Consider the following 57,671-nt stretch of genomic DNA (forward strand, 5'->3'; position numbering starts at 1 on the left):
CCTTCGTACGATCCAAAAAATCGACACAAACGCTGTTCAGCATCATTGTATTCAGCATGACCTTTATTAGCGGCGGAATGATTCCAGACATTGTGAAGATGGTAGGAGGTCTCAATCAGTGGACGCTTAATCACTGGGCAAATGATGCACTTCGCGCCATCATGAACGGTGAAGCTTCAGCAACGGTTTGGAATGGAATCGCTGTTCTTGGAGCAATCGCATTAGGTATAACAATAATCGCAGTCATTAGACTGCCAAAGGTGGTGAGACAGCATGCCTAGTTTGCAAATTGCTGCACATCTCGTACGACGCACCATGGGTTCCCGTCGCGGACTGATTATGAATGTTCTTGTTCCAGCGATCATTTTATCTATTATGGCAGGATTGTTCGCTAGCACGAATAGAGATAAAGCTATTATTATCGTGAACAATGCTGACTCAGGAATATTAGGCGAATATTTGGCATCCTCATTACAGAAAGAGCCATTGTATGAGATCCATTCGGAGCCGGCGATGAATGAACAGCAGTTAAAGGATCGTGTAATAGAGGGCAAAGCGGATGCTGCCATCTATATTCCTGCGGATTTCTCAGCAAAAATGATGGAGGGAGATTCGTCAACAGCTCAGCTTTACCGAATGAATACGCAGCTTTGGAACGCTTCGCTTGCAGCTACACTTGAGACAGAAGCTCAAAAGCTGTCTTCCTCTGCCGCTCTGATAAGAGGGACTGACCCTGAATCTCCAATGGATTTATCTAAGCTGACCGCTTTGCTGGAAGCGCAAGCCTCTCCTAAAGCTGTACTTGCGAATACGGAAATGGAGCTTGGCAAAATTGTATCCAATCCAACAATGATCGGTCTCATCCTTATGTTTGTTATGCTGCTTGTCAGCCAGTCTATCGGTTTCATTATGGAAGATCGAGAGCAGCGCACGATGGCAAGGATGTACACAGCGCCGCTTCGCTCGCTTGATATTGCTTTTGGAAATTTTTTGGGCAGCATGCTTGTGGGCACGATTCAGCTTGTCATTGTTCTAGGCTTAACTTATTTCGTATTTGACTATTCACCTGGTATTTCGTTCGGATGGATGCTGCTCGTATTGGAATTCTTCTTGCTTGCGATCGTTGGTCTTGCTTCGGCGGTAGCGGGTCTAGTACGCAATAGCACGCAGCTGTCTCAAATCAACAACGTTATTATCGCTCCGTCCTGCATGATCAGCGGTTGTTTCTTTCCTCTTTCCATGCTACCTGATTTTATGCAAAAGCTTGCTAATTTCTTTCCGCAAAAATGGGCGCTTACAGCAATTGATCGTTTAGGCGGCGGGGGCAGCTTTAGTGACGTCTTGCTTCCGCTTCTTATCCTGCTTTTATTCGCTGCTGTGCTGATTGCCTTTGGTTCTGCCGTTCTCAGACCAAATCGCACAAGCTAAAATACTAAGCAGCAAGCGCCCTGAAAATTGGCTTGACTTCATCATCGTTGTATTGTAAATTTGTCAAAAGTTAATGACATCGCAACAGCGTCGACCAAGACTATGTTAATCAGCAAACGTTTCTATCAGAGAGGAAGCCCGAAGGCTGGAAGGCTTCTATGAACGATTGATTAATCCCTATCTTGCGAGCTGCAGCAGGAAGCGTATACTTCTTCCGCTGCCGGAATATTCATTCCGTTATCTATTGAGAGTCGTCCAGATCATTTGGCGGCTATTTGAGGGTGGTACCACGAACGCATTCGTCCCTTACGAATGCGTTTTTTTGTTTTTATGGCTTAAATCTAATAATCGGAGGGTTATCTATTATGAGACAAAGTAAGCTTTTAATGCCTACCTTGCGCGAGGCGCCGTCAGAAGCGGAAGCAGCCAGCCATCAATTAATGCTGCGTGCAGGTCTTATTAGACAGCTTGCCGCAGGTATTTATACGTATTTGCCGCTTGGCAGGCGCGTGCTCAGAAAACTCGAGCAAATCGTAAGAGAAGAAATGGATCAAGCCGGAGCTCAAGAGGTATTAATGCCTGCTATGCAGCCGGCAGAGCTGTGGCAGCAATCAGGTCGATATGATGTGTATGGACCTGAGCTTATGCGGCTTCGTGATCGTCATGATCGCGAGTTTACGCTTGGACCAACGCATGAAGAAGTGATTACAGCTCTGGTGCGCAGCGAGGTAAGCTCTTATCGGCAGCTGCCAATGACATTGTATCAGATTCAAACTAAATTCCGCGACGAGAAGCGCCCACGCTATGGCTTGCTCCGCGGTAGAGAGTTTTTAATGAAAGATGCTTATTCCTTTGATGAGGACTTTGATGGGCTTCATCGCAGCTATACGAGCATGTACGAGGCTTATAATCGCATCTTCACACGCTGTGGTCTAAATTACCGTCCGGTTGAAGCTGATGCAGGTTCAATTGGCGGAGAAGGCGGAACACATGAATTTATGGCGCTCGCTGATATTGGTGAAGATACGATTGCTGTGTGCAATTCATGCGACTATGCGGCGAATGTGGAAAAAGCTGAATACAAGCTGTCGGAACAATCAACGGATTCACAGCAGATTAATGATTCTGCGTTGGTGCGTCATCATACACCGGAGATTAAGAAGATTGACCAGCTTGTCGAGGCTTTTGGCCTTGGAGCAGATGCTTTTATGAAAACACTGATTTATGTTGCAGACGGTGCTCCGGTTGCTGTTGTTGTTCGGGGAGACCATGAGGTAAATGAAATAAAAGTGAAAAATGCGCTTGCTGCAGCTCATCTGGAGCTTGCCGATCAAGCTACGACAGAGCGGGTAACTGGCGCACCTACCGGATTTGCTGGGCCGATCGGCTTGCAAATTCCCGTTTATGCTGACCATGCTGTTCTTGCGATGAAATCAGGAATCGCAGGAGCGAATGAGCAGGATTATCATATCGGAAATGTTATCCCAAGCATTCATTTGACGGATGTGCAGGCAGGTGATTATCGAAATGCAGCAATAGGAGACGGGTGCCCGCGATGCGAGACAGGCAGCTTGGTATTTTATCGCGGCATTGAGGTTGGCCATGTGTTCAAGCTGGGAACGAAATACAGTGAAGCGCTAAATGCTAAGTTTTTAAATGCGTCGGGCTCAGAACAGCCATTAATAATGGGCTGCTATGGTATCGGAGTTTCACGTTTGCTCTCTGCAGTACTTGAACAGCACTCCGATAGCAATGGCATCATTTGGCCTAAATCGATAGCACCCTACCAAGTTCATGTGGTTCCTGTATCAGCGAAGGATCAGGTCCAAATGGATTTGGCCGCGCATATTACAGCAAGATTGCTTGAGGCTGGGGTAGAGACGCTGCTCGATGATCGTGACGAGCGCCCAGGCGTCAAATTCAAGGACTCCGATCTTATCGGCATACCGCTGCGCATTGTAGTAGGCAAACATGCTGCTGATGGAATCGTGGAGCTTAAGCAAAGGAACGAATTAGAAGCGCAAAAGCTAGAATTAGAAGAAGCTATCGCTTTTGCTTTGAGCAACTAAAGTTGAAAACATATGCATGAAATGGGTTTGAAAAATCCATGGTGGCCTATGGAATATAAGTTCAAAAGGGTGCGAGACGGCTTCATATGAAGACGCTCGCGCCCTTTTTTTAGATAAGTCGGCTGTAAGCGTAAAATTAGTCAATAATCCAAGTTGCCATAACATAAGATGGAGTATAAGATAAAAGTAAGAACAAATTATCAGAACATTTCGTCAACTATTCTGAGGTAAGGGAGGGATTGCCGTGAACAAAAGCCATGAAGTCGAATATTGCAATTTGGAGCTGCGATTTGACCGGCGGCAAATCCAAAATCTCATCCGCGATCTTATTCAGGAAGGGTACTCCTTGTACTGGAGTGAGACGGAGGGGCAGTTTCTTGTATCCATTCGAACTGGCCGCAAGCTCGTTAAGCTTCAGTTCCAGCGAATGAAGAACCGTTACAAAATTGTCGGGGACTACATTATTAAAGATGAGAAGCTGTCAGAATTAATTGAAAAGCTGATTAATGACACACGTGGACATGCGATTGTGAAGCGCATTAAAGATCGTCAAATCGTCATTGAGAGTATTATGTTCGGTGAGATTATACGACTCGTGGAGGTGTCCGGTATGGAACATCGGATTATTTATCAGAAGAAGCCTTTCGTTACAATAGAAGAAATGATTAGAGCATTTCAATCAAAGCGTGCTGAGGAAAGAGCTGTTGTACTGCGTTATGAGCTGGATTATGAGCTATCGATGCTGTTTGACGCGCTAGAGAGCAAGGATGAGGAAGCGGTTACTGAGTCTAAAGAGCGGCTGAATACACTTCGCTCGGAAATGTTGCAATTGGAACTCTGATGATAGAAGCTAGCCCCCATTTGAAAACATAAAAACGATCAAAAGCTGCTTTCTAACAGCATTTGATCGTTTTTATGTTGTTCATTTACCATTAAAAAAGACTCCTTTTATTATAAAATGACTAAGCTTTTCGGTATATATAAGATAAACTTTTTAGTTCTCTCAATATAATTGATGCGACTATTGCGACATTTTTCCTTGCAGACAGTTTTCTTCTTGCCGCAAAAAGAGTAAAATGAAACTATTGTGACCCAAAATAGATGATGAAGGATGGAAGAACCAGATGTCAAAACAGCAAATTGGTGTAATTGGATTAGCCGTAATGGGTAAAAACCTTGCCCTTAACATTGAAAGCAGAGGCTTCACGGTATCGGTGTTCAACCGTTCACGCGAGAAGACTGATGATCTTGTTCAAGAAGCAGTTGGAAAAAATCTTGTTCCTACTTATACAATCGAGGAATTTGTTCAATCATTGGAAGTTCCCCGCAAAATTTTGATTATGGTACAAGCAGGTGCAGGAACAGACGCGACGATCGATTCACTCGTTCCACATTTGGCTGAAGGCGATATCATTATCGATGGCGGAAACGCTTATTTCCCTGATACTGTTCGTCGCAGCAAAGATCTAGAAGCTAAAGGCTTCCGTTTTATCGGAACTGGCGTTTCTGGCGGCGAAGAGGGAGCACTAAAAGGACCTTCTATCATGCCGGGTGGACAAAAATCCGCTTACGAGCTGGTTGAACCTATTCTTACTGCTATTTCAGCTAAAGTTGGAGACGATGCTTGCTGCACATATATCGGTCCAGATGGCGCAGGTCATTATGTGAAAATGGTACATAACGGAATCGAATACGGCGATATGCAGCTGATTTGCGAAGCTTATGATCTGCTTAAAAACGTACTTGATGTTAGTGCTGAAGAGCTGCACGAAATCTTCTCCGAGTGGAATAAAGGCGAGCTTGACAGCTACCTAATCGAAATTACTAGAGATATCTTCTCCAAATACGATCCTGAGACAGGCAAGCCAATGGTAGATGTTATCTTGGATTCCGCTGGTCAAAAAGGTACTGGAAAATGGACAAGCCAAAGCTCGCTAGATCTTGGCGTACCGCTTTCTATCATTACAGAATCCGTATTTACTCGTTTCTTGTCAGCTATGAAGGAAGAGCGCGTTGCGGCAAGCAAAGTACTTAACGGACCTGCAAAAACACCTTTCCAAGGTGACAGAGCAGCATTTATCGAATCTGTTCGCAAAGCATTGTTCGCAAGTAAAATTTGCTCGTACGCTCAAGGATTTGCTCAAATGCGTGCAGCTTCTGAAGAATTTAACTGGGATCTTAACTACGGCGAAATCGCTATGATTTTCCGCGGCGGCTGCATTATCCGTGCTCGCTTCCTGCAAAACATCAAAGACGCTTACGACCGTGATCCTAACCTGCGCAACCTTTTGCTTGATTCTTATTTCCAAAACATCGTTGAGTCGTACCAAGGGGCTTGGCGTGAAGTGATCTCCGCTGCAGTTTCGAACGGAGTACCGGTTCCTGCATTCTCAAGTGCAATTGCTTACTTCGACAGCTACCGTACGGAGCGTTTGCCTGCAAACCTGCTTCAAGCGCAGCGTGACTACTTCGGTGCTCACACGTTCAAACGTGTAGACAAAGAAGGAAGCTTCCACTTTAACTGGATGCAATCTTAATTAGATCAGCCATTAGTTCCTCGTCTCGCGAGGATTGTCCTTATTTAAGCCATAAGCTGCTTGACGCAAACAGTCGCGCAGTCGATCGGCCTCTTGATTGGAATAATGTCTGCGATGGATGAGCGACATGGCCGCTTCGGCAAAGAAATGAAAATTTTGCAATAAGCGTGGCTGCGTAAGATCCTTTAAGGCTGGATCTTCGTCAGCCACCTTTTTTTTAATAAATTCAAGCATCCAGACCACATCTTCCCTGCAAAGGGGATGATCAGGATCGAGAATACGATTGAAGCGTTTTTGAGTTGGACTTTGATCAGGCAACTGAAGATCACTGTTCATCGCTAATGTCACTCCTATTCTCGAATAAACATCTTTATCATCCATACGGCATATATAACTTTTTTATACCCTAGTATTACAAAAAAATGATATGATATTGTAGAAAAATTGGTTTAACAAGAACGAAAAGGGTGAAACGGTTACGATGGGAAGGCAACAATTGAGTAAATTAGTGCTTATCGGGTTTATGGGAACCGGCAAATCAACCGTCAGCAAGCTGCTTTCCGAGAAGGTGGGCTGCACACGCATCGACGGCGATGAAGAAATCGAAAGGCTGGAAAACAAGCGGGTTTCTGATATTTTCGCATCGGATGGCGAAGCAGGTTTTCGGATCATTGAAACCAAAGTGCTGGGAACGATTTTGGAGCGCGAGGATACCTGTGTGGTTGCTACAGGCGGCGGCGCAGTGCTAAGTCCCATTAATCGTGAGCTAATGCTTAAAAACGGTTTTGTCGTCGCTTTAAAGGCGAGCCCAGATCAAATCATCGCTCGGGTAAAGACGGACACAGAGCGGCCTTTGCTTCAAGGCGATGCAGAGGAGCGAGTTAATCTGCTGCTTAAACAGCGTGAGCATGCTTACGATTTTGCTCATTTTACGATCGATACGACAAATATGAGTGTGGAAGAGGTTGTTGCTGCAATACTCGAGCAATGGTCGCTTCATAAATAACCGAGATCATCATCACCTCAATCAGCCGATTAGCTGTAGATGTGTATATATTATTGTAAAGGGAGATCATACGAACTATGGACGTTTTAGTGACACCAACGCCAAAACTTGAAGGCGAACTTCAAGCGCTTTCTTCAAAAAATTATACCACTCGCTACCTTCTGGTAGCCGCTCTAGCTGAAGGAACGAGTACGATTTATTTCCCAGCCCACAGTGAAGACAGTGATGCAATGCGCCGCTGCATTCGGGATTTGGGAGCATCGGTAGAGGAAGACGAGGAGAAAATCGTTATTACCGGTTTTGGCCGCAATCCTAAGCCAGTTGAGCAGCTGGATGTAGGTAACGCAGGTGCGGTTTTGCGGTTTTTGATGGCCATCGCGGCACTTTGCCCAGACGTAACCTTTATTAATCGTTATCCAGATTCTCTAGGTAAACGACCTCATAGCGACCTCATTGAATCTTTGACAGCGATGGGCGTTTCTATTGAGCATAATGAAGGCAAGCTGCCTATTCGAATTCAAGGCGGCGCTCCAAAGGGCGGCAAAATTCAAGTTTCAGGCAACATTAGCTCGCAATTTTTGAGTGCGCTGCTGTTTTTGACGCCTCTTCTCGAAGAGGACAGTGAAATTGAAGTGCTGCATGATTTGAAGTCAAAAGTAGTCGTTGGCCAGACACTGGAAGTATTGGAGCAAGCGGGTATTGTTATCCATGCAGATGAGGACTATATGCGGTTCCGCATTCCAGGCGGTCAAAGCTATGAAGCAAAAACTTATTCTGTGCAAGGCGACTATCCGGGCTCTGCAGCCATTCTAGCAGCCGCGGCTGTTACGGAATCGGATGTCATTGTACACCGTTTGGAAGAGAAGAGCAAGCAAGGCGAACGCGCTGTCGTTGATGTGTTGAAAATGATGGAAGTTCCGCTTACGCATGAGAATGGCATTGTCCACGTGAAGGGCAATGGCAAGCTCAAAGCAGTCGAGTTCGATGGCGATCATGCAACGGATGCTGTACTTGCAATGGTTGCAGCGGCTGTTTTTGCTGAAGGCACCTCTAGATTTTATAATGTAGAAAATTTGCGCTACAAAGAGTGTGACCGCATTACCGATTATTTGAATGAATTAAGAAAAGCTGGAGCCAATGTCGAAGAACGCCAAGCGGAGATTATCGTGCATGGACGTCCTGAAGGTGTAGAGGGCGGTGTCGAAATCAATGCGCATTACGACCACCGTGTCATCATGGCATTATCGGTCGTTGGATTGCGTGCGAAACAACCTATTCGAATTCGTGATGCACATCATGTAGCGAAGTCCTATCCGATATTCTTCGATCATTTGCAAGCTTTAGGCGCTAAGGTTGAATGGATTGAAGGCTAATTATTAGTTGACGTTTAGAAGCTTGTTCACAAAATAATGAATCGAGGTATGATCATGGCATTTGAGAATCCGACTCGCGAGCATATTAAGGGTATTTTGGAGAATAGCACGACGGTAGCTGTTGTAGGCTTGTCAGACAATCCAGAGCGCGTATCCTATATGGTATCTGAAGCGATGCAAGCGAAGGGCTATACGATTATTCCTGTTAATCCTAACGCCGATTCAATCTTGGGACAAAAAAGTTATGCGTCTCTAAAAGATATTCCCGTGCCTGTAGATATCGTAAATGTTTTTCGCAGAAGCGAGCATACGCCGCCTGTAGCTGAAGAGGCGGTTGCCATCGGCGCAAAAACCTTCTGGCTGCAGCTTGGCATTGCAAACGAGGAAGCGGCTGCGATTGCTGCAGCAGGCGGTCTAGAGGTTATAATGGATCGTTGTATCAAGGTGGAGGATTCCATCTTGCTTCCGAACGGGAAACCCAAAAGATAACAGTTATAAAAAACAGGTCACTCCTACACAATAAGAAAGCTTCAAGAGCGATTGCGTACTTGTTTTTCGCATGTAGAAAGCGAAACAAGCGGCATTCACTTGAAGACAATACGATTGTAATTCAAGGAGGACACGACGTGAATCAGTTTTCGCAACAACCGGGTAATTACCAAGGCCAACAGAGCTACCTTAACCAAAATGCACATTTTGAGCCATCTGGCCATGTGCAATCGCACTATCAAGGGCAGCTAAGCCAACCGAATTTTGGCAGAGAAACGCACTCGATTGTTGCTAACTCGCCAGGCGGTTACCAATCGTCTAATGCTTATAGCCAAGGAGCGCAAACACAACATTATGCTCCTAATAACTATTCGAATATGACGCATCCGGTGGGAACGAACAATTCATTCATGTCGCATCAACCGGTTCACAGCTACGCGCAATCACCAGCAACGGCGTTTGGCAACGTAGGTCCGGTTATCGCACATGTAGGTTATCAAGCTGGTTCTGAGCATAACCAACAACATTCTTACTACCAGCCAACCTCGAATAATGGGGCGCAGTATGCTCAGCATGCAGCATCCAATTATGGAGGTTACGGCCAATCTCAATTCCAAAATGGATATGGCGGTATGACACAAACTCACTCCAACACGTCGCTTCACCCTGTATATGAAGCAACGAATGCTTATCAAAATGCAGGGCCTGTCATTTCTCATGTAGGCTGGCAGTCGACGAGTGCAGTCAATTCTTCTCCTTATTCAGGCGGTAATCGATAACACTTTTTTAATACAATTAGAAAAGAATCATCAACATCGGCGGGCCCTTACAGGCTCGCCGTTTTACTTTGACAAAAACGCAGCAAACGCTTAACATCGATATAGATGTGTTTGAATAATGCTTACGGAGTTAGTTTTGTTTTGCAAAACTTAGGCTTATGCTTACGAAGTAGTTTTGCTTCGCAAAACTTGAAGCTTATGCTTACGAAGTAGTTTTGCTTCGCAAAACTTTAAGGAGGTGCAAGATGGTTTTCATTGGGAGCCTGCAGCAGCTTGGTAGAGCATTCATGCTGCCGATGATTGTCCTGCCAGGTGCGGCTATATTTTTAAGTTTAAGCAAGCTGCCATGGGATTACTTTGGCCTGCCAGGGATGGAAGGCTATTTATTAGCTGCAAGCGAAACGATTTTTACATATTTACCATATATTTTTGCGCTTGGCATCTCACTAGGCTTAACGGGTAATGCTCTCGCAGCAGGGATGGCTGCTCTTGTAGGTATGGCTATTTATAGCGGCATTACAGGGTCGGCAGAGGTACCGATTGAGCCAACCGTGCTCATTGGTACACTTATAGGAATTATTTCAGGCGTGAGCCATGAGAGGTTTAAAAGCTTAAAATTACCGGAATACATACAATTTTTTGGCGGACCGCGATTTGTACCGTTATTTGTAAGTGTTGTTAGTTTGTTGTTCTCAATAGCTATGATCAATATTGCGCCTTATTTACAGAGCATGATGATAAATCTGGGTGAAATTGTTGAATCGGGTGGCGGCTTCGGCGTATTTTTATATGGATTTGTACACCGGATTTTGGTTGTATTCGGTTTGCATCATTTGGTCAGCCATGTATTCTGGTTTCAAATTGGCAGCTTTGAAACAGCTTCAGGACAGATGGTATATGGCGATCTTCCGCGTTTCTTCGCTGGCGATCCTACTGCCGGCTCGTTTATGGCTGGTCTTTATCCGACGATGATGTTCGCTTTGCCAGCCATTGCATTCGCGATTATTCACGAAGCTCGCGAGGATCTAAAGCCGAAAATTCGGAAAACGTTTATGTACGCAGCGCTTGCATCATTTCTAACTGGCGTTACTGAGCCGGTAGAGTTTGCATTTTTGTTTGTTGCTCCGTATTTATACGTCGTCCATGCGATATTGTCAGGCATTATTATGTGGGTTACTTATGAGCTTGGCATTAAGCACGGATTCTCCTTCTCAGCAGGAGCCATAGATTATGTTATCAACGAGCATTTGGCAACACGAGGTTGGCTAATTATACCGATCGGTATCGTTGTTGGCTTCGTTTATTACTTTTTGTTTCGCTGGGCGATACGAAGATTTCGGATTCCGACACCAGGCCGTGAGGAAGGCTCACAGCTTGATGAATGGGCAGGCGATATCCCTTATCGTGCACCGCTTATTTTGCAAGCCATTGGCGGTAAACAAAATATAGAAAAGATGGAGTCCTGTATCACAAGATTGCGGCTTAAAGTTTCCAACGATAAGCTGCTCGACATAAATGCGCTTCGAAATCTGGGCGCTGCAGGCGTTATCAAATTAGGCGGCGGACATGTTCAGGTCGTATTTGGCACGTATTCCGAACTTATTCGTGAAGAAATGATCAAGACTATTCATCGTGATCAAGCACAAGTTTTGTTCCATTCGCCGATGCAAGGCCGCATGATTCCTCTTGATGAGGTGCCTGATCCGATATTTGCAGGCAAACTCGTCGGACAAGGCGTCGCATTTATACCGGAGAAAGGAGAGCTTGTATCGCCGGTTAAGGGCAAGGTGATGCATATTTATCCGACGATGCATGCGATCGGCATTCTTACTCCTGAGGGGTTGGAGGTTCTGCTTCATATAGGCATAGATACTTCGCGTCTGGCTGGAAAAGCGTATTTTAATGCGCTCGTTAAAGAAGGGGACGAAGTTACGCCAGGCATGATGCTCATAAAATTTGATTTGCAGCGAGTTCGAAAGGAGAGCAAATCTCTTGCTACTCCTATGGTCATAACAAATTCTGATCTTGTTCACTCATGGCGATTTGCACCTTTCAAAGCGGTGAAAAAGGGGCAGTCCTCGGTATTGTCTGTTGTACTTAAAGAGAGAAACGGTGGAGGGGAAACACAATGATTCAAGGAATAGGGGCGTCAGCAGGCATAGCGATTGGGAGATCGTTTGTGCTTCCGAATTGGGAATGGGAGTTACCGGAGCAAAAAATCGATGTAGCTGATTTTGCCCGCGAGTTCGAACGTGTATACGAAGGCATTCGTACCTCTAAGTCTGAAATTGAACAGATTAAAGATGATCTGCGAGATGTTGTCGGTTCAGAGGAAACACATATATTCGATGCTCATATAGCCATTTTGGACGATCCTGTCTTTATGAATGAAATCCAAGGTATTATCCAACGCCAGTACAAAGCGGCTGAAGTTGCTGTTAAGGAAGCTATTGATCATTTTGTTACGATGTTTGATCTGCTTGACGATGAGTACATGAAAGAACGGGCGCTAGATATTAAGGATGTGGGCAATCGATTGCTGAAACATCTGCTGGGAGCGCCAGAAATTACACTGCCTTCAGATACGCAGCCATTTATATTGATTGCTAAAGAGTTGTCTCCTTCTCAGCTAGCACATATTAATCCGCAGCATGTGCTCGGCATTGTGACCCTTGCTGGCAGCAAAACTTCACATTCAGCTATTATGGCTAGAGCGCTCGGCGTACCTCTTGTTGTTGGTGTAGAGACGAGATTAGTTGAGCCTATTCAAACAGGGCAAACGCTAGTTATTGACGGCAATGACGGCACTGTGTTTATCGATCCTGTTCAACAAGTTATTGACTATTACACAGAGCTGCACTCCCATCAATCGGAAGCGAAAAAAAGACTGCATGGCATTGCAGGTCATCGCCCGGTAACGCCTGATGGCAAAAGGCTGGAGCTTGCAGCCAATATTAGCTCCTATAAAGAGCTGGAAATTGCGATGTCGAGCGGAGCGCATGGGGTTGGGCTTTTCCGTACGGAATTTTTGTACATGGATCGAAATCGGTTTCCAAAGGAAGAAGAACAGTTTGAGGTATATCGCAGCGTAGCCGAACGCCTTGAGGGTGAGCCGCTCGTCATCCGAACGCTGGACGTCGGCGGTGACAAGCAGCTCGATTATTTTGACCTGCCAGAGGAAGACAATCCTTTTCTAGGTTACAGAGCCATTCGGATATCGCTGGATCGTAAAGATTTGTTCAAAACGCAGCTTCGCGCTATTTTGCGGGCAAGTCATTACGGTCAAGTAAAGCTTATGTATCCGCTTATTTCATCTGTCGATGAAGTTCGTGCTGCAAATGCAGTATTAAACGAAGCGAAGCTTGAGCTTGAAGCAGCGGGGTATCCCTATGATAAAGGGATGAAGATCGGAATTATGATTGAAGTTCCTGCCGCAGTTATGATCGCTGATTTACTCGCGGAAGAGGTTGATTTCTTTAGTATCGGAACGAATGACTTGGTACAGTTTACGTTAGCTGTGGATCGTATGAATGAGGAAATCGCGCACTTGTATGAGCCATACCATCCAGCACTCATTCGAATGCTGCGCATGACGGTGGAAGCGGCAAAACGGAGTGGGATAACGGTTGGCGTGTGCGGCGAGCTTGCAGGGGATCTAAGAGCGCTGCCGATTTGGCTAAGCCTTGATGTAGATGAGCTGAGCATGTCTTCGCATTCGATTTTGCCGATCAAGGAAAGGCTGCTCTTCACTTCACAAGAAGAAAGCCATGAGGTATTTCAGCAGCTGCATCATTGCCGTACAAGTACAGAAATATTGGAGCAGCTAACTGGTTTTATGGAGCGCTTGGACAAAAAAACAGCGAATGGTTAACCCATTCGCTGTACTAGTGCATCTACAAACGCTTTTGCATAAGGAGGAAGATCGGGCGGACGGCGTGCGGAAATGAGGTTTCCATCAACAACGACGGCTTCATCGAACCATGTCGCTCCTGCATTTTCCATGTCATCTCGAATGCCAGGTGTTGAAGTGACTTTGCGCCCCTCCAATATTTTCGCCGAGATGAGTACCCAGCCTGCATGACAAATTTGGCCGATCGGTTTGTCAGCGGCGTTCAGTTCTTGTACGAGCTGGAGAACTTTAGGATAACGGCGAAGCTTATCAGGTGCCCAGCCGCCTGGAACTAATAAACCGATAATGTCTTCGCTATTTACTTCATCAAATGACAAATCAGCTACAGCAGGTACGCCGTATTTTCCGATATGTGTTTTACCTTTCTCAGGTCCAGCATATAAAACGGTCGCACCAGCTTCGCGCGCACGATATACGGGATACCATAGCTCCAAATCCTCAAATTCGTCGTCTAGCAAGCAGATGACGGTTTTATTTTGTAACGGCATATTTTCCCCTCCATCTAGTAAAGATCTCTATTATTGTAACGAAGGAGAAACAATGAAGCAAACGGAGAGTAATTCTAAATCATTTTCATACGTAAGGCTGCTGCGCTATTTGCCGGCTATTGCATGGATGGCTGTTATATTTGCGCTATCTTCGAGAACAGGTGATGAGATAAATACCTTTCTCCCTTTCTTTCAAAAGTTTTTTCCCTTTATGGAAGGTTTTAATTGGGGCCATTTTGTTTCCTACTTCATACTTGCACTTACTATAGACTACGGCATTGGCAAGAGGGGCGACCGATTTTGGATGAAGGTCGTTATTGTACTTATTTGTGGTTTATATGGAATTACAGATGAATATCATCAGTCTTTTGTTGGCGGCAGAATGCCGGACGTTATGGATGTGCGGAATGATCTTATCGGAGCTGCGATTTGGACGATTGTTGCAGCTGTGCCGCCAGTGAGGAAAATGTGGAGAAAAGTTGCGCCATAACTAGCATTTTGTGGTCAATTTTGAGTGTGATTTTAGTAGTAAAAATTACAAGGTTGTGCATGCAGGAATTTGTGCGAAAATAGTCGAATCATTTATACATTATTACTCTGAAAGCTATGGTTGTTACGATAGCTGCTACTATGAAGGAGTGGACCACTTTGCATAAGAGTTGTCATTGTGGCGACATCATGAAGATGAAACTGCGCACAGTTATTTACTCAGGGAAGGTTGAGATTGATAACGTTCCTATATATTCTTGCACAACCTGCAATCGCAGTGAAGTATTTCCGGAAGTAAAACCTGATTTATCAGGTTTAATAGCACAATTGGGGGCTCAACCAGACAAGCAGACATTCCTTTTTAATGAATGCAACGAGTGGGCTAGTATTCTGGTAGAGGCAAAAGCAGACAAACAGCAGACGGATCGCATCGGATTCGAGAGACTGGTTGAGCAGAGAATCAATAAGCTACTTGATTTGTATTTGCTTGCTCAAACGCTTAACGATGAAGCATGGATTTTGGATTTGAAAAAGAGACTTGAGCAAATAAGCCGTCGAACGTTGCTTACATAGAAGCTCAGATTATTGATTTTACAAGACGTGCAGATGAGTGAAACATGCGTCAACATTGCGAAAAGAAATATTTTGTCGTATGATAACGTTAATATGCGTCGTGCGTAATTATAAAATCTGAGCTAATGGAGAGAAACACTGTGACGGTAACCATTTATGATGTAGCAAGAGAAGCAGGAGTATCAATGGCTACGGTTTCTCGGGTTGTGAACAATAATCCCAATGTGAAACCAGCAACACGCAAAAAAGTATATGAAGCAATAGAGCGCCTAGGATATCGTCCAAATGCCGTAGCAAGGGGCTTGGCAAGTAAGAAAACAACGACGGTAGGCGTAGTTATTCCTGATATTTCAAACGCTATTTTTGCTGAAGTAGCACGCGGAATTGAAGATATCGCGAATATGTATCATTACAATATTATTTTGTGTAACGCGGATAAGAAAAAAGATAAAGAAATCCGTGTTATCAATACACTTCTTGAGAAGCAAGTAGACGGCTTGCTATTTATGGGCGGGGCAGTGACGGAAGAGCATTTGCAAGCATTTAAGACGGCTAATGTTCCGATTGTACTTTGTGCAACTTCCGATGAGAGCGGACAAATTCCGTCTGTTGACATCAACCACGAGGATGCTGCGTTCGATGCTGTACAAAACTTGTATGAGCAAGGACATAGAAGAATTGCAATGATCAGCGGAACACTGCAAGATCCATCCATTGGTTATGCAAGATTCCAAGGTTATAAGCGTGCTCTTGAAGCAGCAGGTATTGCTTACGATGATGCTTTGGTTCGTACAGGCAACTACCGCTATGAATCAGGCGCAGAAGCGATGAAATATTTTATTGAGCTGGACGAGCGTCCGACAGCTGTGTTCTCCGCAACGGATGAAATGGCGATCGGCGCAATTCACAGCATTCAGGATTCCGGCTTAAGAGTACCGGATGATATATCTGTCATTAGTGTTGATAACAGCCGTATGGCATCTATGGTTCGTCCACAGCTTACTGCTGTAGCACAGCCAATGTATGATATTGGCGCGGTATCGATGCGTTTGCTGACAAAGCTGATGAAGAAAGAAAATGTAGATCAATCCAAAGTTGTGCTGCCGCATGAGATTATCGTGCGCCAATCGGTTGGAGGAATATAAAAGAAATGTCGTTTAATAAAATTGGAATTATTGGCGCTATGGCTGAAGAAATTGAATTGCTGCATGAGCATGTAAACGTAGTGTCTGAGGTTACTAAAGCAGGTATTACATATTATGAAGGCACACTTCATGGCAAAACGATCATTTATTGCAAATCAGGTGTAGGGAAAGTAAATGCTGCGGTTTGCACGCAAATTTTACTTGATCTTGGTGCTGATTGCGTTCTGTTTACCGGCGTTGCCGGTGCAGTTGATCCGCAGCTTAACATTGGAGATATCGTCGTATCGACGAGCTGTGTCCAGCATGATATGGACTGTACACCACTAGGTTTTGCTCTTGGAACGATTCCATTTCATCCAAGATCAGAATTTCCTGCAGACGAGAGATTAATTGAGCTGGCTTCTGCAGCTAGCAATCGTTTATTCTCAGGACGCAGCATACAGGGCAAAGTGCTGTCGGGCGATCAATTCATTGCCAGCCGCGAGTCGGTCAAGCTGCTTCACGAGAAGCTGCAAGGCGCATGCGCGGAGATGGAAGGCGCCTCAGTCGCTCAAGTATGCGATATGAATAATACACCATTTGTCATTATTCGTTCGATGTCTGACAAAGCGGATGGATCGGCTCATGTGAACTTTCCAGAGTTTACGGTAATCGCCTCCAACAACTCTTATCAAATTATTGATGATATCATGCAAAATATTTAAACGAAATACAAAGAACCAGCTCTGATGCCAACATCGGAACTGGTTCTTTTTTTTAATGCGAGCATGACGCTGTAATCGGATTACAGATCTTGAATAACGATCTGCTGCATCATTCTGTTTTTGTTCGTAATTTCGATTCGTCTAGGCATAGGCTCAATATCTTCTAGATTGTCCATCCAATGCGTAGGGAGCTTGTGAGGGCTAATGGATTCCCAATGGCTCAACCAGCGGTCTGGAAGCCTAGCTTCTTCACCAGCTGCAATCGCATGTGCAATAGGGTGATCAATCATTGTAAGCCATACTAAAGACCAAGCTCGTGGAACGACGCGGAAAATATCATAACCGCCGCCGCCTAACGCAATCCAGCGGCCATCTGTATAAGTATGGGCTAATTCATGTATAATAGCAGGGATTTGGGCATATATTCGCATGCTGCAATGAATGTGAGAGAGCGGGTCAAAGGCATGAGCATCGCAGCCGTGCTGACTAATAATGACATCCGGTTTGAATGCCGAAATGATTTTGCGCAACGTAATATTAAAGCTCTCCAGCCAGGATTCATCCTCTGTGTACGGTTCTAACGGCACGTTAAAACAAGCGCCAAAACCATGGTCTGTGCCTTTTTCGTGCACGTAGCCTGTACCTGGAAACAGAAATTTTCCCGTTTCATGAATCGAATAGGTGCATACGTCTGGATCGTCATAGAAAACCCACTGAACACCGTCCCCGTGATGGACATCCGTATCAATATAAAGCACTTTTGCGCCATACGTTTGACGGATATGCTTAATAGCGACTGCTGCATCGTTATAAACACAGAAGCCTGAGGCGCGGTCAGGGAAGGCGTGATGCAACCCTCCGGCAAGATGGTAGGCATGCTTGGCTTGACCCGTCATAACAAGCTCAGCGGCCGTCACAGAGCCTCTGACGATGGACATTGCTGCCTTGTGCATGCCTGGGAAATAAGGAGTGTCTTCTGTGTGTAGTCCAAACTGCTGGGCAAGTACGCTGTTATCATCGATTTCGGCTTCACTCAATTGCTTAACAGCGTCCAAATAGTCGGTTCTATGGACGAGTGACAACAGCTCATCCTCGGAATACACTGCAGGAGGCTGGATATCCTCATCATACAAAGCATCAACTTCTTTGAGCAGATCGATCGTTAGAGCAAGCCGCAGCGGATCGAAAGGATGCTCCTCACCGAATTTATATCCGCTAGTATCCGAATGATAGATGAAAATAGAGTCAGAAGCCATTCCTATCCTCCTAAAGGTTTGCGGAGCAAACCGGCATCGTAAGCATAAACTTAGGTTTGCGAAGCAAACCAGCATCGTAAGCATAAACTTAGGTTTGCGCAGCAAACCGGCATCGTAAGCATAAACTTAGGTTTGCGCAGCAAACCGGCATCGTAAGCGTAACTTAGGTTTGCGAAGCAAACCAGCATCGTAAGCAAAACCTTAATACATAAATCTCTGCCGAAAACGTACCGTGTCAAAATGTTCTACCGAGCTTAGCGGTACCTCTGTGCCGATACGCACCATAAGACAATTCGCGGGATGGGAGCAAATTTCGGGGTCATCTGTGGCGTACCAAATCATTCCGACGGATTGCATCAACTTTTCCATCATTTTACGATAATCCCATACATTCAGCTTCGTGCCCTCAAGATCCCAATGCCAATAATACTCTGTCGTAAATACAATCATATTTTCTAATTGCTCCTCGGCGAAGGCGAGCTGAATCATTCGTTTTCCTAAGCCAAGGCCGCGATAATCATCTGCAACTTCGATGGCGCCGAGCTCGATTAAATCCGTCATTCCGCCTTCTGACCAGCGCTCAAGCTCGTCCGCATAGTGGAAGGTTACGTATCCAATGATAACCGAGCCTTCACGCGCTAAAATAATTCTTCCTTCTTCTAGGCCGGCAATTTCAACGAGTGCAACATGCTGCTCGTTTGGTCTGCGGAATGCATCCAGCGATTTGTGCATCGTCATGTTGGCTAACCGATCGGGCGGTACTGGTCCTTCCAAAATAAGTTCACGACTTGCGTCCAAAACGAGCTGCTCTCGCTGCAAACGCTTTCGATGTTCCAAGGCTGCCCCCCCTTTGCTGTTAAATTGCTGCTTAAACACAATCCTCTAATACTCTTTATAACAAACATTTTACTAAATGAAAAGCGTAGTCGAATAGAAAAAGGTTATGTTATAATAAGTTTGGCGGTTTAAGATCATGGGATGCGCGAGTTGTTGTCGGCTTGTTTGCCTCAAGTTACGACTTCATTTTGAAAGCGTATTCTTACAAAGTAGAAACACAGATTTGATGGGAGAGTGATAGTATGATCAACTTACATCAAGAACGAATTCCAGCGACTGCGCAAAATTCGAACTTACCGAATTATGAAGAAGCGATTAATTCCTTTGAATGGAGTCAAATCGAAAGTCAATTTAGCTGGTACACAACAGGAAAAGTAAATATGGCGTATGAGGCCATTGACCGTCATGTCGAGCAAGGAAAAGGCGATAAAATCGCCCTTTACTATAGCGATAGCGAGCGGGATGAATCCTACACCTTCGAACAACTGAGCAAACAATCCAATCGTTTTGCAAACGTCTTGCGCAAGCTTGGCATTTCCAAAGGCGAGCGTGTCTTCATCTTTATGCCGAGAACACCGGAGCTTTATTTTAGCGCGCTTGGTGCTTTGAAGGTCGGTGCGGTTGTTGGTCCGCTATTCGAAGCCTTTATGGAGACAGCGGTAAAGGACAGACTTTTGGATAGCGAAGCTACAGCTATTATTACAACGCCTGCTCTTCTCAAAAGAATTAAGAGAGATGAGCTGCCGATTTTAAAGCATGTAATCGTATTCGGCAAGGATTTAGCAAAGGAAGAGAACATTGTTGATTTTGCAGAAGAGATGGCTGCAGCGTCCGACGAGGCTGAAATTGAATGGCTGGAGCGCGAGGATGGTCTCATTTTGCATTATACTTCCGGCTCAACCGGCAAGCCAAAAGGTGTCTACCATGTACAAAATGCGATGATTCAGCATATGTATACGGGTCAAATAGTACTTGATTTGAAAGATAATGATATATATTGGTGCACTGCAGATCCAGGCTGGGTTACTGGCACTTCTTATGGCATTTTTGCACCGTGGCTTAACGGCGCTACAAACGTCATACGAGGCGGACGCTTTAGTCCAAGCGATTGGTATAGCGTTATTCAGAAATACGGCGTTACGGTATGGTATAGCGCGCCTACGGCATTCCGTATGTTAATGGGTGCAGGTGACGAAATATCACAGCAGTTTGATCTTACAAGCTTGCGGCATGTTCTAAGCGTAGGAGAGCCGCTTAACCCAGAGGTCGTAAGATGGGGGATGAAGGTTTACGGCCAACGCATTCATGATACATGGTGGATGACGGAGACAGGCGGCCAATTGATTTGCAACTATCCAAGTATGGATATTAAGCCAGGATCGATGGGCAAGCCGTTGCCAGGCGTGAAAGCTGCTATTATCGATGATAGCGGCAATGAGGTGCCTCCATATCGTATGGGCAATTTAGCAATACATGTGCCTTGGCCATCCATGATGCGCAAGGTATGGAATAATCCTTCTAAGTATGAGGAATATTTTTATCTTAAAGGCTGGTATATCTCTGGAGATTCCGCCTATATGGACGAAGATGGCTACTTCTGGTTCCAAGGCCGTATCGATGATGTAATCAATACAGCAGGCGAGAGAGTAGGCCCGTTTGAGGTTGAGAGCAAGCTGGTTGAGCATCCGGCTGTAGCAGAAGCGGGGGTCATCGGTAAACCAGATCCGATGCGCGGAGAAATCATTAAAGCTTTTATTGCGCTCCGTGAAGGCTATGTGGCCTCGGACGAATTAAAGCTTGAGATTTCACAATTCGTAAAAGTAGGCTTATCCGCCCATGCGGCACCAAGAGAAATTGAGTTTAAGGATAAGCTTCCCAAAACACGAAGCGGTAAAATTATGCGTCGAGTGCTGAAAGCGTGGGAACTGAACCTGCCAACAGGCGATTTGTCCACAATTGAAGACTAATCAAAATATGAAAAAGAGGATGGCTCCTGATCAGATCAGGGGCTATCCTCTTTTTAGTGTTTCATTCGAGCAATCATTAACGCTGAAATAACTCGATTCGCTCACCGTCAGGTCCGCTTACAAAAAAGTATTGGTATCCATTCGGCAGTACAGTGATGCCCTCATCGATAAAGGTCACTTCAAGCTGCTTCAAACGTTCAAACTCCGCATGGACATCAGTTACTGTCACTGCAAAATGATGCACCTTGCCTTCACTTGGAAGGTTGTCATTATAGCCTTGAATTAATTCTAATTCGGTTTCGTCGGAACCGCCAAAGCCAAGAAAGGCAAGTTCAATAATTCCATTCGTATGAGGCGTTCTTCCTTTAAGCTCAAAACCAATAATATCAGTATAAAAAGAAATAGAAGCATCAATATCTTTTACCATAACGCCAACATGATCAATACGTCTTTTAGTCATTGTTTTTATTTCCTTCCTAATCGGGAATATGGAATTTTATCGCAATAATGAATGCTTTTTATCATAAGGAGATGGAAAACAGTTGTCAAGTCATAATTGTCGAGTGGTAGTTAAGCAGCTGGTTCATTTTGAAAAAAATGGGTTGACTTTCATGCAGACACCATTATAATTATGTTAGTTCCAAGTAATCGGGTAGGAATAATTAAGTAAAGGAGGTTCGCTTGTTGGATAAGAGGAAATTAGGCAATAGCGAGCTTTATCCATCCATTATCGGGTTCGGAGCTTGGGCTGCTGGGAAAGCAGGCTGGGGAGAAGTCGATGATAACGAGATTGAGGCTGTCATTCGTCGTGCGTATGAACAAGGGATCACCTTCTATGACACCGCTCCATCCTATGGGCTGGGACATTCCGAGAAGGTGCTTGGTAAAGTGCTGCAGCCAGTAAGGGAGCATGTCATTATCGCAACAAAAGCTGGCCTCATCTGGAACGATCAAGGGCAGTTTAGTATAAATGTATCCAAAGCAAATATAATACGTGAGGTAGAGGAGAGCCTGCGGCGATTAAATACGGACTATATTGATTTGTATCAAGTTCATTTTCCCGATCCCAGCGGCAAAACACCGATTGAAGAGACGTTTGAAACGTTAAATCAACTCGTCGTTGAAGGGAAAATTAGGAATATCGGCGTTTCAAACTTTAACGTTCAGCAATTAGTTGCAGCGCAGTCCGTTAGCAATATTGTATCTTTGCAGCTGCCATATAACTTGTTCCAGCGCGATGTTGAACATGCAGCGTTACCCTATGCGAAGCAGCAAAAAATCGGTTTTATTCCTTATAGTCCGCTAGCTCAGGGGTTGTTGACGGGGAAATTTAATTATTTGACGAGGCTGCCCAAAACGGATGTTCGCGCGCAGCTTAATCCATTATTTTCGGATAAACAATTTATAAAAAACATTGTCATCATCGAAACTTTTACTGGAATTGCTAGAGCCATCGAGAAACCATTAAACCAAGTAGCTATCAACTGGTTATTGTATAAGCAGGAAATAACGAGTGTGATTGCTGGTGCGAAGACGGTTAAGCAGCTGGAGGAAAATACGGCTGCAACCAAGTGGCGTCTATCCAGAGAAGATTATGAGCAAATAAGCCGTTTGTTTGAAACGGATTCATCTTATGTCATTTAATAATAAATAGAATGCTTCTCTTATATTTATTTTCTAAATAGTAAATTCCCAAAAGAAAAGGCAGCAGCCTCGTGAGAGGCTGCTGCCTATTTCGTTTTCTGTGACCTCTAGCTGATCGTTTGCTTGGAGGAGGGTGATGACTCGCCTTTCGCGTTTTCAGAGGTTATATAGAAGGAACCTGTGATAAGCGGCGCAACATACTCAAAGCTTGTTTCCAAGGTTGATCCGATCTTGGAATATTGACCATCGTTGTTTGCACTATAGTATATATTATATTGCGTCACTTGGTCTGACACACTGTTAGCCGCCCAAGTTAATCGTACGCTTAGATCTGTTTTCGCAGCCTGCAAGCCAGTAGGAGTGGAAGGTGCTGTTGTTGTGCCAGAACCATTTCCACTTCCATTCCCGCTTGAGTTGTCTCCGCCTGTTGTCGGTGGAGGGGTACTCGGTGTGCTTCCATATTGTACTATTTGACTAGGTGCTGACTCTTTGCCGACGACATCAACCGCTGTTACGTAATAAGTGTAGTTTTGAGCATTGGATGCATACACCTTCATACGTTTGTCTGCACCGACAACAATGGATTCACCTTGCTTCTCATAAGGCCCTTGATTAACCGAACGGTACACACGGTAACCAACGACATCAGCAGCAGTACTATCATTAAATGTCAATATGAGCACGCCATCCGACGATTGCAGCTTAACGCTTGCCGGAGGCGGTGGAGCTGCTCCATCATCAACGCGAGGGTCTTTTTTAGACGGCGCGTTGTTTTCTGCATCCGCAGGAAGGTAAATATCAAGTGGACGACGACTGCTTGCCGGAAGTTTCTCCTGCGCTGCCTTAATTTCATCCATAAGAACATCCAGCGGTTTTTTACGCTTAATAACGATTTGTTCCTTAATCATATCGCTAGGAGTAGCTGGGTTCGGAACATAGTTAACGCCATTGAAGGAAATATAAGCCATCTTCACGAGCGCGTCATCTGTTTTCTTAGGAATATCCTTCTTGTTAAACCAGTCAGTAACAAGCATGCCTGCTTGCTTCGTTAATTGACTTGGAAGCAATCCGCTAGCGCTCGACACCGTAGCTTTGACAATGCCGGATGGACGTTCAAATTCTTTAGTGACAAATACTTCCGGCTTCTTCTCAGCCATCTTATTCATAATGAGTGCCCAGATGGAACGAGCACGCGTTTTGCCGACCTCGGATAGGGAGTTGACCTGTTCCTCATAACCGGCCCACACGCCTAGCGTAATATCTGGCGAGAAGCCCATAAACCACACGTCACCGTAGCTTTGTGTGGAGCCTGTTTTACCGGCAATAGGAATTTCACCGTACTTATCGAATTGTGATTTCAATTTGTTGGCAGAACCGCTTTTGCTTGAAATAACAGTCGACAGCATATCCGTCATCAAGAAGGCACTCTGCTCGGAGAACACTCGTTTTGGTTCCTGCTTGTGTTCATATACAATTTTTCCGTTTGCATCTGTAATTTTTTGAATCATATAAGCATCATTGAAAACGCCTTTGTTCGGAATCGATCCGTATGCATTCGTAAGCTCTTCAACCGATACGCCGATGCTTAGACCGCCAATTACACCGGTTTGTGCATAAGCATCTTGCGGCTGCAGCGTTGTAATGCCTAGTTTTTTAACGAACTCCCAAGCATTTTCAATTTTGACTTCCTCATTGAAAATTTTCAAAGCAGGCAAGTTCAAGGAACGGTTTAATGCCTCACGCGCCGTTACTAGACCCGCGAACTTACGGTTTACGTTCATTGGGATATGGAAACCCTTTTGGCCATCTTTCAGGACAATTGGAGCATCGTCAATTATGCTCGCGGGCTGAATGATACCCATTTCAATAGCTGGAAGGTATGCCGCCAATGTTTTCATCGTTGATCCTGGCTGCCTTGTCATCTGAGTGGCATAGTTTAATTGCTCCTCATAGAAGTCTCGGCCTTCAAGCATTCCCACAATAGCGCCAGTTTTGTGATCGAGCATGATCGCAGCAATCTGCTCCAGCCCTTTTTTCTCGCTGTATGGCGTGAAATTCTCATCATTAGTGCCAATCTCACGCATGAGCTGGTAGACATCCTTGTCGATGGTTGTATAGACATGGTAGCCGCCGCGCAGCAAATGATCGCGAGCTTCCTCAATAAGCGGAGCATTTTCTTTTTTGCGAAGGTCTGCTTTTGTTAAAGTAGAATCCTGCGCCATGAGCATAATTTCCGCTGCTTGACGTTCTGCTTCAAGCATGAGATAAGGATAGGTTGTATAAGCTTTTTCTTTTGGCTTAGCCAGCGTTTTCCTAATATCGAATTTGGACGCTTCGTCGTACTCTTGCTGAGTAATCCGCCCAGTCTCGAACATTCGCTTCAAAACTGTTTTTTGACGTCCAAGCGCGAGTTCAAAGCCCGCCTCATTGAATTGACCTTTACCTGTGAACGCTGTATAGGCAGAAGGCCTTTGCGGTAGACCTGCCAAATAGGCAGACTGCGCGATATTCAGCTGGTTTAGATCCGAAATATCAAATATCCCTTTGGCAGCTGCTTTAATGCCGAACAAATTGTACCCGCTGGAACCATTTCCGAACGGAACCTTATTCAAATAAGCTGCTAAAATTTCTTCTTTCGTTAAATAACGTTCCATGCGCAGCGATAAAAATATTTCTTTAATTTTACGGCTATCTGTTTTGTCCAAACTTAGAAATACACGTCGCGCAAGCTGCTGAGTAAGCGTACTTCCGCCCGTTTGCGTATCTTCATTTAGAAGCTTTTGCTTTACTGCACGTCCAAGGCCGTTAATGTCTACGCCATGATGCTCCAAAAAGTTATTGTCCTCAATGCCAAGTACGGCAGTAATAACCTGCGGCGGTAAATCATCATATGTAATAATCATTCGGTCCTCTGACGTTCTTAGCTGTCCGACAAGTGAATCATCATTGAAGTAAACAAATCCAGTGATGGCATTTTCGCCGATCTTCTCTACAATAACGGATCGAGGTCTTACGGTTTCGTCTTTCACAAGCGCGGCCACATAACCAGTTACTGCTCCACCGGCAAGCAATCCGATGAAGATTCCGAAATATACCATCCATTTAGCTGTTATAAAAGTTACGATTCCAAATGTACGCCATTTGCTTCTTTTGTTTGGCGCAGGTTGACGATCTTCTTGCATTTCTATGACTCCTCCTCCAAATAGCACACCTATTATAACATAAATCGCTAAAGTAACGCATTCTTTCCTTGCATTGACTTCACAGCATGGCTATGGTATAAATTCAATAATGTTTTATCTAATCAATGCTTTGAAGGGCATGAGTAGACAGCGAATCGTACTTTCAGAGAGCCGGTGGGTGGTGGAAACCGGTATGCGCCGCTTGTTGAATTACCGCCTGGAGCTAAGTGAAGGAACCGTATACTGACAATCCTCTGCACATTTTGGCAAAAAAGCCTGTGGGGCAGTCGAATCAGCCGTAGTAGTTCACTTCGGAGCCCGTCTCCGTTATCAACAACGAAGTGAGAGTACCTCTTTTTTATGTGAAAAAAGGCAGGAGTACTCTAACGAGGGTGGTACCGCGAGCTAATCCTTCTCGTCCCTTGGGGCTGGAAGGATTTTTTATGTCTATATAGACGCATACAAAGGAGGAAAAGTTCTATGGTGAAGTGGGAAAGTTTAAGTGGCGAGCAGAAAAGTGAGGTCGAGCGTCAGCTGGCTGTCATTCGCCGCGGTGTTGTGGAGATTGTACCTGAGGATGATTTGAAAAATAAAATAGCGAATGCTGTAGCAACAGGAAGGCCGTTAAATGTAAAGCTAGGACTTGATCCTTCAGCGCCAGACATTCATATCGGCCATACGGTTGTTCTTCACAAGCTTCGTCAATTTCAGGAGCTCGGTCATCAGATTCAGCTGATTATCGGTGATTTTACAGGCAGAATCGGCGATCCAACGGGCAAATCGGAAACGAGGAAGCAATTGACGGAAGAAGATGTGAAGCGGAATGCGGAAACATACCAAAAACAAATTTACAAAATATTAGATCCACAGCAAACAAAGCTCTACTACAACTCGGAATGGCTTGCACCGCTTAACTTTGCTGATGTTGTAAATCTAGCCGGGAAAGTAACGGTTGCACGCATGATGGAGCGTGATGATTTTACAAAGCGGTACACGAGCGGCTTGCCGATCAGCATTCATGAATTTTTCTACCCGCTGATGCAAGGATACGATTCCATAGCTCTTGATTCCGATGTGGAGCTAGGAGGCACGGATCAGACATTTAACCTGTTAATGGGCAGAACCTTGCAGAAGGAATATAATAAACCGGGCCAAATCGTTATTACGACTCCTTTGATCGAAGGGTTGGACGGCGTAAATAAAATGAGCAAAAGCTTGGGCAATTACATCGGTATAGATGAAGAGCCAAACCAAATCTACGGCAAATCGATGTCGATTCCAGATAGGCTTATGCTCAAATATTACGAGCTAGCTACCGATTTGAGCAACGAGGAGCTTGCGGCATTGAAAGCTGGACTGGCAGATGGTTCTGAACATCCTCGTGATGCGAAGATGAAGCTTGCAGCGACATTTGTACGAATGTACCATGGCGAAGAGGCAGCGAAAGCGGCAGAAAATCATTTTATTACCGTGTTTCAACAACGTGCGCTGCCTGATGATATCGAAGAGGTATCTATTGCTGCGGAACAATTGGAAGCTGGTCAAATTCGCATCGTGAAGCTGCTCACTATGCTTGACTTGCTGCCAACGAGCAGTGAAGCGAGAAGAAGCGTTCAGCAAGGGGCTGTTCGTATAAATGAAGAGAAGATAACGGATATTAATGCGGATATTTCTCCTAAGGATGGCGACGTGCTTCAAGTAGGAAAACGTAAATTTATAAAAATTAAATTAACATAATTGGTATAATAGAGCTTGTTGAAATGATAAAATTCAACAAGTTCTATTTTTTTAGAAACAAAAGAGCGTTTTCAACGTATTAAATAACGGAAGCATTAACAGGTTATGGATACTAAGGGAGGAGGAGAGAGTTGGAGACGCTATTTATGTCTTGTCTAGTCGGAGGAATCCTTTATGCGCTCGTAAGTATTATTTTTGGGGATTTGATCGGGCAAGCACTCGATGGAGCACTCGATTTTTTATCCTTAGATGGTCATTCATGGCTGTCGCCGACTGCGCTAGTAGGCGGGATAACCACTTTTGGCGGAGCAGGGATCCTACTCGGACGCTACACTGCCTTTAGTTCAACAGCCATCGTGATGATTGCCTTATTCATCGCACTTACAGCTGCAGTAGCTGTTTTCTTTCTCTACATTAAGCCGATGGAGCAAAGCGAGAATTCGATCGCTTTTTCGCTTAATGATTTGTCGGGTAAGCTCGGGGAGGTGCTGGTCCCCATTTCTGCGAAGGGCTATGGTGAAGTGATGGTTAAAGTGGGAGCTGGATTTACGAATCAAATTGCAGCTAGCTTCGAAGGCGTTGAAATTACAAGCGGCTCCAAGGTTGTCGTTGTTGAGGTAAGGGACAGCACTTTGTATGTATCGGAAGTAAATCTATCTTAATTAAAGCAGCATAAGGGGGAAATTCAATGGAAGATATTTATGTTATACCTGCTATTGTAGTTGGCGTTTTTGTTATATTGGGTCTTGCCTTCTGGGCGCGCTACAAAACAGTTAGTCCAGACGAAGCGATGCTCGTAACGGGATCATTTCTAGGCTCCCGAAATGCAAGCACGGATGAATCTGGGCGCAAAGTGAAAATCATTAGAGGCGGAGGCGCGTTTATTCTGCCGATATTCCAGAAGGCTGAGTTTCTATCGTTATTGTCCCATAAGCTGGATGTATCGACGCCGGAGGTATACACAGAGCAAGGCGTACCAGTCATGGCAGACGGTGTAGCGATCATTAAAATTGGCGGTGCGGTTGAAGATGTGGCGACGGCGGCAGAGCAGTTTCTAGGCAAGCCTACCGAAGCGCTCAAGGGTGAAGCGCAGGAAGTATTGGAAGGACATTTGCGCGCAATTCTTGGCTCAATGACAGTGGAAGAGGTATATCGCAACCGCGATAAATTTGCGCAAGAGGTGCAAGGGGTTGCAGCTAAGGATTTGAAAAAGATGGGTCTTCAAATCGTTTCCTTCACGATCAAGGATTTGCGCGATAAACATGGATATTTGGACGCGCTCGGTAAACCGCGAATTGCTGCAGTCAAGAGAGATGCTGAGATTGCGGAAGCTGAAGCGATTCGGGATGCTAGAATTCAGAAAGCACTCGCTGCTGAGGCCGGTCAAAAGGCCGAGCTTGTGCGTGATACCAACATTGCGGAAGCAGAGAAAGAAAAGGAAATGAAGGTCGCGACATTTAAACGTGACCAAGATACAGCAAGAGCGGAAGCGGATCAGGCTTATTCGATTCATGAAGCGCGTGCTAAGCAAAACGTAGTCGAAGAGCAAATGAAGGTTGAACTCGTACGTAAAGAACGTGAGATCGATCTGGAAGGAAAAGAAATATTGCGTCGTGAGAAGCAATATGATGCAGAAGTGAAGAAAAAAGCCGATGCAGACCGTTACGCAGTTGTACAAGCGGCGGAAGCAAACAAGGCGAAGCTTCTTAATGAAGCTGACGCTCTGCAATACCGTATTGAAGCGGAAGCCAAGGCACATGCTACCCAGAAACGTTTGGATGGTTTAGCTGTTGCAGAAGCAGAGAGAGCGAAAGGTACAGCGGAGGCCGACGTCATTCGTCTTCGCGGTTTAGCGGAAGCGGAAGCAAAAGAGAAGCTAGCTGAAGCTTTTGAGAAATTTGGAGAAGCTGCTATTCTTGATATTATCGTAAAAATGCTTCCTGAACTGGCTGGCAAAATCGCCGATCCTATCGGCAACATTGATAAGCTTACTGTTGTTGATACAGGGAATGGCGAAGGGGCAGCTCGTATAAGCAATTATGTAACTTCATTAATGTCTACTGCTCCGGAGATGCTGAAGAGCGTATCGGGAATCGACGTGAATGCAATCATTAAAGGACTGACGAATAGAGGCAGTAATTTACCTGCAGTACCTAGCAAGCCGGTTGATATTGCTGCTGCTCCTGCTGTAATCAAGCTTCCTGAACAATAAAGTAAGGCAGCGTAAACAGAAAAAAACCTTGAACCAATTGGTTCAAGGTTTTTTTGTTTATTAACGGCTGTAGAATTCGACGATTTGTTTCTCGTCGATATCTTGGGAAAGCTCACCGCGGTCAGGCAGACGAAGGAATTTACCTTCCATTGCTTGATCGTTGAACTCCAAGTAGTTCGGAAGGTGATGACGACCTTCCATAGCTTCTTTAATTGTTCTAAGGCTGCGGCTGCGCTCGCGCAAACCGATTACATCGCCAAGAGAAACGCTGTAAGAAGCGATATCCACTTTCTTGCCGTTTACAGTTACGTGACCATGTGATACCAACTGACGAGCTCCTGCACGGGAGTTGGAAAGGCCAAGACGGTAAACGAGGTTGTCAAGACGGCTTTCAAGGAGGCCCATGAAGTTTTCACCGGCTTTACCTTTCATTTTTGCCGCTTTGTCAAACAAGTTGCGGAATTGTTTTTCGTTCAAACCGTACATGTGACGAAGCTTTTGTTTCTCTTGCAATTGAACGCCGTAACCGCTCATTTTTCTGCGTTGGTTAGGGCCGTGTTGACCTGGTGGAAAAGCGCGTTTTGCAAGTTCTTTACCCGTTCCGCTCAAAGAGATTCCAAGGCGACGGCTTAGTTTAAATTTAGGTCCTGTATAACGTGACATACGTAATATTAACTCCTTCATCAAATAAATTTGTGAATGGGGTTGTGTTTCGCCGAATACGTTCAATGTTCGAGCAAGCTCGTCCCTGATAGGCTAGTCAGCCGCTGGCCTATAGTGAACGTATTTCATGAGGGTGACACAAAACCGTACGCCCATCTATTCATCAATAAATAATATATGAAATAGATAGCTGTTGTCAAGGTTCACTAAGGAAATTTAATGATGTTTGAAACACATCGAAAGACCTATATTTTAAATACATAGTAGTGCAAATTTCTCAAAAATGGAGTATGATGATTGTAATATTAAGTGAAAATAGGAAGCTCATCACCTTGGTTGACAGATGGAAGGGTTGGGGCTGCATGGTTGATCGAATGAATAGCAATTTTGCATATCGTAAAACATCAACAATTGTGGATACATCAGCAGAGTCACAACCGATTTGGTTCATCAGCGAAGATATTAGCGATGCGGACAAGCCCTTGCTATCACCATTGTTCCAAGACAGTTTCAATCAGTGGGTAAGTGAAACATCAGGATTAGCCTCATTTGAGTCTGGTGAATTTGTGTTATTCAATAATGAAGCGGAAGAGATCTCATCTGAAGGTCTTTATGACGCTGAGGCTTGCGAGAAACGCGATGCTGCGCTTGCAAAGGTTGTCCAAAGCGTTTTAAGCAGCGGTTTATCTTGCCATAATGAAGCAGATGATCTATTTACAGCAGCAGTGCCTATTCATAGGCGAGGCGATGGTGCTGTTTTTTGTATTCTTGCTTATGTGTCTCCAATTGGTTATCAGAAGGACATCGCGCAGCTTCAAATGTGCTCATTGCATTTTCGCAGCTGCTTTTACCATAAGTTTGAACAGCTTTATGTCAAGGATTTGCTTTTGCAGCAGCAGCGGGCTGAGCAGGAAGCAAATAGAAGAGATTCTTTGTTTCAAGCAGCCAAACGGCTTTATGATCAAATCGATGTTGCATCGGTGCTATCGGAACTGCTTAGCAGCCTTGAACAGCTCTATCCAAACTCGGAAGTTCATTTGTATTTGTCGCAGGACCACTTAAATGGTGATCCGCGTGTAAAGCCGCTTGTTTTCAAAAACTTGGAGCATGATCTCGTCACCAAGGCTTTTTTGAATGGCAAATCGGTTACGGAGCATGACAGAGACGGTACGCTTAGGCTGGCTGTTCCAATGAACGGCAAACAAGCCGCGTATGGTGTGCTTTGTTTGTATATAGGTCCAGGCAAATGGGATGAAGCAGACTTGCCTGCTTTCCTGCTGCTGGCGGATACTGCGGGATCAGCCTTCGAGAATGCGAAGCTGTATGAGCAGTCTAATCTGCTTATTAATGAGCTGCGACTAATTAATGAGCTTACGAAACGATTAAACCAGTCGCTTAGGCTCAAAGAAATTTTTCAATTTGCTACCACAGAGCTTTTAACGATATTTGATGCGGATTATTGCTGTGTTTTGCAGCTTAACAAAGAACAAAATCAATTCATCGTCATGTCCAGTAATTTTCCTTCCCTGACGAGCGAACAGTTTTTGCCCGATTATGGGTTTTGCGGGATGGTTTATCGAACCAAGGAGCCGATGATCATATCCGATTACTGGCATACTCGTGTGGTAACGTCCAAGCTTATGGATAATACTGGTTCAAGATCGCTTATCGCCTCACCCATAATGGTTGATGGAGAGGTCGTTGGCGTTATTCTAATTACACATAAAGCGCCAAATTTTTTCTCCTACGATAATTATAAATTGCTTCAAGTGATGAGCACGCACATTGGACTTGCTGTAACGAATGCTTCATTGCACGCTGAAGTGCGCCGGATGGTTATAACTGATAACTTAACTGGCTTGCATGCTCGCCACTATTTAAATGAACAAATTCAAAACCGTCAGCGCAAAGATCCATTCGGCTCACTTATTCTTGTGGATATCGATTTGTTTAAACGCATCAATGACACGTATGGACATCAAGTTGGCGATCGTATACTCATACAAGTGAGCAATATTATTAGAGGATCGATCAGGCAGGGAGATATTGCCGCGCGCTGGGGCGGTGAAGAGCTTGCGATTTACTTGCCAGGCATTCGGGCTGAGCAAGCGTACCGCATCGCCGAACGAATACGGGTGCATGTGGAGATGGAAACGGATCCTGTCGTAACCGTATCCTGCGGCGTATCCGAATGGAAGTTTGAGGATGAGAAAATAAGCGTTGAGTCTTTATTTTATCGTGCAGATATGGCGCTTTATGAAGCTAAGCATAATGGAAGAAATTGCATCATTGTTGGTCAAAACTAAAATCATGAACATTATAAAGAGAAGGATGCTAATTGCAGCATCCTTTTTTTTGTTCCTATTTGGAATAATGAGCTTGCAGGTTAGGGACGCTACTATAGAATATGTTGAACGGGAGGTAAGCATATGAAAAAAGAGAAAGCAATTAGCGTAATCGTGGTCACGCTTGTTTTCATGCTCTCGATTGCCGGTTGCGGAAATGTGGGTAAACATCGATCACCTGAGGAATGGCTGTCTTTGTCTTATTCGGGGCTTGCCGCAACGGATCAATATGATTTTACAGGGTCGATGAGCATAAAGACAGACGGTGGTCTAGCTTTTAAACCGGAAGTGTTCGAAGGCAAGGTCGTGGATCATCAGCAGTTGACATTGCAGACGAATAGTCAGGAAACGATGCATTGGAATCCAGTAAAGGTGCTTGAGACGTTGAATCAGTCCAATGATGAGGTTCGGATCGTAAACGGAAGCAACGATGAGGAAACCGTAACGCTGTTGATTACTGAGAATGCAAAGGTTTCAAAGGAGAAATGGGAACAACGTTTGCGGCAGCAGCTAGATCAGCTTGGAGCAAACATGCCTTCCAAAGATAAGCCTTTTCACCAAGAATGGATGGAGGAATTGGCACGATCGCGCAGCCAGCTTGATGCCATGCTTTCGACCATGCAGGCGACCACGGAGTATGAGCTCGTTATCGACCGCACGAAGCTGCTTCCGCTGAAGATGGAAGAGAAAACATCCTTTCAGTACACTTATAACAAACGTCCATTTTCTGAATCAAGATACACGACAGTAAGGTTTCAATCCTTTAACGGTGCGTTGAGCAACACTGTTCAGCAGATGCATAAACGTGTTACGATGGATTAGTTTATGATCGAAAGTTAGAAGGAGAGGAATTTTACATGCGTGATCCAAGGTTGCAAAAGCTAGCGCGAAATTTAGTCGAATATTCTATCGATGTTCAAGCAGGGGAAAATGTGCTAATTGACATGGTTGGTTCAGAAAGAGAGCTGACCAAGTGTTTAATAGAAGAGGTTGCAAGGCGGGGCGGCAGGCCGTTTGTAGAATCGAGCGATCGTTCTGTTCTTCGTACTTTGCTGAAGCATGCTACGAAGGAGCAAATGGAGCTTTGGTCGTCGCTTGATTTGGAGCGGATGAAAAATATGCAAGGATATATCGCTGTACGCTCAGGAGATAATGTGAATGAATTTGCTGGAATTCCTGATGCCAATATGCGCCTATATGATCAAATTTATAGAAATCCGGTACACTCCGAACAGCGCGTTAAAAAAACAAAATGGGTCGTTTTGCGTTACCCGAGCCCATCCATGGCTCAGCTGGCCAATATGAGTACGGAAGATTTCGAAGACTTTTATTTTGATGTGTGCAACTTGGATTATGCCAAAATGGATGCAGCGATGAACCCGCTTCAGAAGCTGATGAGTGAAACAGATCGAGTGCGGATTGTATCGCCAGGCACGGATTTAAGCTTCTCGATTAAGAATATCGGAGCGAAAAAATGTTCTGGCCACCGAAATATTCCCGATGGAGAAGTGTTCTCAGCTCCGGTTCGCGATTCGGTGCAAGGTACGATTACTTACAATGCGCCTAGCGTCTATTCTGGCGTTACGTTCCAGAATATTTCACTGACATTTGAAAACGGCAAAATCGTAAAAGCAGAAAGCAATGACAATGTTCGTTTGAACGAAATTTTAGACATGGATGAAGGCGCTCGCTATATTGGTGAGTTTGCAATCGGATTTAATCCGCATATTTTGCATCCTATGAATGATATTTTGTTTGATGAGAAAATTGCCGGCAGTTTGCACTTTACGCCAGGTCAAGCCTATGAAGAGACGGATAATGGCAACCGTTCCGCTGTTCATTGGGATCTCGTACTTATTCAACGCCCAGAATACGGCGGCGGCGAAATTTATTTCGATGATGTACTTATTCGCAAAGATGGCGTTTTCGTCATTCCAGAGCTTGAAGGGTTAAATGCTGAAAACCTCAAATAAGCAATTACGCTCGAATCGTATTCCTATGTAATAAATGGAAAATAAAGCGTTTTTCATTTTACCTCTTGCTGGATGCTTCTTTTCGGGTTATCATGGTGACAAAGGTAAGCTTTACTAATTTAACTGGAGGGATCTCCCATGTCCAACAACGCAGCAATCGTAGAAATTTCCCAAACGGCTAGCCAATTCACTTCATCCATCGTTCTGCAAGCCGAGAGCAAATATATTGATGTAAAAAGCATCCTCGGACTTTTCACTACACTAGTAGGCGGACATGCGTACGAACTTCATGTACACGGACCGGATGCTGAGGAAGCAAAAGCAGCAATGGCTGCTGTATTTGCTAAGCACAACTTAAATGTTAATGTTATTACGGATTAGTAGATCATATTTTTAACGAATAAGCACCTCTTCACTTTTGAAGAGGTGCTTTTCTGTTTTGACCTTGTATAATCGCTCTATTTCGTCTAATATAGTGGTATAGAAGACGGCGGATACGCGCACAGGGGGGAAAACGATGTCTTCACCGGAAATTACGGTACAATTGCATGAGAAAGCGCTTCGTCTCCTTCAGGAAGATGCGAGTAAAATAGAAAAGCTAATCGAAGTTCAGATGGAAAACTTGACTACTCGTCAATGTCCACTTTACGAAGAAGTGCTAGATACACAAATGTATGGATTCTCGCGAGAGGTTGACTTTGCTGTTCGCGCCGGACTCATTGCAGAGCTGGCTGGCAAGGAAATAGTGAGTAGATTAGAGCGGAATTTAGCTATGCTATACGAAGCACTGGAAAGAAAAGAGTAGCCTCCGAATGGAGACTACTCTTTTTTTTGTTTACACAAGGTAGAACGCAATACCGAGAATGACATAGACCATAATAAGCAGCACGCCTTCATACCAATTCGTACGTCCATCACGCGATACTGATTTGGCAATAAAGACAGAAACGCCGATGGCCGTTAATTCGATAGGTGTGAATACGATATCCATCGTGTTTCCAAATAAGCTGCTAACGAGAATGAGCACAGGCGCTACGAATAAAGCGATTTGCAAGCTGCTGCCGATCGCGATTTCTACAGCAGCGCCGATCTTATTTTTCATAGCCAGCATCACAGCAGCGCTATGCTCAGCCGCGTTACCGACAATAGCGATTACGAATGCCCCTATAAACAGCTCAGACAGGCCAAATTTCGCACTGAATGCGTCAAGGGTATGTACAAGCCATTCACTCACAAAGGCCACCATAACGGTAGCTAGGAGGAGGAAGAAGATTGACTTTCCTTTTGACCAGGCAGGCTCTTCACCGTGATCTGCATTCATGACGACATCAGAGAGCATATCCTTGTGAGTAACCATGGAGAACACCAGCCACAAAATATAAGCTAAGATCAGAATTCCCGCAACAGCAAGACTTAAAAACTGATCCTTCTCAAACGAAAACTTCTCTGAGACAACGAATACAGCTGGCACAAAAAGACCAATGACAGCCATGATCATAAGCGTAGAATTGTGATCAGCTAATCGGCCGTTAAATTGCTGCTCCTTATATTTCAACCCGCCAAGCAATATGCTAAGACCCAAAACGAGCAATAGATTTCCGATAATAGCTCCTGTCAAGCTCGCTTTTACCATATCGAATTGCTGCGCTTTAATCAAAAATATCGCGATGATGAGCTCTGCGGCATTTCCGAAGGTTGCATTTAGGAAGCCCCCCAGCCTTTGACCTGCATAATGTGCGACACTCTCCGTGGCTTTACCAAGAAAACCGGCCACAAAGATGATCGCGATGGCTGAAATGATAAATTGAACTGTGTTATCCCAGTGGGCGTAATGACCGATGGCACTAAGTGCAAACATGAGGATTAACCCTGAGAAAAACCATTTTTGATTCAAAGCGTTCACCTCTTCAAATAGTTGCTGAAAACCTGATAATACTATAGCGGAAATAAGCAAGCATGTAAACTTTACCAGTTAAAAGGTGTATTGGATATGTTTATCTGATTCATGGAGAAATAAACGGGGAGATAAAGTTATTGTCACATATTGGAGAAAGTTGGTAGAATGATAATAGTGTGAAGGATTGAATGGGGGCCTAGCTATGGCAATGATATGGGTAGCTATAATCGTGGTACTACTTATTATTTTTTTAATCGTGGGTTTGATCTATCTACTGGTGGCAACTTCAAGATACAATAAACGGCTTGAACGTGATGCTTTTAGGAGAGGGGCTTATGCTTTCACTCTTGCTATCCATCATCAAGGTCTTGGCATCATTGGTGAGAATTGCAAAATATTAGCCTTTAATGAGGGGCTGCAGATTGAGACGATATTAACTAATACCTTCTTTAAAATACCGGCCGACAGAATAAGGGCTGTCGTTCTCAAAACGGATAAAAACCTTACGGAATTCGACAGAAGCCTTGCTGGTCGAACGATTATTAATGATATGCCTGGTTCAAAAGCTTCATGGACGAAAAAAAATCAACATTTGTATCTCGTTATCAATTACAAAGACGAGAACGCGGAGCTAAAGGAAATTGTTATGCTTGCTAACATTAATATGTTTAAGGTTTACTCCTTCGTAACGACGGTGAATCAAAAACTAGCAAGCGCTAATGGTGGAAGAATTATCAATTTATAAGCATTTAGTTCAAATAGCGCCTTGTTCACAAAAGCTTTTAACACTCAGCTTTGCTGTGGTTATGTCCGTCTGCTATAATAAGCCTATATGGCAAAATGAGGAGTGAGTCACATGACAGAAGAACTTCAAACGGGTCTTATCCGAATCTCTGATGATGTAGTAGCAACGATAGCTGGACTCGCAGCGCTTGAAACGCCAGGCATTGCGGCAATGTCGGGCGGAATTTCCGAAGGACTCGCCAAACGGCTGAGCGGAAAGAACGTGCAAAAAGGTGTATCTGTTGAAGTAGGAACGACGGAAGCGGCCATTGATCTTCGTATTATTGTTCATTACGGCATTCCGATTCAAGAGGTATGTCGTCAGCTTCAACTGAATGTTCGTGAATCTGTTGAGAATATGACAGGATTGCACGTTGTTGAAGTGAATGTGAAGGTAGAAGGCGTTGCCTTTAAAGAAGAAGAGCTGGAAGAAGTTCAGCAGCAGCGATTGAAGTAAATAAAGAAGGGTGCCTCTTTTATAAAAAGAGGCACCCTTTTTTGATTCCATTAGCGCTTTGTAGGTTCTACACGATTTGCTTCCCTAGATATGCTTAACAATACGCCGATAGACATTAGACAAAATAGCAGGGATGATCCGCCATAGCTTATGAACGGAAGTGTAACACCTGTCAGCGGTATTGCAGCAGTAACGCCGCCTATGTTGACAAAAGCCTGAATGGCGATCAAGCCGACAATGCCAACACCAACAACTGTGCCGTAATGATCAGGACAGCGGAGTGCAACGATAAGACCACGCCATAAGAAAAATAAATAAAAGAGCAAGAAGAGGGCGCTGCCAATAAAGCCTAACTCTTCTCCAATGATTGCAAAAATAAAATCATTATAGGGATATTTCAGGTAATGCAGCTTTTGGACGCTTTCACCGAATCCGGCACCGGTTAAACCGCCGTGACCAAAGGCTTGCAGTGACGACACGAGATGCCAGCCTGTATCCTGAGAATCGCTGAGCGGATCTCTAAACACGGTAAGCCGATCAATCCGGTATTTCCAAGGTTTTGGATCAATCGCCATCGAGATACTGAATATGACGGTGAGAAAGAGGCCGATAATCGTTCCAGACATAAATACCTGCTTTAAATTGGCACCGCCAGCCATAATCATGACCGTAGCACATGCAGCAAGCACTAAGGTGGAACCAAGATCGGGCTGCATCATAATCAAGCCGCAAACGAAGCCGACGATAATGATAACCGGCAGCAGCCCTTTTTTGAAGCTGCGAAAATTATCGCCCTTCTTCGTTATAAGAGCACCAAGATACAATATGATGGCCAGCTTGGCTGGTTCTGTTGGCTGTATGCCAAGTGAACCTATCCCGAACCAACTATGTGCACCATTGATCTCCGTACCAATAAACGGAACGAGTATGAGCATGATGACTACTGGAATGAAAAATAGCATGAAAAGGCGTTTGAAAACCTGATAGCGCAAATTCATCATAAATAACATAACCATTATGCCAAGGCCAGCCCACATGAACTGGCGCTTGGTGAAATACATGGCATCATCTTCTGTTACGACAGCGACACTTGAGCTTGCGCTAAATACCATTACAAGCCCAAAGCCAACGAGCAGAAGAGTTAAAATGAGAAGCAGAAAGTCCGGTCTTCCACGGCTACCGTTCTGCGTGGCTTTCATGTCAGCACCGTTACGCTAACAATTGTTTCAATTGCTGAAGTCTTTGCGTCGCCGTACTCATAATTGGCTGTGGAATAGGGGACTCATACTCAAGACCATGCGGGAAAGTGGAGCGTCCGATATAAACCGATTCGATAATTAGAACGGCATGAGGTGATTCAAGCTTACCTTCAATGGCTCTTGTTGTAATTCTCAAATAATAATCGGATCCGCTCGCGTGATCCTCAAGTTTCAAGTCGTATGTAGCGCGATAGTATTCCCACTGCCAACGGACAAAACCAACTTTTTCAGCAGATTCGTCTAAGTGGTCAAGTTCGCTTTTAACACCGTTTAAGCCGGTATTTTCAATAATCATGGTAGTTCCTCCCAAAGGTTTTGTGAAGCAAAACTGACTTTACTAGCATATGCTTCCATTTCAAAAGACAGAGTTGTACATTCTTTTCTCATGATAGTATGTTTCCCCAGCAAGCGCAACCCTTACTCCCACCCCTTGTTGTGAACAAAAGTGACATTTTGAAGAAAACTAATATTCCTAACGATTTAGTGATGCATTTGCTTCCTAATTAAGCCGTTCATCTGGTAAACTAAATGGCATGATAGGATTCGTAGTTTTTTTGAAAATGTAAGGGGGTTTGCGATTTGCAAACAGAGGATATCGTAGATCTACAGCTAGAGCAGCTATTTCCAAAAATGATTAATTGGCGCAGACATCTTCATCAATATCCTGAGCTTTCGTTTCATGAACGAGTAACGTCAAGCTGGATTGCTACCCAATTAAGCGAGCTGGGTATTGAGGTTCAGACAGGCGTTGGCGGACATGGACTAATTGCAACCATTAAGGGAGATCAGCCAGGCCCAGTCATAGCGCTGCGGGCTGACATTGATGCACTTCCTATTCAAGATGAGAAAAAATGCGAGTATGCGTCTAAGGTGCCAAACGTTATGCACGCATGCGGTCATGATGCACATACATCTACGCTTCTAGCGATTGCGTCTTATTATTCGGCTAATCGATCCGCTATTTGCGGTGAGCGCAGACTGTTGTTCCAACCAGCCGAAGAGGTTACACCTGGCGGAGCAATGCCGATGATAAAGGATGGAGCACTGGATGGAGTTGACGTCATTTATGGCGTTCATCTGTGGACGCCGCTTGCTTATGGCTTGGTGTCGTCCAAACCAGGAGCCTTTATGTCTGCTGCGGATGAATTCGTAATTGATATTGTGGGACGAGGCGGTCATGGGGGATTGCCGCATCAAGCAATTGATGCGATTATGATTGGTTCAACGCTTGTGCAATCCGTCCAATCCATTGTAAGCCGCAATGTGAACCCGCTTCATCCGGCTGTGGTGACTATAGGTTCTTTCCAAGCAGGTACGACCAATAACGTTATTGCGGAACGTTGCAGATTAAAAGGAACTGTCCGTTCGTTTGACGAGCAGACGAGAATGATGATACATGACCGGCTCAAGTCGCTTGTCACGCATATATGCCAAATGCATGACGCGGAATTCGATTATCAGATGAGGATTGGTTATCCGCCCGTCGTAAACGATGAAGAAGAGGCTGAACGTTTCTTCAAGGTCGGCGAAAGGCTGTTCGGTGAAAGCGCGGTTGTGCGTTCGGAAGCCATTACGGTTGCTGAGGATTTTTCTTATTACTTGGAAAAAGTGCCAGGCTGCTTTATGTTTGTTGGTGCTGGCAATGAGAGCTGCGGTGCAACGTATGCGCATCATCACCCTAAATTCGACATTGACGAGAGAGCGATGCAGCGGGCAGCAAGGCTTCTGATTGGTATGGCTGAGGAATATGCGAGCGGAGTTGTTTCAACCGCATAAGAGGGGATGCTCAGGTTCTAAAAAGGTTATGCTAAACCTCGTACTTATAATCGAGGAGGTATTTCCGCTGAAAACGTTAAAACAAATTATGTCGACAGATTGTGTCACAGCGACTTTGCTTGATAATGTATACGAGCTTGCTTTAAAAATGAAGGAGCATGATATCGGATTTATTCCAATTGTAGATGGCAAGAAGCTGATAGGGGTAGTCACTGATCGAGATTTAGTCGTAAAAGGATATGCAGAGAAGCATCCTGGCTCAGCTGCAGTAGCTGAGGTAATGAGTACGGATGTGGCTACGATAACTTCTGACGCATCTCCCGATGAGGCCGCGGAGCTGATGGCATCTAAGCAGATACGCAGACTTCCGGTTGTGGATGATGGAGAACTAGTAGGGATTCTGGCAATCGGGGATCTTGCTGTTCGAGATATATTTGCTGATGAAGCCGGGGAGGCGCTTAGCTCTATTTCGGAGCGAGAGTATTCAGCAGCTCCTCCAATGGTTCATTAATATAAATAAAGGCTGTCTAAGTGCGTCGATAAACGCGCTTGGACAGCCTTATTTGTTATTAGTCTTCCCATACAGCTACTAATTCATTGTATTCGTTATAAAGCTCAGCAGGATCCGATTCCTTGTTGTTCCAAATATTTGTTGCTCCCCAAAGGAGCAGGTCATCATCTGATGAACGCACCTCATCTGCTGAGGAAATGACTACTCTTTTCTGTGCTTTCAGGACATATTGGCCAAACGGATAGGTTTGATTGCCTCGAACGCTAACCAGCTTCCAGCCTTTCATTTGAATGGCATCATCCGTTGTATTCGTTATAGTGACAAGCTCGGCTTGTTTGTCCACCTCAATCGTAATGCCGCTTCGCGCCGCTTTTTTTACAGGGAAGCTTGTGTGATTAATTTCGGCATCATTACTCCATAAACCTTGCTTAGCTTGTTCAGCTTGCTGCTCCAGCTGCTTGTATGCGTTTTCCATCTTGACGTTAGGCTCTATGATGAGCACCTTCGCAAGACCTTCCTCAATAAGTGCCTCGTTTAATATTCGTCCATCCTTCAGCTCCACGATTGCGAGCGTACGATCGTAGCGATCTTTAAGCTCCTTATCGAAGGTAAGCCTAACCTCTTGCGACTCTGTCAGAAGCGTCTCAGTGAAGGCAGCAGCCTCGGGTCCGAATGGATCGGCTGGACTATCTTGTTTCTTGGTCTCCGGCGTATCTACGTAAAGTAGTCGAATCGTCGTTTCACTAGAACCTGTTTTGATTTTGAAAGTATCACCATCTATAAAGCCAGCTACCTGATACCATTGGTTGGTTTGTATAACGTTCGAAGAAAGCTCGGAAATGGCCGTACAACCGGCAAGCGGCATGCAAATGAGCATGAGGAGAATGATTATAATTCTTTTCATAGATGCGGTACCTCCACCCCAATTTGCAGTTTAAATACAATCTTCTTATTACTATAACACATCTTGAACATAAAAATCGCGCAGTTGTCCAGATACTTAAAGCATAAAATTGTGTTAATTTCTTCATACTGTGAGGAAGAGAAAAATCTAGGTTATTTTTTTGAGAGGCCGTTTTGATGAATTTATGAAGGAGGAGAATGATGCAGCATCCAAACGATCGGCCATTAATTGTGCAATCAGACTTAATGGTTCTGCTTGATGAACGCAAGCCGCATGCACAGCAAGCTAGAGATAAGCTCGTTCTCTTCATGGATGCAATTAGAAGAGCTGGAGCGATCCATACTTATCGAATGACACCTTTGACTCTCTGGAATGCAGCAGCGGCTGGAATTACTGGAGAAGAAATCATAGGTTGGCTAACAGAATACAGCAGATACGAGCTGCCATTTCAAGCGGAGGTAATGATTCGCAAACTGATTAGCAGATATGGCAAGCTGTGGTTGTCTACGGAATCGAACAAACTGATGCTGCACGGAGAACAAGCTATTTTGGATGAGCTTTCGGAACAATCGTCAATAACAAGCTGGGTAAAAGCACGGCTTAATGCCGCTTGGGAGCTTGATGAAGGCTGTAGAGGCGCCTTGAAGCAGGAGCTGACACGACTTGGATATCCTGTCATTGATCTAGCAGGCTATCATGTGGGCGAGGAACTCCCGGTAGAGCTGAGGAAGCATACGCTGCGAAATCGTTTGTTTGATTTAAGGGACTATCAGCAGGCTGCTGTCGAGCTTTTTTATAAGGAAGGCAAAGTGGAAGGAGGAAGCGGCGTAATCGTATTGCCTTGCGGAGCGGGTAAAACCATTGTGGGTATAGCCGCATTGGCTCGTTTGGGCAGAGCAACGCTTATTCTTACCTCTAATTCTACCTCCGTAAAACAATGGAAAGACGAGCTGCTGGATAAAACGTCGCTGTTGGATGAGGATGTTGGTCAATATTGCGGCACATTGAAGCAGGTACGCCCTGTTACGATAGCAACTTACAATATTTTGACGCATCGCAAATCCAAGGAGTCTCCTTTTACCCATATGAAGCTGTTCTCCGAACGGGATTGGGGGCTAATTATTTACGATGAGGTGCATTTGCTGCCAGCTCCAGTCTTCCGGATGACTGCAGATATACAAGCGACAAGACGGCTTGGATTAACTGCGACACTCGTACGTGAGGATGGCTGTGCTGAGGATGTATATTCATTAATAGGTCCAAAGCAGTTCGACATGCAATGGAAGACAGCCGAGGCTGGCGAGTATATAGCAGCAGTAGCTTGCACGGAGATTAGGGTTCCACTACATAGAAGTAAATCGGCTTTGTATGCACAGGCCTCTGCGCGTTCCAAGCTCAGATTGGCTGCGGAAAATCCCGCAAAAATCAAAGTTGTAGAGCAGCTATTGCGGGAGCATGCAGGCAAACCGACTTTAATTATTGGCCAGTATTTGCACCAGCTGCACGAGCTGTCCGCAGTTATTGGCGCTCCCTTGCTGACGGGAGAGGTGCCGCAGCTCGAGAGACAAACGCTTTATGACAGCTTTAAAGCAGGCGACATATCAGTGTTAATCGTATCCAAGGTAGCTAATTTTGCAGTGGATTTGCCTGATGCCTCCGTAGCCATTCAATTATCCGGCAGCTTTGGCTCACGACAAGAGGAAGCGCAGCGGATTGGGAGATTGCTGCGGCCAAAAGCGATTAACAATTGCGCATGGTTTTATACCATTGTAACGGATCAGACGAAGGAAACGGAATTTGCGATGAAAAGACAGCTTTTTATGCTGGAGCAAGGGTATCACTACGAGAGACTTAGCTTGCCTCATGATGAGGACAAGCTTGAGGAGGCTGCTGCTCTATGAAAATGAAACAGCTGCTAGGCAAGTTATCTGCAGAGCGCTTGGATCATATGATGCAGGGACCGCTATGGCAGACAGCTGGTCAAAGAGGACTGTCATGGGGAGAAGCAGCGGTAGATGATGAGACAATCCGAGAAGCTGTATCTATGCTCTCGCCGTATGCAGCGGAAGTATTGACGGAAATGCTGCGTTATTTTGCAGCTGCTCCCGCAGACGGAGAACGGCTCCTTAAAGTTCTTCGGAACAGCACAGGCCTCTCAGGGGCGGAATGTCAGCTCGCATTGGCAGAACTTGAGGAATGGGGCGTATTATTTACGGTACATAAAGTATGGGGAGAGAGTCTGTATTTTATGCCTGTAGAATGTTTTGCAGTGTGGCAGAGGATGTTATTCCCATACAAAGCTGAGGTGCTGACTGAGCAACAGAGGGAAAGACTAATGAATGGTGTCATGCGACCTTATTGCAGGCCGCTTGGCAGACAGCTGCTCAGTGCCTTTTCGTTATTGGGGAAGAGCGGCTTATCGCTTACGACAAACGGCACGCTTCCCAAAAAAACGATCGCTAAGCTGCTGCAAGCTTTAGATCTGGAGGAATGCTGTCTTAAATCATTTGATCTAAAATGGTCCTACTCGGATATTTATCCCGTACAGGTTGCCTTCATTTTGGAAGCGGGTTTTGCATTTGGACTGTTAACAGCAGTGAATGGGGCATTGAAATGGAATGATGACCAGCTTAGAAAATGGCTTATGCTTGATGAGACTGTGCGAGAATATCAATTAATGAATTGGTGCTTGGCGCTGCTACTTCCAACCGCAGGTGGAAATGCCCATTTAGCTGCCTCGTTGACGAGCCTTCAAGCAGGTGAATGGTATTCAAATCAGCGTGCGGATATGTGGCTTCATGAGAATCGTATCGTTGCCGATATAGGCCAGGAGCAAAACATAAATCGAAATCAACCAAGGCCAAGCTGGTTCGGTTTATGGCATAATCTAGGCTGGATGGAGCTGGTAGATTGTCAGCAAGCAGCGGACAATGAGTTTTTTTTTAGATGGAAAGCAGCTGCTCCATTACGTAAAGATTCTCCGGTGCAGGTACAAGATTTGGATGCAATTGTAACCGTTCAACCGAATGGGGAATTGATTGTACAACCAGAATGTCCCTTCTGGATAAGGTGGGAGCTGGAGCTGATAGCTGAACGCAAATCAGATGAGCAGGTTTCTGTTTACCGTCTTGAAGCGGCATCAATTACAAGGGCGCTGGAGCAAGGAAGATCAAGAGCCTCCATTCAAAGCTTTCTTGAGCAGGCATCAGGCGAAAATCATTTGCCTTCTACGGTAATCGCTCTGTTCGAAGTATGGACGAGCCGTGCTAGCCGTACTTTCTTCGCCGAAGTTGCGCTGCTGCGCTGCGATAGTGAAGAGATGGCGGCAATAGTGGAAAATGATTCTGGTGTAGCCCCTTTATTGATGGAGAAGCTTGGTCACTTGGATTTCATTGTTGAAAAGTCTCGTATAAGTGAGATTCGAGCATGTTTGCAAAAAGCAGGATATCCCGCACGCAAAATGGTTCAGACAGAATTTGCGAATGACGAATATAATTACCCATACGTTAGTTTCGATATAGAGGGATTGCGCTTACTTGAGCTTCTGCCGAAGGAGGAATCAAAAATACCCGCTCCTTCTTATATTTATGAAGCTTTTCCGCTTCATCATTATGAACTCAGTGATTTAGAGGCTAGGAAAAAACCGCTTTTGTTCTCTGAAATGGAGCTTGTGCCTTCCATGTGGACAAAGCAGCTGCGTGCATACCATCATTCGACAAGAAAAGAATTAATCGAGAAGGCATTGCAATGGCAAACGCCTGTTCAGCTTCGCATGGAAAGAGAGCTTCGTTCATTTGTGCCTGAGAAGCTTGAGCAGCAAGGCGACGGATGGGCCGTCGTCGGGCTGCTGCGTGATGACCCGCAGCGAGAGCAGATCAGGCTGACTCCTGATATGTGGGAAGAGATGTGCTTAGTGATACCAGGTCAAGGCAGCCCAATATAATCTCTATCTATTGGCTAATTAAATATGATATGATAGTGTAGAATTTAGCGAATGGGAAAGAGGTGGATAAATGCCAACTGCTGAAGGTTTAACGGCTATTCAGTTGGAGCAACCGCAAGGCGGCGTTTCTTCTCTCGATATGGCGTCGCTGCTGCTTTGCGCCTATGATTTAGGTGATTCGATTAATCAATCGGCGGAAGTTGCCGAATATTTATATTGGAAGTCTGCTGTGAATGAAGATGAAGAAGTGAAGCAAATTACCAAACGGTTCGATAAAGCGAAGATACTGTTTGAGGAATGCCAACGATTCGGGCGCTTTCATCCTGACTACAACGAAGCGAAAGACAAAGTGAAGCAAATCGAACGAGAGCTAAGCGAAATTGAAAGCGTTCGCCGCTTCAAGCTAGCCGAGCAGATCGTCGATGAAATGCTTTATGATGTATCCCGCACGATAGCGGAGTCCGTTTCGGACAATATTAAAGTGCCTGGCAATGAAAAAGCTGCCGGCGGCGGTAGCTGTGGAAGCGGCGGCTCATGCAGCTGTGGAAGCGGCGGTTGCGGTTAAGTTGAAGCCATAAGAGCGAACAAGGAAGAAGCATGGGCTTACGAAGTGAGGTTTGCTCCGCCAACCTAAGTAGATGCTTACGAAGTGAGGTTTGCTACGCAAACCTAAATAGATGCTTACGAAGTGAGGTTTGCTACGCAAACCTAAGTAGATGCTTACGAAGTGAGGTTTGCTACGCAAACCTTTGAGGAGGGAAAAGATGCTACCGGATCGAACAGGTTATATCGTTTGGGTAAGTGATTTGAAAGCGGCAAGGTCACTGGAGAGGTTCGGGACGGTTCATTATATGTCGCGGAAGATGCATTACGTTGTGATGTATATGAATGCGGAACGCTCTGAAGAGGCTGTGCGGCAGATGGGGAAGCTCTCGTACGTACGGAAGATTGAACGATCTTATCGAAACGAGATTAAGACAGAGTACAGCAAAGACAGCGAAGATAAAACTAGATTTTATAGTTTGTAAAGGTTTAGTCGAAAACACTCGTCTGATGACGTTGTTCGTAAAGCTAATCAATCGCATAACGAAGGAAATATTGGTAAAAACTTCAAAACATGCACTAAAAGACGTTTCACGGTGTGCAATAACACTGAGAAACGTCTTTTTTTTATTATAATAGCCAAAAACTTACAAAAATGGTCGGACTTTAATTTTTTGTTGTAATCTCGGACAATCGTGATAGAATGGAATTAAATTCATAGTATAAAAGCCCTGGTTCTTTGGAAGGAGTAGGTTGCGAAGTGAAAGATAGAATGACGAGAAGATGGAACACATATGAGTCGTTTTATATTGATCTAGGTGACAAAAAAGTAGCGGATATCGTTATTACAAACCATGCCAAAAGTCGTTGGCTTGACCGGATAGAAAGCAAGAAAACCGGTTATGAAGATATAGCTGAATATTTATGGGAATGCTTGAAACAAGGCCGCATCGAGCCTTATTACCGCAATGAGCAGGACGTTTATTTAATTGACGACGATCTCGTATTTGTTGCTGAATTTGCGGACTCGATGACAGAAACGGATATAACCGGAACTCCGCTACATAAAATGATCATAGTAACTTTCCTTGGGCGCATGTCAGAAACAATCGAGCTAAGGGATCTAAAGTCCTACTATTCGTGGCTTCGCCATTCACGGCGCATGACTCTCGTCAAAAGCAGCAGAAAAAGAAAATGAGACTTTGTACCTATATATCAAAGAGTGGAGCGTCCAATCCTAAAACAGATTGCACGCTTTTTTTGTGCGTGTTGTAAGATTCTGTACAAGGTTTATAGTATAATAAGCACCAGAAGAAAGGATGATTGAACGATGGCGCTTAATTTTCATCAACTGCACATATTTTGCACGGTTGCGGAACGCGGCAGTTTTTCAGCTGCAGCGCAATCATTACATATGACTCAGCCAGCCGTTACGATGCAAGTGCAGTCACTGGAAGATTATTTTGGCACGAAGCTGCTTCAGCGATCAACGAAGCGAATCGAGCTTACAGAAGCTGGACGGGCTCTTATGCCTTATGCGCAGAGGAGCATCGATCTTATACGAGATACAGATCAAGCGATGTCAGCATTCACGAAGCAGCTTAAGGGAAGATTGCAGCTCGGTTCGAGCTTAACGATAGGTGAATATATTCTGCCGCGCTTGCTTGGTCCTTTTGGACAGGAATATCCGCATATTTCGATTAGTATGAAAGTTATGAATACATCGCAAATTATGGAGGATATTTTGAATCATCAGCTTAATTTTGGATTAATTGAAGCTCCTGTTAATCATCCCGATATGCATATGGAGGCGGTAATGAGCGATGAGCTTAGATTGATCGTATCGCAATCGCATCCATTAGCCGATCGAGAATCGGTTACATTGGAAGAAGCGATGGAATATCCGTTTGTGCTGCGTGAGCAAGGTTCGGGGACAAGACTTGTCATGGAGGAGCAGCTGAGGAAAAAAAATATAGATCCTGCATCGATGAAAATCGTAATGGAGCTGGGCAGCACTGGCGCTGTCAAATCTGCTGTTGAAGCAGGCCTTGGCATATCATTTATTTCATCTTCCTCTGTCAAACATGAAGTTGCGCTTGATTTAATTCGAATGATTAAAGTGTCGGATTCCAAGTTCCAACGACAGTTTTATTCGATATACTTAAAATCGGCTATATTGCCGATATCAGCTGTTACTTTTCTAAGTTTTTTGAGAGAGAGGGATTTGCAGCAATGGCTCTAATGAACGGACTTGCTGATTTGCATACGCACACGACGGCTTCTGATGGCATGCAAAGCCCCGCGGATAATGTTCGTCTAGCCAAAGAAGCAGGGCTTGCTGCGATTGCTATTACAGATCACGATACGGTGGCTGGTGTAGCTGAAGCATTGCTTGAAGGCGAACGATTAAACATTACGGTTGTTCCCGGTGTTGAGGTGAGCACGGTGGCAGAAGGAACGGATATTCATATTCTCGGTTATTACACGAATAATGACGACGAGAAGTGGTTATCGCGTCTTTCGAGTTTGCGCGGGCTAAGAGATCAACGGAATGAAATGATTATAACTAAATTAAATGAGCTTGGCGTTGTGCTGTCTATGGATGATGTTATCGCTGCGGCTCATGGTGAAAGCTCGAAGGAAGAGCTGCAGGCAGCGGAAGTAAGTATTGGTCGCCCGCATATTGCTGCTGCACTTATTCAAAAGGGTTTCGTTCAAAATATGAAGGAAGCTTTCGATCGTTATTTGGCTGCCGGCGCCGCGGCGTATGTCAATCCACCGAGATTGACTCCATTTGAGGCGATTGACTGGATTAGAGAAGCAGGAGGCACAAGTGTTATTGCACATCCTGGTTTATACAACAATGATTCTTTAGTCGAAGAGCTGGTTCGCTATGGTGTGCAGGGCATCGAGGTGTTCCATTCGGATCATGGACCGGAAGAAGAGCAAAGATACGGGCAGCTTGCAGCGGACTTCAATCTGATCGTTACAGGTGGATCGGATTTCCATGGATCGCGTCAAGGCGTTGTATTTCATGGCGAGGTGGGCAGCCGTACCGTAAATGCAAGTGTGCTAAAGCAGCTTCAGCCTTCAGGATGATGACCTTAGCAATCTGAGGACTTGAAGTTAACGCTTTACTATGCAATGAAACGAATTGTTAATGAAAGAGGCAATCTTAAGGGCTTATAACCTTTGGATTGCCTCTTTTTTTTGCAGTTTCGGGCGAGTTTTTGCATCTGGAAATTGACGGTATAGATATTTGTAGTTATTATGCAGTTTTTGAATTAATAAATCATAAATATGGTTTTAAACACCATAATTCAATATAAATATGACAAAATGGTGACGAAAACGAGCAAACATAAATTTCATAAATCATTTACAAAGTGAAAATTATAGATTTTGTCGATTTTTATTTAATAGAAGATGCAAAGAAAAAACCCACTAGGGAGGTTGGTTATACGCTTTCAAAAAAATGGACTATCAGTTCATTCCACTAGCAACACCCTTGATTCGACAAAATCTGCAAATGATTGGAAGTTAAATATTTGGCTTTTAGCAAGAAAACCGAAGGAAATGATAGAAAACGATAGATAATAGAAGATGTATTCGTTTTATTGAAAACTGGTGAGATTTTACAATTCTGATCATGATGAGATAGGTTGAAAGTAGAAAAAGAAACGTAGCCATGGTTCGTAATCGCCATTGCTAAATGAAGGAGTGGATAGTTATTCAGTACATGCTGTATGCGACAACCGTTGTTTTTCTCATCTTTCAACTGCTGTATACGGTTATTCCGTTGTTCTTCAGCAAGGTGCGAAAGATCAATAACGAGCTTGATGAGAAGTCGTTATCGGTTCTGGTTCCTGCGTATAACGAGGAGCTTACGATCAAAAATTGCATCGATGCGATGCAGGGTCTGCATTATCAGAATCATGAGATCATTATCGTAAATGACGGATCTAAAGATCGTACCTTTAACAAGCTGCAAGAGCTATTGGACCTTCGGAATGATTACAGAAAGGCTAGTCAAAAACTGAAATATAAAAGAATTAGAGGTTTTTACCGTTCAAGCAAATTTCCCAACATCTACGTTATGGATAAAATGAATGGCGGCAAAGCCGACTCACTTAATGCTGGCATCGATTATGCGAATGGCGAAATTGTTATTACGCTTGATGCTGACAGTATGCTGGAAGTAAACTCCTTAAAATACGTAAACCAATATTTTCACGAAAGCGACATTATTGCCCTAGGGGGAACCGTCAAAATCGTACAAGGCGCAGAACGACAAGACGGCGTCATTATGGAGAAATTTATAGGAAAAGGCATTATAAAGAGCCAAGTCATTAGTTATATCCACAGCTTCTACGTCCGCAAATTAACACAATCGCTATTTAACTCCATCGTCGTTATCTCAGGGGCATTCGGAGCCTTCTACAAAGAACTCATGTTTGATGTGAACGGGTTCAGAAGCACGGTTGGCGAGGATATCGACATCACGTTGAAAATCCACGAGTACATGAAAGCAAATAAACTCAAAAAAAGACTGGTCTACGCGCCGGAGGCGGTATGCTACACCGAATGTCCTGAAAATATGAAAAACTTCTACAAGCAGCGTATTCGTTGGCAGAAAGCGTTTGTGGATTGTATCCTCATTTATTGGTCGAAATTATCTCGGAGCTTCAGCATCGGCGTCAGCTTGTTTTTTGCAATAGACGGCTTCGTACTCGGTACGTTAACCGCATTTACGACGATTTTCCACATAGCACACGCCATTGCATCAGGCAGCGGCATATGGGCAGCGATTGTACTATTCCTTGTCACGATGTTAGTGAATGCAATTCAAATCGTGATATCGCTCTATTTGTGCAAAAAATATGGCAGTAATTATTCGTTGTTGGATTATATTAAAATGTTCGGATTTAGTCAGTTGGAATTGTTCACTTACCGATTTGTGCTCCTCTACATTAACATCATTGGAACATTCAAATATTTCGACAATGATGAAGGATGGGGTTTTGTCGAACGCAAGGGCGTCGCATCCATTAGCCAAAATACAGTGGCAAGTTCGAGATAATATTGGAGGGACATTATGAGCAACACAGCCCATGTTCAAAATAATCGAATTATGTATATTGATTTATTAAGGATTCTTTCCATAGTAGCCGTTATCGTGCTTCATATTACTGCATCCTTGCTGACGCGAACGAATGATTTTACGACAACCTCATGGTGGGTCAGCAATGTGTTCAACTCAATTTGCCGCTTTGCAGTTCCAGTATTTTTTATGATCAGCGGTGCCATGATTTTGAGAATCGAAGTGAAGTCCTATAAAGGATTTTATAAGAAAAGAATACTGCCTCTGATCATTCCTTTGCTTACATGGTCATTAATTTATGGCTATTACAAGGAGTATTACATACTCAAAAGCCAAATGAGCGCGTACGAGTTCATACTCGATTTTGGCAAGAAATTAGTAACAGACGGAAACTACGTTCATTTGTGGTTTTTGTACGCTATTATTGCCATTTATATGACCGTTCCGCTAATTGGCAAGCTTGTACGCTCATGCAGTGAGAAGGATCTGAGATATTTTCTAATCTTATGGTTTATCGTCAGTATTTTGTACCGGTTAGTATCCGACATCTTCGTACGCCTAACCGATCAGCACCTTTATGTACCTAGTATGAATATTCCATTTTTTATGGGCAATTTAGGTTATTTTGTGCTTGGCTACTATCTCTTTAATGTCGAGCTTCGTCCCGTTATTAAGCACACATTGTTTAATCTTGGCATCTTGTCCTTTTTCCTAACTCCAATATTGACTTATGTAGTGTCCTCATACGGCGGGGTGCTGGACGAGATGTTTTACGGCAACTATTCCATTACAAGCTTCTTAATGGCGGTCGGCGTGTTTCTGTTTTTTAAGGAAAAAGATACGATGATTAGCCGGAAAACAAATTATAAGGTTAAAAAAGTAATTGGCTCCGTCTCTACGGCAAGTTTCAGCATTTATTTAATCCATCTCTTGGTGGATACGATGGTTTCAAGGGATGTGGCTATCGATGCAACATTCCTTGAGACGACATTAAGCCTTCTGTTTAATATCGTTGCGATTTTCTCGATTAGTTATATCGTTGTCAAAGTGTTTAATTTGAATCGGTGGGTAACGCATATTTTATTCGGCGGAAGGGGGTAGCGGGGTGAATGTGAAGAAGACGGTTAAAGGGAAAAAAACGATAACTGAGCGAAAAGGAAATAAAGCGCTAAAAGTAAATTTTTTGACTAAAGCGCTTGTGGCTGTGCTTCTTGTTGGTATGGGCATTTACTTCTACCAAAGCGTAAACGCAGAGGATCGGAAGTTGTCAACGGTATATATCGAAGCCTGGCGCGACCCGAAGGATGTAAGATTATCGGAGCAGGGCGTAGATATCGCCTTTGTTGCCTTCGCCAAAATCTCCGGTACTGGTTTGTTCTTTCATGAAAAAGAAGAAGGGAACAAGCAGATCAAACAAAACATTATGCAGCTCAAAGCCAATAATCCGAAGACAAAATTTGTTCTTGCCGTTGGGGGTTACGGCGTAGATGGCTTCTCAGACGCTTCACTCGACGGCAATCGATATGTATTTACGAAAAATATTATTGATTTGGTCAAGGAGCTTGATCTCGATGGTGTCGATATTGACTGGGAATTTCCGGCCTTTGACGCATGGGGAACCGTAAAGGCGAGTCCGAAGGATACAAAAAACTTCACAAGCTTAATGCGAGAGCTAAGAGAACAGTTAAACCTGCTGCCGCATAAAGGAAACAAAAAGTATATTCTTACTTTTGCAGCAGGTACACAAGATTGGTATTTTAAAAATGTAGAAGTAAAGGCCGTGGAAAAGTATGTCGATTTCATCAATGTCATGAGCTACGATCTGACTGGCAGATGGTCCGAAACGACAGGATTTAATGCTAATCTTTACAAAGATAAAGGGAATAAAGTGACTCAAAGCGTGGATCAGATCGTGCGAGCTTTTCTGGATCACGGAGTTGATAGCAAGAAACTGCTGCTTGGCATCCCAGCTTATTCATATGGCTGGACAGATGTGAACAGTGATGAAGATGGTTTTTTTGCCAAGGGTAAGCCAATCGATATCGAGAAAGTAAATATTCATTATCGAAATATTGAGGATAAATATTTGAACAAAAATGGATTTAAGCGTTATTTTGACGATCAAGCAAAAGCAGCTTACCTATTTAACGGGAGTACCTTCATTAGTTATGAAGACAAGGAAGCTTTGCGAGAAAAGGTCAAATACATCAAGCAAAAAGATCTAGCAGGTGCGATGGTATGGGAATATGCACAGGATGCAGAGAATGGAATTATTCAATACTTGTCGGATAACTTGAACAAGGAGCTAGGCACAGAGGATTAAATAGAATAATAAGCGAGGCAAGGAAGCTTTATTGAAATACAACAAAAGGGAACTCCTTATCCAAGGAAGTTCCCTTTTGTCTTTTGTTTGATGAAAATTTTCGGATGCTGCAAATCAAGAGAATGCAGGCAGCAACGGAGTTTGTTGCAGTACCGCTAAAGCTGTTTATTTCAGCTGGCATGCCAGCGATTTGATACGTCGCTCGTCCGGTGTAATGAACAATGTTTTCTGATTGTCATAGATTACAAACCCCGGCTTAGCACCGCTAGGCTTACGTACATGACGTATCGTTGTGTAGTCTACGGGAATCGAGCTGGAGTCGCGAGCCTGACTATAATGCGCAGAGAGCATAGCGGCTTCTTCAAGTGTTGCATTGCCAAAGTCTCCGCCTTTTATAACGACATGAGAACCAGGAATATCCTTTGTGTGCAGCCATGTGTCAGAAGGTGAAGCAAGGCGGTTCGTCAGGTATTCGTTTTGTGTATTGTTTTTGCCGACATACATCGTTACCCCCTCGGAAGAGGTATAACAAAGCAAGGTTGGTTTAAGCGTTTTTTTCTTCTTCGGACCGCGGCGTCCACGTTCCTTCATATAGCCTTGTTCCACGAGCTCGTCACGAATTTCGCTTATATCGCCAAGCGAGGCGTTATCGACCTGCTGGAGCAAGGTTTCAAAATATTGAATTTCTGTACGAGCGAGCTCCATTTGCTCAGCCACGATGGATAGACTGTTTTTGTGCTTCGTGTAACGCCGGAAATAACGCTGAGCGTTGTCAGATGGAGTAAGATGCGGATCAAGATCAATCTTTATTACAGCTTGCTCCTCATCATAGAAGTTGACGAGCTCAATCGTTGTGTCGCCGCGCTTCATCTGATGCATATAGGCAGTAAGGAGCTCGCCAAGCACCCGATATTTTTCAGCATCCTTCGCTTCAACGAGCGTATCCTCAAGCTTTTTGATTTTTGTAACGTTTTTGGCTTTTTCATTTTGAACGAATCGGATGAGGTCAGCAGCGCGCTGCTTAACGGTATCGCGTTCAGCTTTATTGCCGTAGAAACCTTCAAGGCAGGCACTAATGTCTGGGAATACCGTTTCTTCTCCATCGATATGCGTAAGCTCAGTGACAGAGAAAAATGACTTGCCGGTATCTGCGTTGGTTTTAATTGTAGGTTTATAAATGTCTTGCTTTACTTGTTCCATAAAGCTAGAGAAGCTCTTCCAAACCGCCACTACGCTTTCCTCAGAACCTTGTTCAGCCTCTGGAAGCACATCTGCACCTGCCCGATGAACCAGCTCTTTGGCGAGCAAAGGGCTGAAGCCGCTTAGCTTGTCGACTAGTCTTTTGTAAAGAGGAGCGGCTTCATCCGTATCGCTTAAAGCGTCCAAAAACTGCTGCTCATTCACAATCGAAAGCGGATCTAGTTTGCCTTGCTCAGGCGGAGAGGTATAGGTGCTGCCGGGCAATACGATGCGGTGACTGCTTATGGCTGGCGTTACATGATGGATGCCATCGTGAATGAGGCCGGTTGAAGGGTCCATCAAAATAATGTTGCTATGACGCCCCATAATTTCCACAACAATCGTTTTATTCGATAAATCGCCGAGCTCGTCCCGATGTTTAACCTCAATATGAATGATACGCTCCCGACCAACTTGACGAACGGATTCAATCAGTCCGCCTTCGCAATGCTTCCGAAGCAGCATGCAAAACATAGGCGCTTCCATAGGGTTGACGTACGTACCGGTTGTCCAGTGCACCCTTGGGTAGGTCGGGTTGGCGGACAAGAGCAATTTGCCCTGCGTGCCGGCTCCGCGAATGCTAAAAACGAGCTCATGATTGGTAGGCTGGTGAATCTTATGTATACGCGCTCCGACACAGCGCTGTAGGTCTTGCGTAATTGCATGGGTGACGATGCCGTCTAATGCCATGGTGTTGTTCCTCGCTTCCTTTGTAAGTCTTTCTCTATCATGCCATAGTTGAGCCAAAAACTTAAGTCTTTTATGGGATATTTTAAGGGCTGTCCGAATACATTTACCCTATAAAGGCTGTCCGAAGGGCCGACAACTTAGCTGCTTGGCTCGGCATATTACAGGAGGGAGTTAAACCATGGAACAAATGAAATGGCATCAAATGGGGACAATTGAGCTGATTGACGCATTAGTCAGCTCCCCAGATCAAGGACTGACTACGTCGGCAGCGGCGCAACGTCTAGAAGAAAATGGAAAAAACGAATTGTCTGAGGGCAAGCGTGTCTCACCGATTTTGTTGTTCCTTAATCAATTTAAGGATTTTATGGTACTCGTTTTAATGGGTGCAACGTTGATTTCTGGTTTGCTGGGCGAATATTTAGATGCAATTACGATTGTTGCGATCATTGCTCTCAACGCCGTACTTGGATTCGTGCAGGAATTTCGAGCGGAGCGCTCATTGCGGGCGCTTAAGGAATTATCCGCTCCGACAGCCAAGGTTATTCGCGGAGGCGAACTACTGACCGTTCCAGCGAAGGAGCTTGTGGCAGGCGATCTTATTTATTTGGAAAGCGGAGACCGCATTCCGGCTGATGTGCGGCTGCTTGAAGCCAATAGCTGCTATGTGGAAGAGTCCGCTTTGACAGGGGAATCTGTCCCCGTTGGTAAGCACGCTGCAGCGATTGCAGAGGAAGACTTGCCTTTGGGTGATCAGCGCAATATGGGCTTCATGGGAACGATGCTCACAAGGGGAACTGCTCGCGCAGTCGTCATTCGTACAGGCATGGATACGGAAATGGGCAAAATAGCAGGGCTTATTCAACAGACTGAATCGATGGAAACGCCGCTGCAGCATCGTTTAGAGCAGTTAGGCAAAATATTAATCGTTGTGGCGATCGGCTTGACGATTATGGTAGTCATTGCAGGTATTTTGCACGGCCAGCCAGCGTATGGCATGTTCCTTGCAGGTGTTAGCTTGGCGGTAGCAGCTATTCCAGAGGGGCTGCCAGCAATTGTGACCATCGCTTTAGCTCTTGGCGTACAGCGGATGATTAAACGGAAGGCAATCGTTCGCAAGCTGCCTTCGGTTGAAACATTAGGCTGCGCATCCGTTATATGCTCGGACAAAACAGGGACGCTGACACAAAACAAAATGACGGTTACCCATGTCTGGATTGGCGGCAGACAGCTTGAAGTGAGCGGAGAGGGCTACGTTCCAAATGGTGCAATTTATGAAGCTGGCAATGCGCTTGACATTAAGCATGATTTATCAATTAAACGTCTCCTGCAAGTAAGCGCCTTGTGCAATAACGCACAGCTGTCGAAGGTAGAAGCTGTAGATACGGGCAAGCGAAGAAACAAGGAGCAGCATGAAGAGTGGATACTTAAGGGAGATCCAA

Annotated in this window: 52 protein-coding genes and 1 other annotated feature (2 of these 53 only partly in view); of the genes, 40 read left to right on the plus strand and 12 right to left on the minus strand. The window is 44.5% G+C overall.

Annotated elements, in window-relative coordinates:
• The 5 genes from AC0VYE_RS14785 to gndA all read left to right on the plus strand — a co-directional run.
• Positions 1-281 carry the final stretch of an ABC transporter permease gene (locus tag AC0VYE_RS14785; RefSeq protein WP_475448882.1) on the plus strand. It extends 883 nt beyond the left edge of the window, so the window shows 281 of its 1,164 coding nt (coding positions 884-1,164); its start codon lies off the left edge, out of view; the stop codon is at positions 279-281.
• A complete protein-coding gene (locus AC0VYE_RS14790; protein WP_475448884.1) occupies positions 274-1,428 on the plus strand; it encodes an ABC transporter permease in 1,155 nt (384 codons plus the stop codon). Before AC0VYE_RS14785 ends, AC0VYE_RS14790 begins: the two co-directional genes overlap by 8 nt.
• A gap of 365 nt (positions 1,429-1,793) precedes the next feature.
• Positions 1,794-3,497: a proline--tRNA ligase gene (locus AC0VYE_RS14795; protein WP_475448886.1), complete on the plus strand. Its 1,704-nt coding sequence runs from the start codon at positions 1,794-1,796 to the stop codon at positions 3,495-3,497.
• 244 nt (positions 3,498-3,741) lie between these two features.
• Positions 3,742-4,338, plus strand: coding sequence for a hypothetical protein (locus AC0VYE_RS14800; RefSeq protein ID WP_076268222.1), 597 nt, complete (start codon positions 3,742-3,744; stop codon positions 4,336-4,338).
• 283 nt (positions 4,339-4,621) lie between these two features.
• Complete coding sequence (gene gndA, locus AC0VYE_RS14805; protein WP_430060898.1) at positions 4,622-6,034, plus strand: NADP-dependent phosphogluconate dehydrogenase; 1,413 nt, start codon at positions 4,622-4,624, stop codon at positions 6,032-6,034.
• Positions 6,035-6,046: 12 nt separating this feature from the next.
• On the opposite strand, the gene AC0VYE_RS14810 is transcribed toward gndA, so the two are convergent.
• Complete coding sequence (locus AC0VYE_RS14810) at positions 6,047-6,370, minus strand: hypothetical protein (RefSeq protein ID WP_076268224.1); 324 nt, start codon at positions 6,368-6,370, stop codon at positions 6,047-6,049.
• 160 nt (positions 6,371-6,530) lie between these two features.
• Between AC0VYE_RS14810 and AC0VYE_RS14815 the strand changes: the two genes are divergently transcribed.
• The 6 genes from AC0VYE_RS14815 to ptsP all read left to right on the plus strand — a co-directional run bounded on the left by AC0VYE_RS14815 (position 6,531) and on the right by ptsP (position 13,552).
• Entirely contained in the window at positions 6,531-7,040 is a 510-nt protein-coding gene (locus AC0VYE_RS14815) for a shikimate kinase (RefSeq protein ID WP_256710894.1), read from the plus strand.
• Between the two features lie 77 nt (positions 7,041-7,117).
• Positions 7,118-8,413: a 3-phosphoshikimate 1-carboxyvinyltransferase gene (aroA, locus tag AC0VYE_RS14820; RefSeq protein WP_475448889.1), complete on the plus strand. Its 1,296-nt coding sequence runs from the start codon at positions 7,118-7,120 to the stop codon at positions 8,411-8,413.
• Positions 8,414-8,467: 54 nt separating this feature from the next.
• A complete protein-coding gene (locus tag AC0VYE_RS14825; RefSeq protein ID WP_076268227.1) occupies positions 8,468-8,902 on the plus strand; it encodes a CoA-binding protein in 435 nt (144 codons plus the stop codon).
• Positions 8,903-9,039: 137 nt separating this feature from the next.
• Positions 9,040-9,681, plus strand: a complete 642-nt coding sequence (locus AC0VYE_RS14830; protein ID WP_475448891.1) for a hypothetical protein — start codon at positions 9,040-9,042, stop codon at positions 9,679-9,681.
• Positions 9,682-9,926: 245 nt separating this feature from the next.
• On the plus strand, positions 9,927-11,813 hold the full coding sequence (locus tag AC0VYE_RS14835) for a glucose PTS transporter subunit IIA (RefSeq protein ID WP_339208798.1): 1,887 nt from the start codon (positions 9,927-9,929) through the stop codon (positions 11,811-11,813).
• Positions 11,810-13,552 carry a phosphoenolpyruvate--protein phosphotransferase gene (gene ptsP / locus AC0VYE_RS14840; RefSeq protein ID WP_076268230.1) on the plus strand — a complete coding sequence of 581 codons (1,743 nt, stop codon included), beginning with the start codon at positions 11,810-11,812 and terminating at the stop codon, positions 13,550-13,552. Before AC0VYE_RS14835 ends, ptsP begins: the two co-directional genes overlap by 4 nt.
• On the opposite strand, the gene AC0VYE_RS14845 is transcribed toward ptsP, so the two are convergent.
• A complete protein-coding gene (locus AC0VYE_RS14845) occupies positions 13,549-14,079 on the minus strand; it encodes a type 1 glutamine amidotransferase domain-containing protein (protein ID WP_076268231.1) in 531 nt (176 codons plus the stop codon). The two genes, ptsP and AC0VYE_RS14845, sit on opposite strands and share 4 nt — an antisense overlap.
• 52 nt (positions 14,080-14,131) lie before the next feature.
• Between AC0VYE_RS14845 and AC0VYE_RS14850 the strand changes: the two genes are divergently transcribed.
• The 4 genes from AC0VYE_RS14850 to AC0VYE_RS14865 all read left to right on the plus strand — a co-directional run bounded on the left by AC0VYE_RS14850 (position 14,132) and on the right by AC0VYE_RS14865 (position 16,990).
• Positions 14,132-14,569, plus strand: a complete 438-nt coding sequence (locus tag AC0VYE_RS14850) for a VanZ family protein (RefSeq protein ID WP_475448895.1) — start codon at positions 14,132-14,134, stop codon at positions 14,567-14,569.
• Between the two features lie 188 nt (positions 14,570-14,757).
• Positions 14,758-15,141 carry a hypothetical protein gene (locus tag AC0VYE_RS14855; protein WP_305953885.1) on the plus strand — a complete coding sequence of 128 codons (384 nt, stop codon included), beginning with the start codon at positions 14,758-14,760 and terminating at the stop codon, positions 15,139-15,141.
• A 140-nt stretch (positions 15,142-15,281) separates the two neighbouring features.
• Entirely contained in the window at positions 15,282-16,286 is a 1,005-nt protein-coding gene (gene ccpA, locus AC0VYE_RS14860; protein ID WP_076268234.1) for a catabolite control protein A, read from the plus strand.
• Positions 16,287-16,291: 5 nt separating this feature from the next.
• The gene (locus AC0VYE_RS14865) at positions 16,292-16,990 is read left to right on the plus strand and encodes a 5'-methylthioadenosine/adenosylhomocysteine nucleosidase (protein ID WP_076268235.1); all 699 of its coding nucleotides are present in this window, start codon (positions 16,292-16,294) and stop codon (positions 16,988-16,990) included.
• Positions 16,991-17,070: 80 nt separating this feature from the next.
• On the opposite strand, the gene AC0VYE_RS14870 is transcribed toward AC0VYE_RS14865, so the two are convergent.
• The gene (locus AC0VYE_RS14870) at positions 17,071-18,246 is read right to left on the minus strand and encodes an acetoin utilization protein AcuC (RefSeq protein WP_475448898.1); all 1,176 of its coding nucleotides are present in this window, start codon (positions 18,244-18,246) and stop codon (positions 17,071-17,073) included.
• Positions 18,247-18,447: 201 nt separating this feature from the next.
• A complete protein-coding gene (locus tag AC0VYE_RS14875; protein ID WP_076268237.1) occupies positions 18,448-19,083 on the minus strand; it encodes a GNAT family N-acetyltransferase in 636 nt (211 codons plus the stop codon).
• A gap of 242 nt (positions 19,084-19,325) precedes the next feature.
• On the opposite strand from AC0VYE_RS14875, the gene acsA reads away from it, so the two are divergent.
• The gene (acsA, locus tag AC0VYE_RS14880; RefSeq protein WP_475448899.1) at positions 19,326-21,050 is read left to right on the plus strand and encodes an acetate--CoA ligase; all 1,725 of its coding nucleotides are present in this window, start codon (positions 19,326-19,328) and stop codon (positions 21,048-21,050) included.
• 76 nt (positions 21,051-21,126) lie between these two features.
• On the opposite strand, the gene AC0VYE_RS14885 is transcribed toward acsA, so the two are convergent.
• Positions 21,127-21,510 carry a VOC family protein gene (locus tag AC0VYE_RS14885; protein WP_475448900.1) on the minus strand — a complete coding sequence of 128 codons (384 nt, stop codon included), beginning with the start codon at positions 21,508-21,510 and terminating at the stop codon, positions 21,127-21,129.
• Positions 21,511-21,734: 224 nt separating this feature from the next.
• Here AC0VYE_RS14885 and AC0VYE_RS14890 point away from each other — a divergent pair, with 224 nt between their 5' ends.
• Entirely contained in the window at positions 21,735-22,694 is a 960-nt protein-coding gene (locus AC0VYE_RS14890; protein ID WP_475448902.1) for an aldo/keto reductase, read from the plus strand.
• 107 nt (positions 22,695-22,801) lie between these two features.
• Here the strand turns inward: AC0VYE_RS14890 and AC0VYE_RS14895 are convergent, their stop codons facing one another.
• Complete coding sequence (locus tag AC0VYE_RS14895) at positions 22,802-25,876, minus strand: transglycosylase domain-containing protein (protein ID WP_076268241.1); 3,075 nt, start codon at positions 25,874-25,876, stop codon at positions 22,802-22,804.
• 121 nt (positions 25,877-25,997) lie between these two features.
• Positions 25,998-26,302 (plus strand) — a binding site (T-box leader).
• Positions 26,303-26,359: 57 nt separating this feature from the next.
• Here AC0VYE_RS14895 and tyrS point away from each other — a divergent pair.
• The 3 genes from tyrS to AC0VYE_RS14910 all read left to right on the plus strand — a co-directional run bounded on the left by tyrS (position 26,360) and on the right by AC0VYE_RS14910 (position 29,825).
• Positions 26,360-27,613 carry a tyrosine--tRNA ligase gene (tyrS, locus tag AC0VYE_RS14900; RefSeq protein ID WP_475449577.1) on the plus strand — a complete coding sequence of 418 codons (1,254 nt, stop codon included), beginning with the start codon at positions 26,360-26,362 and terminating at the stop codon, positions 27,611-27,613.
• Between the two features lie 131 nt (positions 27,614-27,744).
• The gene (locus AC0VYE_RS14905; RefSeq protein ID WP_179089804.1) at positions 27,745-28,275 is read left to right on the plus strand and encodes an NfeD family membrane protein; all 531 of its coding nucleotides are present in this window, start codon (positions 27,745-27,747) and stop codon (positions 28,273-28,275) included.
• A gap of 26 nt (positions 28,276-28,301) precedes the next feature.
• The gene (locus AC0VYE_RS14910; RefSeq protein ID WP_076268243.1) at positions 28,302-29,825 is read left to right on the plus strand and encodes a flotillin family protein; all 1,524 of its coding nucleotides are present in this window, start codon (positions 28,302-28,304) and stop codon (positions 29,823-29,825) included.
• A gap of 60 nt (positions 29,826-29,885) precedes the next feature.
• Here AC0VYE_RS14910 and rpsD read toward each other — a convergent pair whose 3' ends face one another.
• Positions 29,886-30,488 (minus strand): 30S ribosomal protein S4, encoded by a 603-nt coding sequence (gene rpsD, locus AC0VYE_RS14915; protein WP_054028044.1) that lies wholly within the window; start codon positions 30,486-30,488, stop codon positions 29,886-29,888.
• 332 nt (positions 30,489-30,820) lie between these two features.
• On the opposite strand from rpsD, the gene AC0VYE_RS14920 reads away from it, so the two are divergent.
• From AC0VYE_RS14920 to AC0VYE_RS14940, 5 genes are all read left to right on the plus strand, one after another.
• Complete coding sequence (locus AC0VYE_RS14920; protein WP_256710895.1) at positions 30,821-32,794, plus strand: sensor domain-containing diguanylate cyclase; 1,974 nt, start codon at positions 30,821-30,823, stop codon at positions 32,792-32,794.
• A gap of 123 nt (positions 32,795-32,917) precedes the next feature.
• A complete protein-coding gene (locus tag AC0VYE_RS14925; RefSeq protein WP_475448905.1) occupies positions 32,918-33,655 on the plus strand; it encodes a hypothetical protein in 738 nt (245 codons plus the stop codon).
• A 35-nt stretch (positions 33,656-33,690) separates the two neighbouring features.
• Positions 33,691-34,806: an aminopeptidase gene (locus tag AC0VYE_RS14930; RefSeq protein ID WP_475448907.1), complete on the plus strand. Its 1,116-nt coding sequence runs from the start codon at positions 33,691-33,693 to the stop codon at positions 34,804-34,806.
• A 138-nt stretch (positions 34,807-34,944) separates the two neighbouring features.
• Complete coding sequence (locus tag AC0VYE_RS14935; protein WP_076268246.1) at positions 34,945-35,187, plus strand: HPr family phosphocarrier protein; 243 nt, start codon at positions 34,945-34,947, stop codon at positions 35,185-35,187.
• 136 nt (positions 35,188-35,323) lie between these two features.
• On the plus strand, positions 35,324-35,611 hold the full coding sequence (locus AC0VYE_RS14940) for an Fpa/YlaN family protein (protein ID WP_054028048.1): 288 nt from the start codon (positions 35,324-35,326) through the stop codon (positions 35,609-35,611).
• A gap of 30 nt (positions 35,612-35,641) precedes the next feature.
• On the opposite strand, the gene cax is transcribed toward AC0VYE_RS14940, so the two are convergent.
• Positions 35,642-36,700, minus strand: a complete 1,059-nt coding sequence (gene cax, locus AC0VYE_RS14945) for a calcium/proton exchanger (protein ID WP_076268247.1) — start codon at positions 36,698-36,700, stop codon at positions 35,642-35,644.
• 205 nt (positions 36,701-36,905) lie between these two features.
• Between cax and AC0VYE_RS14950 the strand changes: the two genes are divergently transcribed.
• Both AC0VYE_RS14950 and AC0VYE_RS14955 read left to right on the plus strand, forming a co-directional pair.
• Entirely contained in the window at positions 36,906-37,448 is a 543-nt protein-coding gene (locus AC0VYE_RS14950) for a hypothetical protein (RefSeq protein ID WP_475448910.1), read from the plus strand.
• A 111-nt stretch (positions 37,449-37,559) separates the two neighbouring features.
• Positions 37,560-37,943, plus strand: coding sequence for an Asp23/Gls24 family envelope stress response protein (locus tag AC0VYE_RS14955; RefSeq protein ID WP_076268249.1), 384 nt, complete (start codon positions 37,560-37,562; stop codon positions 37,941-37,943).
• Between the two features lie 50 nt (positions 37,944-37,993).
• Here the strand turns inward: AC0VYE_RS14955 and ftsW are convergent, their stop codons facing one another.
• The gene (gene ftsW, locus AC0VYE_RS14960) at positions 37,994-39,142 is read right to left on the minus strand and encodes a putative lipid II flippase FtsW (RefSeq protein ID WP_475448912.1); all 1,149 of its coding nucleotides are present in this window, start codon (positions 39,140-39,142) and stop codon (positions 37,994-37,996) included.
• 10 nt (positions 39,143-39,152) lie between these two features.
• Positions 39,153-39,497, minus strand: a complete 345-nt coding sequence (locus AC0VYE_RS14965; RefSeq protein ID WP_076268251.1) for a YugN family protein — start codon at positions 39,495-39,497, stop codon at positions 39,153-39,155.
• Positions 39,498-39,781: 284 nt separating this feature from the next.
• On the opposite strand from AC0VYE_RS14965, the gene AC0VYE_RS14970 reads away from it, so the two are divergent.
• Both AC0VYE_RS14970 and AC0VYE_RS14975 read left to right on the plus strand, forming a co-directional pair.
• Positions 39,782-40,978, plus strand: a complete 1,197-nt coding sequence (locus tag AC0VYE_RS14970) for an amidohydrolase (RefSeq protein WP_475448914.1) — start codon at positions 39,782-39,784, stop codon at positions 40,976-40,978.
• A 28-nt stretch (positions 40,979-41,006) separates the two neighbouring features.
• Entirely contained in the window at positions 41,007-41,489 is a 483-nt protein-coding gene (locus AC0VYE_RS14975; RefSeq protein WP_179089805.1) for a CBS domain-containing protein, read from the plus strand.
• A gap of 58 nt (positions 41,490-41,547) precedes the next feature.
• Here the strand turns inward: AC0VYE_RS14975 and AC0VYE_RS14980 are convergent, their stop codons facing one another.
• Entirely contained in the window at positions 41,548-42,393 is an 846-nt protein-coding gene (locus AC0VYE_RS14980; protein ID WP_076268252.1) for a thermonuclease family protein, read from the minus strand.
• Positions 42,394-42,593: 200 nt separating this feature from the next.
• Between AC0VYE_RS14980 and AC0VYE_RS14985 the strand changes: the two genes are divergently transcribed.
• The 10 genes from AC0VYE_RS14985 (at position 42,594) to AC0VYE_RS15030 (ending at position 54,303) form a co-directional block, all read left to right on the plus strand.
• On the plus strand, positions 42,594-44,294 hold the full coding sequence (locus AC0VYE_RS14985; protein ID WP_076268253.1) for a DNA repair helicase XPB: 1,701 nt from the start codon (positions 42,594-42,596) through the stop codon (positions 44,292-44,294).
• A complete protein-coding gene (locus AC0VYE_RS14990; RefSeq protein WP_475448917.1) occupies positions 44,291-46,336 on the plus strand; it encodes a helicase-associated domain-containing protein in 2,046 nt (681 codons plus the stop codon). Before AC0VYE_RS14985 ends, AC0VYE_RS14990 begins: the two co-directional genes overlap by 4 nt.
• Before the next feature lie 70 nt (positions 46,337-46,406).
• Positions 46,407-46,901 carry a YlbF/YmcA family competence regulator gene (locus AC0VYE_RS14995; protein ID WP_076268255.1) on the plus strand — a complete coding sequence of 165 codons (495 nt, stop codon included), beginning with the start codon at positions 46,407-46,409 and terminating at the stop codon, positions 46,899-46,901.
• A gap of 199 nt (positions 46,902-47,100) precedes the next feature.
• Positions 47,101-47,364 (plus strand): YlbG family protein, encoded by a 264-nt coding sequence (locus AC0VYE_RS15000; RefSeq protein WP_053375618.1) that lies wholly within the window; start codon positions 47,101-47,103, stop codon positions 47,362-47,364.
• A 287-nt stretch (positions 47,365-47,651) separates the two neighbouring features.
• Entirely contained in the window at positions 47,652-48,077 is a 426-nt protein-coding gene (locus AC0VYE_RS15005) for a hypothetical protein (RefSeq protein WP_475449579.1), read from the plus strand.
• A gap of 132 nt (positions 48,078-48,209) precedes the next feature.
• The gene (locus AC0VYE_RS15010) at positions 48,210-49,121 is read left to right on the plus strand and encodes a selenium metabolism-associated LysR family transcriptional regulator (protein WP_076268257.1); all 912 of its coding nucleotides are present in this window, start codon (positions 48,210-48,212) and stop codon (positions 49,119-49,121) included.
• Entirely contained in the window at positions 49,112-49,978 is an 867-nt protein-coding gene (locus AC0VYE_RS15015) for a PHP domain-containing protein (protein ID WP_441912258.1), read from the plus strand. Before AC0VYE_RS15010 ends, AC0VYE_RS15015 begins: the two co-directional genes overlap by 10 nt.
• A 631-nt stretch (positions 49,979-50,609) precedes the next feature.
• Positions 50,610-51,959, plus strand: coding sequence for a glycosyltransferase family 2 protein (locus AC0VYE_RS15020; protein ID WP_475449581.1), 1,350 nt, complete (start codon positions 50,610-50,612; stop codon positions 51,957-51,959).
• A 15-nt stretch (positions 51,960-51,974) separates the two neighbouring features.
• Positions 51,975-53,081 carry an acyltransferase gene (locus tag AC0VYE_RS15025; protein ID WP_475448920.1) on the plus strand — a complete coding sequence of 369 codons (1,107 nt, stop codon included), beginning with the start codon at positions 51,975-51,977 and terminating at the stop codon, positions 53,079-53,081.
• Positions 53,082-53,199: 118 nt separating this feature from the next.
• Positions 53,200-54,303 (plus strand): glycoside hydrolase family 18 protein, encoded by a 1,104-nt coding sequence (locus tag AC0VYE_RS15030; protein ID WP_475449584.1) that lies wholly within the window; start codon positions 53,200-53,202, stop codon positions 54,301-54,303.
• Positions 54,304-54,468: 165 nt separating this feature from the next.
• Here AC0VYE_RS15030 and AC0VYE_RS15035 read toward each other — a convergent pair whose 3' ends face one another.
• A complete protein-coding gene (locus AC0VYE_RS15035; protein WP_339208826.1) occupies positions 54,469-56,232 on the minus strand; it encodes an Rqc2 family fibronectin-binding protein in 1,764 nt (587 codons plus the stop codon).
• Positions 56,233-56,410: 178 nt separating this feature from the next.
• Here AC0VYE_RS15035 and AC0VYE_RS15040 point away from each other — a divergent pair, with 178 nt between their 5' ends.
• A protein-coding gene (locus AC0VYE_RS15040; RefSeq protein WP_076268260.1) for a calcium-translocating P-type ATPase, SERCA-type crosses the window boundary here: on the plus strand, positions 56,411-57,671 show its start. 1,523 nt of this gene lie beyond the right edge of the window; the window shows 1,261 of its 2,784 coding nt (coding positions 1-1,261); it begins with the start codon at positions 56,411-56,413; its stop codon lies off the right edge, out of view.

Source organism: Pristimantibacillus sp. Z349TD_6 (assembly GCF_056173205.1).

Coding starts and splice junctions, on each gene's coding strand:
- AC0VYE_RS14790 (WP_475448884.1), top strand. CDS start 274: ATGCCTAGTTTGCAAATTGCTGCACATCTCGTACGACGCACCATGGGT.
- AC0VYE_RS14795 (WP_475448886.1), top strand. CDS start 1,794: ATGAGACAAAGTAAGCTTTTAATGCCTACCTTGCGCGAGGCGCCGTCA.
- gndA (WP_430060898.1), top strand. CDS start 4,622: ATGTCAAAACAGCAAATTGGTGTAATTGGATTAGCCGTAATGGGTAAA.
- AC0VYE_RS14810 (WP_076268224.1), bottom strand. CDS start 6,370: ATGAACAGTGATCTTCAGTTGCCTGATCAAAGTCCAACTCAAAAACGC.
- aroA (WP_475448889.1), top strand. CDS start 7,118: ATGGACGTTTTAGTGACACCAACGCCAAAACTTGAAGGCGAACTTCAA.
- AC0VYE_RS14825 (WP_076268227.1), top strand. CDS start 8,468: ATGGCATTTGAGAATCCGACTCGCGAGCATATTAAGGGTATTTTGGAG.
- AC0VYE_RS14835 (WP_339208798.1), top strand. CDS start 9,927: ATGGTTTTCATTGGGAGCCTGCAGCAGCTTGGTAGAGCATTCATGCTG.
- ptsP (WP_076268230.1), top strand. CDS start 11,810: ATGATTCAAGGAATAGGGGCGTCAGCAGGCATAGCGATTGGGAGATCG.
- AC0VYE_RS14845 (WP_076268231.1), bottom strand. CDS start 14,079: ATGCCGTTACAAAATAAAACCGTCATCTGCTTGCTAGACGACGAATTT.
- AC0VYE_RS14850 (WP_475448895.1), top strand. CDS start 14,132: ATGAAGCAAACGGAGAGTAATTCTAAATCATTTTCATACGTAAGGCTG.
- AC0VYE_RS14855 (WP_305953885.1), top strand. CDS start 14,758: ATGAAGATGAAACTGCGCACAGTTATTTACTCAGGGAAGGTTGAGATT.
- AC0VYE_RS14865 (WP_076268235.1), top strand. CDS start 16,292: ATGTCGTTTAATAAAATTGGAATTATTGGCGCTATGGCTGAAGAAATT.
- AC0VYE_RS14870 (WP_475448898.1), bottom strand. CDS start 18,246: ATGGCTTCTGACTCTATTTTCATCTATCATTCGGATACTAGCGGATAT.
- acsA (WP_475448899.1), top strand. CDS start 19,326: ATGATCAACTTACATCAAGAACGAATTCCAGCGACTGCGCAAAATTCG.
- AC0VYE_RS14885 (WP_475448900.1), bottom strand. CDS start 21,510: ATGACTAAAAGACGTATTGATCATGTTGGCGTTATGGTAAAAGATATT.
- AC0VYE_RS14895 (WP_076268241.1), bottom strand. CDS start 25,876: ATGCAAGAAGATCGTCAACCTGCGCCAAACAAAAGAAGCAAATGGCGT.
- AC0VYE_RS14910 (WP_076268243.1), top strand. CDS start 28,302: ATGGAAGATATTTATGTTATACCTGCTATTGTAGTTGGCGTTTTTGTT.
- rpsD (WP_054028044.1), bottom strand. CDS start 30,488: ATGTCACGTTATACAGGACCTAAATTTAAACTAAGCCGTCGCCTTGGA.
- AC0VYE_RS14925 (WP_475448905.1), top strand. CDS start 32,918: ATGAAAAAAGAGAAAGCAATTAGCGTAATCGTGGTCACGCTTGTTTTC.
- AC0VYE_RS14930 (WP_475448907.1), top strand. CDS start 33,691: ATGCGTGATCCAAGGTTGCAAAAGCTAGCGCGAAATTTAGTCGAATAT.
- AC0VYE_RS14935 (WP_076268246.1), top strand. CDS start 34,945: ATGTCCAACAACGCAGCAATCGTAGAAATTTCCCAAACGGCTAGCCAA.
- AC0VYE_RS14940 (WP_054028048.1), top strand. CDS start 35,324: ATGTCTTCACCGGAAATTACGGTACAATTGCATGAGAAAGCGCTTCGT.
- AC0VYE_RS14950 (WP_475448910.1), top strand. CDS start 36,906: ATGGCAATGATATGGGTAGCTATAATCGTGGTACTACTTATTATTTTT.
- AC0VYE_RS14955 (WP_076268249.1), top strand. CDS start 37,560: ATGACAGAAGAACTTCAAACGGGTCTTATCCGAATCTCTGATGATGTA.
- ftsW (WP_475448912.1), bottom strand. CDS start 39,142: ATGAAAGCCACGCAGAACGGTAGCCGTGGAAGACCGGACTTTCTGCTT.
- AC0VYE_RS14965 (WP_076268251.1), bottom strand. CDS start 39,497: ATGATTATTGAAAATACCGGCTTAAACGGTGTTAAAAGCGAACTTGAC.
- AC0VYE_RS14975 (WP_179089805.1), top strand. CDS start 41,007: ATGCTAAACCTCGTACTTATAATCGAGGAGGTATTTCCGCTGAAAACG.
- AC0VYE_RS14980 (WP_076268252.1), bottom strand. CDS start 42,393: ATGAAAAGAATTATAATCATTCTCCTCATGCTCATTTGCATGCCGCTT.
- AC0VYE_RS14985 (WP_076268253.1), top strand. CDS start 42,594: ATGCAGCATCCAAACGATCGGCCATTAATTGTGCAATCAGACTTAATG.
- AC0VYE_RS14990 (WP_475448917.1), top strand. CDS start 44,291: ATGAAAATGAAACAGCTGCTAGGCAAGTTATCTGCAGAGCGCTTGGAT.
- AC0VYE_RS14995 (WP_076268255.1), top strand. CDS start 46,407: ATGCCAACTGCTGAAGGTTTAACGGCTATTCAGTTGGAGCAACCGCAA.
- AC0VYE_RS15000 (WP_053375618.1), top strand. CDS start 47,101: ATGCTACCGGATCGAACAGGTTATATCGTTTGGGTAAGTGATTTGAAA.
- AC0VYE_RS15005 (WP_475449579.1), top strand. CDS start 47,652: ATGACGAGAAGATGGAACACATATGAGTCGTTTTATATTGATCTAGGT.
- AC0VYE_RS15010 (WP_076268257.1), top strand. CDS start 48,210: ATGGCGCTTAATTTTCATCAACTGCACATATTTTGCACGGTTGCGGAA.
- AC0VYE_RS15015 (WP_441912258.1), top strand. CDS start 49,112: ATGGCTCTAATGAACGGACTTGCTGATTTGCATACGCACACGACGGCT.
- AC0VYE_RS15025 (WP_475448920.1), top strand. CDS start 51,975: ATGAGCAACACAGCCCATGTTCAAAATAATCGAATTATGTATATTGAT.
- AC0VYE_RS15030 (WP_475449584.1), top strand. CDS start 53,200: ATGGGCATTTACTTCTACCAAAGCGTAAACGCAGAGGATCGGAAGTTG.
- AC0VYE_RS15035 (WP_339208826.1), bottom strand. CDS start 56,232: ATGGCATTAGACGGCATCGTCACCCATGCAATTACGCAAGACCTACAG.